The sequence below is a fragment of the Algibacter sp. 2305UL17-15 genome (assembly GCF_040720935.1).
In the GTDB taxonomy this organism is placed as follows: Bacteria; Bacteroidota; Bacteroidia; order Flavobacteriales; family Flavobacteriaceae; genus Jejuia.
Genome location: NZ_JBFDAE010000024.1, coordinates 1 through 46988, shown reverse-complemented (window position 1 = coordinate 46988; position 46988 = coordinate 1). Strand labels below are relative to the sequence as shown.

Genomic DNA, 46988 nt, shown 5'->3' with positions numbered 1-46988 from the left:
TGATCCTAACGTGGGCAGCAACGCCAATGACAAGGACTGCGACGGCGTGCCAACTTCGGAAGACTGTGATGACAATGATCCAAACGTGGGCAGCAACGCCAACGATAAGGACTGTGATGGTGTTCCAACTTCGGAAGACTGTGATGACAATGATCCTAACGTGGGCAGCAACGCCAATGACAAGGACTGCGACGGCGTGCCAACTTCGGAAGACTGTGATGACAATGATCCAAACGTGGGCAGCAACGCCAACGATAAGGACTGTGATGGCGTACCAACTTCGGAAGACTGTGATGACAACGATCCTAACGTGGGCAGCAACGCCAATGACAAGGATTGTGATGGTGTTCCGACCTCGGAAGACTGTGATGATAATGATGCAAACGTGGGCAGCAACGCCAATGACAAGGACTGCGACGGCGTGCCAACTTCGGAAGACTGTGATGACAATGATCCAAACGTGGGCAGCAACGCCAATGACAAGGACTGTGATGGTGTACCGACCTCGGAAGATTGTGACGACAACGATCCAAACGTGGGCAGCAACGCCAACGATAAGGACTGTGACGGCATACCAACTTCGGAAGACTGTGATGATAATGATGCAAACGTGGGCAGCAACGCCAACGACAAGGACTGTGATGGTGTTCCAACTTCAGAAGACTGTGATGACAATGATCCAAACGTGGGCAGTAACGCCAACGACAAGGACTGCGACGGCGTACCGACCTCGGAAGATTGTGATGATAATGATGCAAACGTGGGCAGCAACGCCAATGACAAGGACTGCGATGGTGTTCCAACTTCGGAAGACTGTGATGACAATGATCCAAACGTGGGCAGCAACGCCAACGATAAGGACTGTGATGGTGTTCCAACTTCGGAAGACTGTGATGATAATGATCCTAACGTGGGCAGCAACGCCAATGACAAGGACTGCGACGGCGTGCCAACTTCGGAAGACTGTGATGACAATGATCCAAACGTGGGCAGCAACGCCAACGATAAGGACTGTGATGGTGTGCCAACCTCGGAAGACTGTGATGATAATGATGCAAACGTGGGCAGCAACGTCAACGATAAGGACTGTGACGGCATACCAACTTCGGAAGACTGTGATGATAATGATGCAAACGTGGGCAGCAATGCCAACGACAAGGACTGCGACGGCGTGCCAACTTCGGAAGACTGTGATGACAATGATCCAAACGTGGGCAGCAACGCCAACGACAAGGATTGTGACGGTGTACCGACCTCGGAAGACTGTGACGACAATGATCCAAACGTGGGCAGCAACGCCAATGACAAGGACTGCGACGGTGTTCCAACCTCGGAAGACTGTGATGACAACGATCCAAACGTGGGCAGCAACGCCAACGACAAGGACTGCGATGGTGTGCCAACTTCGGAAGACTGTGATGATAATGATGCAAACGTGGGCAGTAATGCCAACGATAAGGACTGTGATGGTGTGCCAACCTCGGAAGACTGTGATGACAACGATCCAAACGTGGGCAGCAACGCCAACGACAAGGACTGTGATGGTGTACCGACCTCGGAAGACTGTGATGATAATGATGCAAACGTGGGCAGTAATGCCAACGACAAGGATTGTGATGGTGTTCCGACTACGGAAGACTGTGATGACAATGATCCAAACGTGGGCAGCAACGCCAACGATAAGGACTGTGACGGTGTTCCAACTTCGGAAGACTGTGATGACAACGATCCAAACATTACAACCAGCAATCAAAATGATTCTGATAATGATACCGTTAATGACTGTGAAGATGTTTGTCCAGGGTCAGACGATAGAGTTGATACTGATGGTGATGGCATACCAGATGGATGCGATCAATGTGTAGGAGGTATTATAGACAGGGAGTGTAACGTTGTTGATTCCAATTTCTGTACAGCAAATAATCAACCGTATAACAATTTCTATTGGTTTGAGAATAACCAACAGTTTTTTAAATCAGATGCGACACATAAAACGACATTTACAGAATATAGTGACAATACAGCTTTATTAAGAGGGCAGACCCAGATAAATGGATGTGTTGTTGAGGTTTATGTGGTGTTAAAGGACAAGAAAAATTGGAGTGATTGGAGTGCCTCGGGCGGAAGCTTTAAGGAAGAAGGTTGTTCGCAGGCTGTTGCACAAGATTTATCTTATTATGTAATAGATGGAGATAAGAGTTTTGCCAAAGCAGTAGGTGGCTCATGTGTAGGGGAAGGCGTGTTTAAAATCATGCAACGTCCAGATCCAAATGATCCGAATACGCCAAATTATGGTTTTCATGTTGGGCCTGGAGGTGCGCTTTTTGATTCCGATATCGGAGCTGAGGGTGCAGCCGGATGGGGCTGGATGGGAACAACAGAAGAGCCTAAAAAATGGACTATCGATTTTAACTTTCTATTAGATTGTGGGGAGGTAACCGATTGTGTATTAGAGAACCCAACATTATTGTCTTGTGATATAGGGAACATCATAAACTCATCTTGTGATAATGCTCAAGATGGTTCAGCAACTGTTACAGCCGTAAATGGAAAAGCACCATTTAGTTATGAGTGGAGCAATGGCGAAACAACTGCAACAGCAACAAGTTTAGGAATAGCTGAAAATACTGTGATAATAACCGATGCCAATGGTGCAAAAGCGCTTTGTTCGGTAATTATAACTGCTAGTAGTAATGATTCTGATAATGATGGGGTTAATGATTGTGAAGATGTTTGTCCAGGGTCAGACGATAGAGTTGATACTGATGGTGATGGCATACCAGATGGATGCGATCAATGTGTAGGAGGTATTATGGATAGGGAGTGTAACGTCGTTGATTCCAATTTCTGTACAGCAAATAATCAACCGTATAACAATTTCTATTGGTTTGAGAATAACCAACAGTTTTTTAAATCAGATGCGACACATAAAACGACATTTACAGAATATAGTGACAATACAGCTTTATTAAGAGGGCAGACCCAGATAAATGGATGTGTTGTTGAGGTTTATGTGGTGTTAAAGGACAAGAAAAATTGGAGTGATTGGAGCGCTTCGGGCGGAAGCTTTAAGGAAGAAGGTTGTTCACGGGCAGTTGCACAAGATTTATCTTATTATGTAATAGATGGAGATAAGAGTTTTGCCAAAGCAGTAGGTGGCTCATGTGTAGGGGAAGGCGTGTTTAAAATCATGCAACGTCCAGATCCAAATGATCCGAATACGCCAAATTATGGTTTTCATGTTGGGCCTGGAGGTGCGCTTTTTGATTCCGATATCGGAGCAGAGGGAGCAGCCGGATGGGGCTGGATGGGAACAACAGAAGAGCCTAAAAAATGGACTATCGATTTTAACTTTCTATTAGATTGTGGGGAGGTAACTGATTGCATATTTGAGAACCCTACTTTGCTATCTTGTATGATAAGTGCCCAGAGTATCAAAAACACCTCTTGTTTAAGTGCTAATGACGGTTCAGCAACTGTTGCTGCCATTAGTGGGAAGGCACCATATACTTATGAGTGGAGCAATGGAGAAACAACTGCAATAGCCACTAGTTTGGGAGTTGGTGAGAATACTGTTATAGTGACTGATGCCAATGGCGCAAAAGCATTTTGTTCAATAATTGTGGAAGCCAATACTAACGATTTGGATTGTGATGGTGTAACAGCAGATGTTGATTGTGATGATAACGACCCTGATAATACAGTATCAAAGTTAGATGACCCATCTTGTGACGGTTCTTTAGGTGTTGATGATTATACTAACAATATAGGTGAATTTATTGTATATCCAGTACCTTTCAAAGAGCATATAAATCTTAAATACACTATTAATTACAATACCGATATTAAGATTCAAATATTTGACGTTCGAGGAGCGTTAATAAATAGTTATGAAAAAAAGAATTATACACGAGGTGTTGAAGAAATTATAGAAATTAATTTGTCACATATTGAAGTAAGCATGCTATTTGTTAATTTAATAACCGATAAAGAAACATTAACTAGAAGAATTGTAGCAAGAAAGTAACAATTCAATCTATTAGAAGTTCAATAAAAGAGGTTTTTTGAAATTTTCAAAAAACCTCTTTTATTGTTAGTTATAGTTAAACTTGCTTAAGTATTACTTTATAAGGGCATTATTCAAATTCAGAAGTAAAGTGAAATTTAATACTCGGATATTTTTGCTGAGTCATTTGCAAAGAAAACGGTGAATCTGCCAAAAACACCAATTGATTTTGTTTGTCTTTTGCTAGAAAGCGTTGTTTTACCCTAGAAAATTCTTTAAACTCCTCACTTTTAGAATTCTTGGGATCTACCCAACAGGCTTTATGAACATTTAAATTTTCGTATGTGCATTTTGCGCCATATTCATGTTCCAATCGGTATTGTATAACTTCATATTGAAGTGCACCAACAGTTCCAATTACTTTTCTTCCATTAAGTTCCAAAGTAAATAATTGTGCCACACCTTCATCCATTAATTGATCAACTCCTTTATTTAATTGCTTAGATTTTAATGGATCTGCATTATTGATATACCTGAAATGCTCTGGAGAAAAACTAGGTACACCTTTATAATTTAAGACTTCACCTTCGGTTAAAGTATCTCCAATTTTAAATGTCCCGGTATCTTGTAAACCTACAATGTCGCCAGGATAAGAGATATCAACGATTTCTTTCTTTTCAGCAAAAAAAGCATTCGGACTTGAAAATTTCACGTTTTTATTGTGTCTTACATGTAAGTAAGGCGTATTGCGTTTAAATTCCCCAGAAACAATTTTTACGAAAGCCAATCGGTTTCTATGGTTTGGATCCATATTCGCATGGATTTTAAAAACGAACCCAGTAAACTTCTTTTCATCAGGTTTAACCAAACGCTCTTCACTTTGTTTGGGTCTTGGTTTTGGAGCTATTTCCACAAAACAGTCCAATAATTCTCTAACTCCAAAATTATTTAAGGCAGAACCGAAAAAAACAGGCTGTAGATTTCCTTGTAAATAGGCATCCTTATCGAAATCAGGATAAATACCTTCCACCAATTCTATTTCTTCTCTAAGGGTGTTAGCTGCTTTTTCACCAACTAATTTATCCAATTCGGGAGATGACAAATCTGAAATCTCTACAGTTTCTTCAATATCTTTTCTACTATCTCCACTAAAAAGATTGATGTTCTTTTCCCAAATATTATAAATACCCTTAAAATCATAGCCCATACCTATTGGGAAACTTAGTGGTATCACTTTTAAACCAAGTTTTTGCTCAACTTCATCTAACAAATCAAAAGCATCCTTTCCTTCCCTATCCATTTTATTAATGAATACAATCATAGGAATATTTCGCATACGGCAAACTTCAACCAGTTTTTCAGTCTGTTCCTCAACACCTTTTGCAACATCAATTACTACAATTACGCTATCAACAGCTGTTAGGGTTCTAAACGTGTCTTCAGCAAAATCCTTATGCCCAGGAGTGTCCAAAATATTAATTTTTATACCGTCGTATTCAAAAGCTAAAACAGAAGTAGCTACCGAAATTCCACGCTGGCGTTCAATCTCCATAAAATCACTCGTAGCACCTTTTTTTATCTTATTGCTTTTTACTGCGCCAGCCTCTTGTATAGCACCACCAAAAAGAAGTAATTTTTCTGTTAAAGTGGTTTTACCAGCATCTGGGTGAGATATAATGCCAAAGGTTCGTCTGCGTTGTATTTCTTTTAGAAAATTCATGTTCTTATTCTTGAATGGCTGCAAATATACTTCATAAATTACGATTTCATAATCTGGGTTTTTAGTTTTTCAGCGAAACGTTATTAATATTAATTTTTACGTGGTATTTTTGTTAAACTATGAAAGAAGAAAAAGTAATTCTTGTTAATGAACAAGATGAACAAATAGGGCTCATGCCTAAGATGGAAGCTCATGAAAAAGCTGTTTTACATAGAGCGTTTTCAGTATTTATTTTTAATGATAAAAACGAATTAATGCTTCAGCAAAGGGCTTTAAGTAAATACCATTCCCCTGGGCTTTGGACCAATACATGTTGTAGTCATCAAAGAGATGGAGAATCTAACATTGAAGCAGGAAAAAGACGTTTACAGGAGGAAATGGGTTTTGTGGTAGATTTAAAGGAATCCATTTCATTTATATATAAAGCACCTTTTGACAATGGACTAACTGAGCATGAATATGACCACGTATTATTAGGTGCTTATAACGGAGTACCTATTATTAATAAAGAAGAAGTTGCAGATTGGAAATGGATGCCATTGGAAGCCGTTAAAGACGATATTTCATCACATCCAGAATTATATACAGCTTGGTTTAAGGTTATTTTTGATAAGTTCTACGAACACATAAACATAAAATCATGAAGGTAACGGTTAGCAGAAAAGCACATTTTAACGCAGCGCATCGGTTATATAGAAAAGATTGGAGCTTCGAAAAAAACGATGCTACTTTTGGCAAATGTAATAACCCAAATTTCCATGGACACAATTACGATCTCATTGTAAGCGTAACTGGCAATATAGATAAAGAAACAGGTTATGTTATAGATATGAAGGTTTTAAAGGATATTATTAAGACTGAAGTTGAAGACGCATTCGATCATAAAAACCTGAATATTGAAGTCCCGGAATTTAAAGATTTAAATCCCACAGCCGAAAATATTGCAGTAGTGATTTACAATAAAATGAAACCGAAATTGCCAGACGATTTAAAACTGGAAATCACATTATACGAAACACCTCGAAACTTTGTAACTTATTCTGGGCAATAATATGTGCAGTACTTTATACCCCATAAAATTCAATCCAATATTAAAAGATAAAATTTGGGGCGGTCAAAAACTGAAAACACTTTTAAACAAAAAATCTGATTTGCCTTATATAGGTGAAAGCTGGGAAATAAGTGATGTAGAAGGAGATACTTCAATTGTTTTAAATGGCAGCTTAAAAGGGAAGTCCTTAAAAGATTTGCTTGAGACTTTAAAATCGGATTTAATAGGAAAAAAAAATTACAAGGTTTTCGGGAATAAGTTTCCCTTACTTATAAAGTTCATTGATGCAAAACAAGATTTATCCATACAATTACACCCTAATGATGAACTTGCTGCTAAACGTCATAATTCCTTTGGAAAAACAGAAATGTGGTATGTATTTCAGGCAGATGAAGATGCTAATCTTATTGTGGGCTTCAACAGAAAAATGACTCCAAAGCTTTATTTAGAGCATTTAGAAAAGAAAACGCTAACAGAGATTTTAAATTTTGATAAAGTTAAAACAGGAGATACTTATTTTGTAGAAACAGGTCGTGTTCATGCCATTGGAGCAGGGGTAATGGTCGCAGAAATACAGCAAACAAGTGATATAACTTATCGAGTTTACGATTGGGATAGAGTAGATGAAGAAGGGAACGAAAGAGAGCTGCATAATGATTTGGCGCTAGACGCTATTGATTTTAATATGCCAGACAATTTTAGAGTTAATTATACAAAGAAAGAGAATACACCTAATGAAATGGTAAGTTGCCCATACTTTACCACTAGTTATTTAAAAGTTACGGAAACACTTTCCATAGTAAATGACAAAGATTCTTTCTTCATATATATATGTGTTGAAGGCGAAGCACGTATTTTAGCAAATGGTATTTCAGAAGATTTGAAACAAGGAGAAACTATGTTGTTGCCTGCTGGAATAAGAGAATATAAGATTGTATCTGAAAATGCTACTTTATTAGAAGTTTATGTTTAGTTTTACAGCAAAATAAAATAATTATTATGGCAAATGTTAGAGACCTAAAAAAAGATATTAATTACGTTTTAGGCGATATTATAGAGGCAGTTTATATTTGGGAATATTCAAATACAGACAAGGATACAAAACAAAGCGAAGCAATTATTGATGAAGCTATTGTTACGTTTGATGATCTAATAGCTAAGGTAAACGATAAAACCGCTGAAAACAAAAAGGCTCATTTTAAGTCAATTAATCAAGAACTTGAGGACAAAGGAAGGGCGCTTATCGAAAAAATCAACAATCTAGGTTAATTTTTTTGACGTAGTGCTTGCAGATTAAATTTCTAAAATTATAGTTGCAGCCTTAAAACGCCGATGTAGTTCAGCTGGCTAGAGCATCCCGATTTAGCATCGGGAAGGTCGTGGGTTCGAGTAGCAGATTAGGAGTTTTGAAATATTGATTTTATAATAGGCCGATGTAGCTCAGCTGGCTAGAGCAGCTGATTTGTAATCAGCAGGTCGTGGGTTCGAGTCCCTCTATCGGCTCAAAAAAAAAAGCCTCAAAAACAAATGTTTTTTTTGAGGCTTTTTAATTTATAAGAGTCTATGATAGTTTAGTCGTTCTGCTTTCGCTCTTCTAAATATTTTTGTAATTCTTTACCGTATTTTGATGCCTTAATCTTGGGAGTTAAAGATTTGTGTATGGTGTCCAATAAATTAATATTCGCATTATAAATTTCAGAAAGAGCTAAATATGGCGCAACTTCGCTATCCTTATTATTTATGGCAAAATTTACAGTTTGAAGATATCTGCTTTTTACAAGGCTGTTTTGTTTCTTTTCAATGGCATTGAATGCACTAGAATCTCCCGATTTCTGAGCTTGAAAGCTTTCTTTTATAAAGTCTAGATTCCTATTGTTCAATCGGGACATTAATTTTTGATATTGTTCTAAAACCTTCTGTTGTTCGGAACCTTTAATCTCTGCATCTGCAACAAAGTTTTTTAGTGAGGTATTAATTGTTACGATGCCTTTGTCTGCAAAAAAGGTAATTCTATCGTCTTCTTTCGAGTTTTTGTCAAGGTACAGATAGAATACATCGGCTTCTTCTAATTCACTTTGCAGCTCAAATTGAGAATTACCATTTACAACTATTGAATCTACTGTAACCAGAGCAGTATCTATAACGCGTTTTAAGTAAACAGTTCCTTTTTTTAAACCTTTAATGTTTGTTTGTACAATTAGATCATTTTGTTTTTTCGAACAGGAAAATACTAGGATAACTAAAAGTAGGAGAATATATTTTTTCATCGAATTATAAAAATTAGGTGCGCAAATATCCTATAATTATTAGTGAAATACTAGCCTGCCGAAGCAATTTTCATCAACTCTGCACAAAGCATTGCGCCATAGGTGCCTACAACATATCCAAAGACAGCTAAAAGTACGCCAACCGTTGCCAAAGAAGGGTGGAAGGCGGCAGCTACTACAGGAGCGGATGCTGCACCTCCAATATTGGCTTTACTGCCAACAGCAAGGAAAAAATAAGGTGCTCTAATAAGTTTCGCCACTAATATTAATAACGCCACATGTATTGCCATCCAAACCAGCCCAACGAAAATTAAACCTGGATTTTCTAAAATTTTAGTTAAGTCCATTTTCATTCCAATAGTTGCTACGAGAATATAAATAAAAACACTCCCTATTTTACTAGCTCCAGCGCCTTCATATTGTTTTAATTTTGTAAATGATAATAAAATACCAAGAGCAGTTGCAATGGTTATCATCCAGAAGAATTGCGAACCGAATGAAGACATGGCTGAAGATTTATCTCTAACAGTTTCAAAGTTTGAGGTTAAAAAACCAGAGATATTATCGGCTCCAAAATGTGCTATGCCAACTACGGTAAAAGCGATGCCGAGAATAACCATAAAATCGCTCAATGTGGGGTTTCTTGAAATCTTAGAAGCATAAGAAGATACGCGTTCCTTTAGGGTTTCAATAGCACTGGTATCGGCCTTTAGCCATGTGTCGATTTTTTCAGATTTTCCAATCCCTAAAAGTAAAATAGCCATCCAGATGTTGGCTACAACAATATCTACTATTACCATACCAGCGTAGTTACTCGTGTTGTAACCATATATTTCTAGCATTGCTGCTTGATTTGCGCCACCACCAATCCAACTTCCCGCTAAAGTTGCCAAACCTCGCCATACAGCATCAGGGCCAGCGCCTCCAACAGTTTCTGGAGACACAATAGATATCAATAAAATAGCAAGTGGTCCGCCAATAATAACGCCCACCGTTCCAGTTAAAAACATAATGAGTGCTTTTGGACCAAGGTTGTAGATAGATTTTAGGTCAATACTAAGGGTCATTAATACCAATGCGGCAGGTAATAAAAACCGACTTGCTATATAATAGACTTGAGATTTATGTTCTACAATATCGCCAGCGGTATTTGCGCTTGTCCACTCTGGTGCAATAATCCCTAAAGTAGTTAACGTTCCGGGAAGCATATACGCCATTAATAGTGCAGGAATGTATTTGTAGAATTTTTTCCAAAAAGAATTGGAGCTTGTTGAAGTGTAAAACACAAAACCTAACGTTAGCATTAATAGTCCGAATACAATAGTATCTCCAGTAAAAATAGGTTGACTTGTCATTTGTTTTTTTTAAAATTCTAAGATAATCAAAATATAAGAAGGGAATGTTTTAGTTTGGCACAGAGATTGTGAAGTAATAAGTAATTACATTTCATAACAATAGTTTATTGAGTGGTTACTTTAAACTTTTAGAATTGTAATTCATATTTTGGTTGGTTAGTTAGTAAAAAAGCACTCTACTTAGGGTGCTTTTTTTAAGTGAATTATTCATCAAAAAGATGTCGTTCGTCGATAATATGTATTACATCGACGAACTATGTTAAAAAAAAGTGTATTTCAACGATTTTTTGTGTTTTTTATCGTTGTGATTAAAATGCATTTTTATATTTGACCCGTACTAAATAATATACTTTTTAGTTCAATGGATTAATTAATTAATATTTGCATTATGTTGACGATGTGGAGACCCCAAATCTAGCACATAATATAAAAAGCAAATTAAGAAAGAACCGAGTTTGAGGGAACTCGGTTTTTTTGTGGAATAATGCGAAATGTGAGGTTAATTCGTTGGCCTATGTTCTTTCTGGTTTTTGGTACTTGATGTAGCCAGTTTTCTTGTGTTAACCCCTGCATTAATAGGAGACTCCCGTGTTTTAGTGTTATTTTTTCTCTTAAAGTTTTATCCTGTTTGTGCTTCAAATGAAACACGCGTTCTGCACCAAGGGAAACAGAAGCAATTATAGGGTTTTTTCCCAATTCTTTTTCATTATCTGAATGCCAACCATTGCTGTCTTTTCCGTCCCGATATAAGTTAGCCAAACAGCTTGTAAAATTGATATTTAATTCGTTTTTAATGGTGTTTTTTATGGTAAGTAATTCATCTTCAAATTGTTGTGGATGCATTATAATATTGCTGTAACTATAAGGTTTGTTGTTTGTTCCAAAAAAAGCAGTTAATCTTGGCTGATTATACGTTTTTCCATAGACTGTAATCTTGTCCTGTTGCCACTTAATATTGGTCAATAAATCATTAAAATATATATCAGCCTCTTTTGTATTAAAAAAGTTTGGATAATAGACAATATCGGCATCTTTCAAGTTTAAATTCATGGAGTTCAACTGGCGCATATCCTTTTATTTTCTAATTTAGCATAAATCAAAATATAAATGAAGTACAGTTTAATAATTTTATTCTTTTTTATTTCATCAATTTCATTTGGACAATTACCTAATGGTTTCATTTATGCAAATGATATGATTTCTGATTTAGAAGTAGATTTAAGATATTTTGGCTCTAACAATTTTGTTGGTAAACCCATAGATGGGTATAACAATAACTGTTTGATTCTAACTGAAGAGACTGTAATTGCCTTAGATAAAATTCAAAAGGAATTAAAAAAACAAAATTTGGGTTTAAAAGTATATGACGGTTATCGTCCGCAGCGTGCCGTAAATCATTTCATTATTTGGGCAAGAGATTTAAATGACACCATTAATAAATCACGATTTTATCCAGATGTGAAAAAGAAAGACTTGTTTAAAGAAGAATATATTGCAACACGTTCAGGGCATACAAAAGGAAGTACAGTAGATCTCACTTTAATAGATTTAAAAACCAAAAAAGAACTGGATATGGGAAGTATTTATGATTTTTTTGGTGTGCAATCTTGGGTAGATTATCAACATATTTCAGAAGCACAAATTGAAAATAGAAAGTTGCTCCAACATATCATGTTAAGCCATGGTTTTAGAAATTATCCAAGAGAATGGTGGCATTTTACGTTGAGAAATCAACCCTTTCCAAATACTTATTTTGATTTTCCCATTGAATAATATTTAGACCTTCTGAAATTCAGTTGCTTGTTTAGTATCTAAAGCGGCGTTTTTGTTATCCAATTCCATTTTTTCCCTCATTTGTTTTATAGTAAGAGAGCTCCCGTCATGGCTCCATCCTGGAGGTCCAAAAGCATACATAAATTTATGATATAAATTTTTACTTTTTTTCATATCATTAAAAATATCTTTATACTCATGTGTTAAAATAATCAATGGATTGTATGAATTAGGTGGCTTTGTAACACCATATTGAATCTCAATATCATCATCTAATTCTTTCCATGTTCCAAATATTTTATCGAACATATTTAAAAAACCACCATGATTTTTATCCATGTACTCAATATTTTTGGCATGGTGTACTTGGTGCATGGTGTGCGTATTAAATACTTTTTCGATAATGCCCATTTTAGGAATATAGGCAGAATGCAACTGGAATTGCCAGAGCGCTTCAATCCCTAAACATACCACAACCATTTCTGGAGGAAAACCTATAGCAGGTAACCACATATAAAATAAAGGCTTGTATAAAAGTGTAAACCAACCATTACGAACGGCAGTACCAAGATTAAAATTATCTGAAGAGTGGTGCACGATATGTGCTGCCCATAAAAAGCGAACCATATGGTTTTGCCTGTGAAACCAATAATAGGTAAAATCATCTAGAAACTGGCACAATAACCAAATTGGCCATGCGTAACCAAAAGATTGCCAACCCATAATGTTCATTCGAATACCATCAACCATTGGGTTAAATATGTCATAAGTATATTTGAAAATTACTATTGCAGAAATAGTTTTTATTAAAGCGGCCAATACCGCAGAACCAAGCCCCATAAATAGGCTAGAGCCTAAATCTTTCCATTTGTAAAGGTTCTCATGATCGTGCGTTTTACTGTAAGTAAGCTCCACTAAAATAAGTCCTAAAAAACAAGGAACGCCATATACTAAAGGGTTTGTGAAATCCATTTTATTGAAATTGAGAGATATCTTCGTAAAACCAAAAAACCGGGTTTTCTTTTTTTTGTGAAGGTATTAATTATATAACAGAGTTTTTATGGATTTAGTACCAACGTTTCTTTTTCTTTTTAGAAGCGACACTTTTTCGTCCTTTTTTATGCTTACTTCCTGTTTTTTTAGAAGTATGAATAATGGGTTTTGCTTTAGGGTCTAACGGATAAGGATGTTCTTCAATAATATCTAATTGTAGTTGAATGAGTTGCTGGATAGATTTAATATAGCTTTTCTCATCTGCTGAACAAAAAGAATGTGCGATACCTGTTTTTCCCGCCCTTGCTGTTCTTCCAATTCTATGTACGTAGGTTTCAGGAACATTGGGTAAATCAAAATTGACAACAGCGTCTAGCGCATCAATATCTATACCTCTGGCGGCAACATCGGTTGCTATTAAAATATTTACCTCTCCTTTTTTAAATTTGTTTAAGGCGTCCTGTCTTCCCGTTTGACTTTTATCTCCATGGATACTATCAGCTTTATAACCGTTTTTTAAAAGTGTTTTTTCCAATTTGTCAACACCAAATTTGGTACGTCTAAAAATGATGATATTGCCTTTTATGGTGTTTCGTAATAAATGCAAGCACAATTCAATTTTATGCTGCTTAGGTACATAATACAATAATTGGTGTACATTTTTTGAGGTTGAAGCATTCGGGGTGACTTCAATACGATGTGGTTCGTTTAATATTGAATTTGCTAATTGTTCTACTTTATAAGGTATGGTTGCCGAAAACAACAATGTTTGCTTTCCGTTAGGGCATAAACGTTCAATTTTTTTAACATCGTCTATAAAACCCATGTCCAACATTAAATCGGCTTCATCTAAAACAAAAGTTTCTACATAATCTAAGTTTACAAGATCTTGTTTATGTAAATCCAATAAACGCCCAGGTGTCGCAATTAAAATATCAACCCCCTTTTTTAAAGTCTCTTTTTGGGGTTCTATAGAAGTACCACCAAATATAACTTCGGTTCTTATATTGGTATAGATGCTATAGGTTTTAAAGTTTTCAGAAATTTGAACAGCCAACTCTCGTGTGGGACTTACTACCAAAGCTTTAATTTTTTTGCCTTTTTTGGGTGCGTCTTGTTGGTCAAACAATATTCTTAAAATAGGTAGTGCAAAAGCGGCCGTTTTTCCTGTGCCTGTTTGTGCAGAAACAATAACATCGTTTCCGTTTAAAACCAATGGAATTGTTTTTTCTTGAACTAGGGTAGGGTTATCGTATCCCGCTTCAGCAACAGCACGTAAAAGCGGTTTGTTGAGTTGTAAGTCTTTAAAGGACATTAATTATGTTTTAATGCAAAGGTATTGTTTATTGGCACATGTTTTCTGGAATTGCTAATTGATTGGATAGTTTTCTGCGACTTAACGTTCTGTTTTTTGTGTGTGGACATAAGCATCAAGATTGAACTACTTGACGAATACCGGAATTAAACCTTATTGAACAATTGTTTTATTTCCGGTTTGGTAAGTTCCACTAAAGTAAAAACGCCTAAAAGAATTCCAAGAACTCCGGTAAGACAGTTTACAATGGCTATGGCGAATATGAAGTTGTAGTTTTTTAGGTCTTTGATGTATTTTGAAGCCAATAGTGTAAGTGTTCCTAAAATGATTGAAAGAAATATTCCAATAGCAGAAATAACCATCATAATAAGCCCTATCGACGAGAAGATAAGTACGTCTAAGCTAAAAGGCATGCCATCGGTAGAATCACTAAATTCAATAGATTCGCTAAAAAAATAACCAAACAATCCGTAGAGAATAAAAAATAAAGAAAAGCATAGGGTTAGGATGCCTTTTATGAGGTAGAGTATTCTGAAGGTGTTGAGGTTATTTGATGTGTTTTGCATTTTAAAAAATAGATGCTGGTTGTTTTAAAAGTTTCGTTTAAAAATAGATAAAGTACCGTTTCAGTAAGCTTTATCGGCTGTTGAACGAAGGTAGCTGAAATTTTGTGCAAAGTCAAATTCCAATCCAAAGTAAAAACCACCCTGTTCTCACAAAGTGGTTTCAATATATAAATTCAAAATTAATATCCTAATTCACAGAAATAAGCGCAACATCAAAAATTAGAATTGAGCCACCAGGTATTCCGGAAGCACCATTATTACCATAAGCTAAATGAGAAGGAATAAATAAGGTACCGCTTCCGCCTTCCTTAAAATAAGTCATGCCTTCAGAAAATCCTTTAATTAGCCCTTCCAAATCAAAACTTACGTTTTGTGAGCTTTCATCAAAAACCTTATCGTCTGTAAAATAGCCTTTATAAGTTAGTGTTACATTATCGGTAAGGGTAGGTTGTGCGCCATCGCCCACGGTATCTATGGTGTAATACAATCCAGAAGGTGTTTGTTGTGCCACCAAATTATTATCAGCTATATATTTTTGAATGTCTTCTTCATTTTCAGTAACGTAATTCACGTAAATAAGTTCTATATCAAAAATAAGAACTGAACCACCAGGAATTCCTCTAAAATCATTACTGCCATAAGCCAAATGTGCAGGGATTAATAGTTTTCCGCTGCCGCCTTCTTTAAAATAAGTTATACCTTCTGTCCAGCCTCTAATAACTTCTTGTAAATTGAATGAAACACCTTCGGCAGTACTTTCATCAAAAACAGTTCCATCTGTATAATAGCCTTTGTAGGACACTTTTACTCTGTCGGTTGTAATAGGGTTATCTCCTGTTCCTGGAGTGTCTATAACATAATATAAACCAGAACTGCTTTTCTGTGCCGTTAAATTGTTATCGGCAATAAATGCTTGAATTTCTTGGTCATTTTCCGCTGAATAATCTTTAATTTCATCTTTAGAGCATGATGAACATAGCACAAGCGCAAATACAATTGTTAAATTTCTCATAGTGTTTTTTTGTTGGTAAATATAGAAAAACCACCTTGTTTTTACATCGTAGTTTTTATAAGTTTCAGAGAACCTGCCTAGTCGGCAGACAGAAGCGAAACTATTTATATTTCTTCCCGCCCTGCGAAGTTGCAAACTTCAAAGAGTGGAGAGCGGAAAAATCAAAATATATCAAAAACGAAAGGTCGCCTAAAAATTGCTTTTAGACGACCTTTTTACTTTTGCTATTAACCATAGGGATTTACAATATGTTTATATCTTAATCTCGGTTAGATAGCAAAGTTATAATGTTACATTAAAAAAAAAAATGATGTATGTTAATAAATTTAGTTGTTTGATAATTCTTTTCTAATTCTGCTTAAACTTTCTGTGGTAATGCCTAAATAAGATGCAATATGGTAGTTTTTGAGACATTGCTCAATATTATGAAACGACTTAACAAAGTTGATGTAACGCTCGGTTGCAGATTGGGATAAATTTGCTAAAATCCGTTTTTGAAAACCTGCAAATGCACGTTCTAACTTTATTCTAAAAAATGTTTCTACCTTGGGTATTTTAGCATATAAAAATTCTTTGTCTTCTTTAGAAATCTTATATAATGTAGCTTCTTCCAGCACTTCTATGGTCATTATAGATTTTGATTCGGAAAAAAATGCTGTATAATCACTAATCCACCAATCTTTATAACCAAACTGTACAGTATATTCTTTTCCTTGAGCATCATTGTAAAATGAGCGCAAACATCCACTTTCAATATAATATTGAGCATCAACACTATCTCCAGCTTTTAGTAGTATTGCTCCTTTTTTGTGGGTTTCTTTATGGAATACAGAATTTATAATCATGACCTCTTCATCTGAGAAACTAAGATCTTTAAATATTTCTTTCACTATTGATTTGTTAGTGTCCACTTTAAATTCAATTAGAAGTGCTAAAGTGCGAAAAATCTCTTTACCAACATGGAATAATCGTTATTGCGTAAGATAAATTAGTCAATTTGCATAAGATGCAAAAAACCACCTTGTTTTCACAAAGTGGTTTTAGATTTTATAAGTTTCCGCGAAAGCGAAAAATGTTTGTAGTTTCTATTAATGAGATTCGCTCACCGGCCTGCCGGCAGGTTCGAGGGAATGACAAAATATCTCTATTTAATCATCTCATAACTGCGCTTGATAAAGTTCGTCAATTCTTCGCCTTTCAACAAGCCTTGAGATAAACGCGCCAAATCTAAACTTTGCGTAATTAAACGCTCTTGTTTCTTTTTGGTTTTAGTACTGAGAATTTCACTCACCAATTCGGAATTTGTATTCACGACCAAGTTGTACATTTCTGGCATGCTTCCAAACATATTCATACCGCCTCCACCTCCAGAAGCTTGCATTTCTTTCATACGACGCATAAATTCTGGTTGTGTAATTGTGAAAGGCGATTCGTTACTATCCATAGCTTCCAATTGAACTGCGAATTTTTCAGAAGGAATAACTTCTTTCAATAATTCGTCTAAAGCTTTGGTTTGCTCTTCATCTAATTTAGAGATCGTCGTTTCTTCTTTCTTGATTAAATTGTTAATATGGTCGCCATCAACCCGGGCAAACGTAATGTTTTCTTTAGTGCTTTCTAATTTTTGGATTAAATGCGAAACAATTGGAGAATCTAGCAATAAAACCTCGTAATTTTTAGCCTTGGCCGTTTCAATATAACTGTGTTGAGCATCTTTATCCGAAGCATACAAGATTACTAATTTGCCATCTTTATCGGTTTGGTTCGCTTTTATTTTATTTAATAATTCTTCATAAGTATAGTACTTTCCGTCAACTGTTGGATATAAAGCAAATGCATCTGCTTTTTCATAGAATTTATCTTCAGAAAGCATGCCGTATTCAATCACAATTTTTATATCGTTCCATTTTGCTTCAAAATCTTCACGGTTATTGTTGAATAATGATTTTAATTTATCGGCAACTTTTCTAGTGATGTAAGACGAAATCTTTTTAACCGCACCATCGGCCTGTAAATAAGACCGCGATACGTTTAATGGAATATCTGGAGAATCGATAACACCACGCAACATGGTTAAAAATTCTGGTACAATACCTTCAACATTATCAGTTACAAAAACTTGATTTTGATACAGTTGAATTTTGTCCTTTTGAATCTGGATATCATTCGACATTTTTGGGAAATATAAAATCCCTGTTAAATTAAACGGGTAATCAACATTTAAATGAATGTTGAATAATGGCTCTTCAAATTGCGTTGGATACAATTCTCTGTAAAAGTTACTGTAATCTTCATCCTTTAAATCTGCTGGTTGTTTTGTCCAAGCTGGATTTGGATTGTTGATAATGTTGTCAACGGTTATTTTTCTATGTGGCTCGGTAGTTTCTTTACCGTCTTTATCTTTTGTTGTTTTAGGATCGTGCTCTGGGTCGTTTATTTCCTTTGTTCCAAATTTAATTGGAATAGGCATAAACTTGTTATACTTATTTAAAAGTTCACGAATACGGGATTCTTCAAGAAATTCGGTAGAATCTTCAGCAATATGAAGAATGATCTCAGTACCTCTTTCTGTTTTGTCAGATGGCTCTAAAGTGAATTCTGGAGAACCATCACAACTCCAATGTGCAGCTGGTTCATCTTTATAAGATTTAGTAATGATTTCAACTTTTTCGGCAACCATAAATGCGGAATAGAAGCCAAGACCAAAATGACCGATAATTCCAGAATCCTTAGAAGCATCTTTATATTTGTCTAAAAACTCTTCAGCTCCAGAAAAAGCAATTTGATTGATGTATTTTTCAACTTCCTCGGCTGTCATACCTAAACCTTGGTCTATAATATGAAGTTTTTTGCCTTCTTTATCAATTTTAACTTCAATTTTTGGGTTGCCATATTCAACTTTAGCATCGCCTATATTTGTTAAATGCTTTAGTTTTAAAGTTGCATCTGTGGCGTTGCTAATAAGCTCACGTAAAAATATTTCGTGGTCGCTGTACAAGAATTTTTTAATAAGCGGGAAGATATTCTCTACCGATACATTAATGTTTCCTTTTGTCATGGTATAATTGTTTTGTCATTCCCGCGAAGGCGGGAATCTGTTTATTGATTAACTTATTTTTCCTTATCACAACTAGTCAACAAAAATGCCAAGTGATGAAATATGACAAACTGACACGACTTTTTCTATGGAAAAAGTAAATTTCAACAACAAAATTCCAAAACATAAAAAAAATGTTCATAACAGTATTTGGAATTTAGTTTTTTGGAATTTGAAGTTTGGTTTTAGAGTTTGATGCTATTATTTTGTATTTTAGTTATGACAAAAAAAGATTTCCGACCATTCGGAAATAGAAAAACATGTTTATTATATGTACAACTCAAAAATAATAGGACTAGGTAAATACTTGCCAGACAATGTGGTGACCAATGCTGATTTATCAAAAATGATGGATACCAACGATGAATGGATTCAAGAACGCACAGGTATAAAAGAACGGCGTTGGATTCCCGAAGGTTCTGATGATACCACCGCGGTAATGGGGGCAAAAGCCGCTAGAATCGCCATTGAGCGCTCTGGTTTAACCAAAGACGATATTGATTTTATTGTGTTTGCTACATTAAGTCCAGACTATTATTTTCCTGGCTGTGGTGTGCAAATTCAAGATATGTTGGAGATGCCTACAATTGGTGCTTTAGATATTAGAAACCAATGTACTGGATTTGTGTATGCGGTTGCTGTGGCTGATCAATTTATAAAAACGGGCATGTATAAAAATGTGTTGGTTATAGGTGCCGAATTTCATTCGGGAGGATTGGAAAAATCTACCAGAGGAAGAGGGGTTACCGTTATTTTTGGAGATGGAGCAGGAGCAGCGGTTTTAAGTAGAACGGAGGACAATACTAAAGGTGTATTATCATCGCATTTACATTCTGAAGGAAAATATGCTGAAGAACTGACCGTAATTGGTCCAAGTATTAAACATTGGGTGCCAGAAATTTTAGAGGCCAATGACCCCGATGACACCTCTTATTATCCTTATATGAACGGTACTTTTGTGTTTAAGCACGCCGTAGTACGTTTTAGTGAGGCTATAGTTGAAGGGCTTAAAAAAAATAAATTACAAAAAGAAGATATTGACATGCTAATTCCGCATCAAGCGAATTTGAGAATATCCCAATTTATTCAAAGGAAGTTTGGTTTGAGAGACGACCAAGTGTTTAATAACATTCAAAAATACGGAAATACAACTGCGGCATCTGTAATTATTGCATTAACCGAAGCTTGGGAAGAAGGAAAGATAAAAGATGGAGATACGGTTGTATTGGCAGCTTTTGGAAGTGGCTTTACTTGGGGAAGTGTGATTATGAAATGGTAAATTCCTGTGAAAGCAGGAATCTATTTTTCATTTTAAAGCAACATAGCAACAAAAAATCAAAAACCCGAAACCGGTATTTTCATACAGTTTCGGATTTTTTTTTAGCTATTAACCAACTAACTTTCAATTAACACAAATTTTGAAAAGAGAAGCCTCTATAAATAGTTAGATGATAATGGCAAAAAATAGATTTATTTTACGGTATTGTCATCTAGTTCATACTAAACAAAACTCGAAATACAAAGATTTCGAGTTTTAATGTGAAAACACATTAACCGTTTAATCAATTGTTTTTTAAAGTGACTAACTCAAATAATTATTAATCCGGTTTTTGGTTATAGTAAGTTAACGTTTTTGTTTTAAAAAAATTGTGTAAACTCGTTAATTTTAACAGTTTAATCGTTATTGTGTTAAAAAGCAAAACTCCAAAGCTTGCACTTTGGAGTTTTATTCAATAACCTATGTTTATAAGGCTATTAAAGTTTTTACATAAAGCCACCACTACCAGATTGGGTGTTGTCATCTCTTTGTTTTCTTCTTAAAGCACGATATTTACCGCCTCCAAATCTATAGGATAAAGCTATGTTCCAAGTATTGCTTTCCCAGTTAAAACCTCCGATAGTAGGGAATGGTGAATCACCTTCAAACTCAAATTTCATGGTATTAAAAATATCACTGTAATTAAAACTGAATGTTGCTCTTTGGTCTTCTAAGAAACTATAGCGCATTCCCGTGTTTACCATAAACATTGGCTTTCTTGTAAATTGAATGCCTTTTTGTTCTCCTCTATACATTGTGAATAATGAGAAACTTAGACTTTTAGAGGCTTTAAAGTTGTTGAACAATCTTAGGTTCCAAATCACATTGTCAACTTCGGTTTTACGAGTTTTAATATCTGCAACGGTAGCGTTTTGAATATTAGGATTGTCTATAAACTCAGTAATACCAGTTTGTTGTTGCGAATACAAATCGAAACTACCATTTAAACTCCACCATTTGGTAGGGCGATAATTACTAGATAACTCGATACCATAGGCGGTTGTGTTATCAAAATTATCATAGGAGAGTATCACGTTTCCAGAAGTGATATCGGTTCTGTCAATTCTAAGAAATCTGTTAATATTATCTTCAATCAATCTGAAAAATACGCCTCCCGTAATACTTCCTTTTTTAAGTTTTCGGGTATAATTAAGTTCTGCCGAATTTGTAAACTGGGGTTGCAGTTCTGAGTTCCCGAATGATGATACCCTTGGTGTGCTCCATTCGCGAATAGGATTAACTTGTCCTAATCCAGGTCTATCCACACGACGGCTTACACTAAACTGATAGGTGTTTTTATCCGAAGATTTATAGCTTAAAAATGCCGATGGATACACCTGGAAATAATTGTTTTCAAACGGAATGAATTCTGTGCTGCCGTTATCAAAAATCCGTAAGGCATCTGCATTTACGTTTACTTGTTCTGCACGCGCTCCAATTTGGTAATCCCATTTTTCAAATGTTTTTCCGAAAGTGACATAAGCAGAATAAATGTCTCGACTGTAATCAAAATCGGTACTTGGCGTTGGGATGGTATTGCCTTGCACATCAAAAGTTTGTCCGCTAGACATGTAATCAATATCAGAATTAAATAAACGCGCTTCTAAGCCTAATTCTAGTTTTGTTTTGTCATCTATTGGCTTTACATAATCAACGTTAACCGTAGTTTGATCTCTATTGGTGTCCACATTATCAACGTAATTTGGAGGAAAACTAAAGTTTACAAAATCAAAATTTGCCAATTCATCTTTATTAAAATCGTTATAATCTATTTCAATATCCAGCGTTTCATCTTCATCATTAAATTCATGTTTGTACGCTAAATTATATTGACTTGATAAGTTGTCGGTAACATTGCTAAAGAACTGCTGTTGAAACAAGTTTGGATAGGTAACCGAGGTTATTCCGATGCCATCGCCCTCAAACATATTTTGATTGGTAAAAAATGAAATAGTGTTTTTATCATTCAAATAAAAATCCACACCCACTTTGTATAAATGGGATTTGTTATTGTTCCCAAATATGAAATCTTGACGTGAATTATCATCCAATCTATCAACGGCACCAAAATTATCGTACTTACCAATATTATTCCCATAATTTCCGTAGAAGTTGAATTTCCCGTGTCGGTAGTTCATATCAATAGAACTATTGAATTTTGCGAATATCTCTTTCGTCAATCCTACATTAATATTTCCATTAAATCCAATTTGTGTGCTCTTGTGTAATTTAATGTTGATGATACCGCTCATGCCCTCAGGATTATATTTAGCCGAAGGATTGGTAATCAACTCAATTTGTTTAATAGATGTTGAAGGTATTTGTTTCAGCAACTGCGCAATGGGCACATTGCTTAGTTTGCCATCAACCATTACACGAACGTTTTCATTGCCGCGCAAACTAATATTTCCAGTTTGTTGATCTACATTCACAGACGGTAAATTATTCATAATATCACTTGCCGTTGCCCCAGCTGTGGTCAAGTCTTTACCAATGGTAATCACTTTCCTATCTACTTTCTGTTGGATTGTGGATACTTCTGCGACAACGGTTACTGCATCTAAATCCTCTAACTCTTCTTCTAAAAAAACAGTACCGAGATCTACATTATAATTACCTCTTTCTAAAGTCACAGATTTATTATAGGTCTTATAGCCAATATATTGAATACTCACAACTATTTTGCCTTCTTCAATTTTTTCAATTTTAAAAGAGCCATCAGCCTGAGTAATGCCCCCAGTTAATGTTTCGCCTTTTGCGTTTTTAATTATAACGTTTACATATGGTAAGGGTTGCTTGAGTTTTGCGTCTAAAACTGTTCCTGAAACAACTCCTGTTTTTTCAGTATTTAGTTCAGGATGAATCGCGCTCGCTGGGGCTGAAAAATATGTAATGAGCAGTACTACTGAAAAAAGAAAATTTTTCATTGTAATTGATTATTTTGATTGATGTGGTTTGTTCGATTAACAAAGAGACGCCTCTTTTGTAATTATGTTACTATTTTTAACAAAAATTTAAAATTATTTAACATTTATGAACAAGAAGACTTTGGTAATGGGAGCATCGTTAAAACCAAATAGATATTCTAATTATGCCATTCAAAGATTAGTTGCTAAAGCAATTGATGTAGTTGCATTTGGTATGAAGGAAGGAGAGGTGTCAGGTATAAAGGTTAGTTCAGAATTATTGAATTACGAAGAAGTGCATACTGTAACTTTATATTTAAATTCCAAACGTCAAAAAGAATATTACGATTACATAGTCTCTCTAAGCCCTAAGCGTGTCATTTTTAATCCAGGCACAGAAAACCCTGAATTTTATGATATTTTGAAAGCAAATAACATTGAATTTGAAGCGGCTTGTACTTTGGTGTTACTTTCTACGAATCAATATTAATCCAACGAAGGTTATGAGGCCGTTTATAATCAATATTTCAAAACCAATTTGATAGCCATTTAAAAGATCTACGGAATACATATTTAAGATGTAGCTTAAAATTGGGGCAATAATAGCAATTGCCCAAACATATTTGTCCTTAATTTTATGTTTTGTGAAAATTCCGAAAGCGAATAAACCTAATAACGGCCCATAAGTGTAACCGGCAGCTTTAAACAGTTCCCAAATAACAGAAACATCTTTAAAAATTAAATCGAATAGAATAATGACGATGACCAAAAGAACGCTCACTAAAATGTGGGTTCTTTTTCTAACTTTTTTCTGAATGGGCTTTGGCTTTTTGTCCAATTCAATAATATCGATACAAAATGAAGTTGTTAAAGAGGTTAAAGCAGAATCTGCGCTGGAATATGCCGCAGCAATTAAACCCAATAAAAAGAATGCTGAGGTCACAACACCTATTTCTGGGAGCATAGCGATAGTGGGAAATAAATCGTCTTTTTTAGCAGTAATGCCATGTTGGTTTGCGTATTGCGTCAATAATAATCCTAAAACCAAAAATAAAATATTCACAAAAACGAGTACCACACTAAACGACACCATATTTTTTTGAGCTTCCTTTAGGTTTTTGCAAGTCAGGTTTTTTTGCATCATATCTTGATCGAGACCTGTCATAGTAATGGTAATAAACATACCAGCAAGAAAACTTTTTATAAAATATTGTGCATTGTTTACATCGCCAAAAAAGAATGTTTTGCTCAAAGGACTTTCCTTTACATTTAAATAAATTTCTGAAATACTATTTAAATCTAATGCCGAAGCTAAGAAGGTAATGGTCACGACTACAGATATTAACATGAACAACGTCTGTAACGTATCCGTAAAAATAATAGTTTTAATCCCACCTCGAAATGTATAAAGCCATATTAAGGCAATAGTGATAATTACAGTAACAGTAAACGGGATATCAAACTGATTAAACACCAAAAGCTGTAAAACCTTCGCGACCAAAAACAATCTAAAAGCGGCGCCAACAGTACGGGAAATCAAGAATGAAATCGAGCCTGTTTTGTAACTTATATTTCCAAACCTGTCCTTTAAATAGGTGTAAATGGAAGTTAAATTGAGTTTATAATACAGCGGAAGTAACACATAAGCAATGATGAGATATCCAAAAAAGTAGCCAAAAACAACCTGTAAATATCCAAATTGTTTGGTTTCAACAGCGCCAGGCACCGAAATAAAAGTAACCCCCGAAAGCGATGCGCCAATCATCCCAAAAGCCACTAAATACCAAGGTGCGGATTTATTGGCTTTAAAAAACGCTTCGTTGGAATCTTCCTTTCCTGTGAAGTAAGAAATCAAAATTAAAACTACAAAGTAGGCAAGGATTAAAAGCAGAATTTGGGTTGGGGCCATATATTATTTATTGGTTTTTAAAACTCCAAAGTGTATTTTTTTTGGAATTTAGTGTTTGTTTTTTTGGAATTTTAATTTAAATTTTTGAAAGTACAAATATAAATTTAAAAATAGGCTTATATGTACTTGTGGAAATTACACTTGTCTTTAAAAAGGCAAATGTAAAAATCGATTTACAATGGATAACAGAGCAAATACATGTTTTATAAAAAAATGCCGTGTTTCGATAACTATCGGAAACACTAATGTTTTCCTCTTTTATGGATTAATTTTAGTACATGACAAAAAATGAAATATACCTTAAATTTTTTGTTTGTCAATTAGTTTGCAATCTTGAATTGTTTTCAGACCCTTCAGGTTTTTAAAAACCTGAAGGGTCTTGTTTTTAGCAATATAACCGTCGTTTAACAACGGTTAAACTATATTTATCATATACTAAATGGATGCATACAAAAAGAATCTGCACTAATTTTTTATTAGCGATAATTATATTTCCAGCTAATATTTAGTTTTATGGGTGCATTCGTGGCGAAAAATAATTTTAAATAAAAAGTGGGTTTACTTTTAAAAGACCGACTATAAATTAGTGAAATTCGTGTCTAAGCAGTAATTTTGCAACTATGGAATTTTCTTCAAAACTGTTAGAGAATGCGGTCAACGAAATGTCGCAATTACCAGGTATTGGTAAGCGCACAGCATTGCGTTTGGTACTGCATATGTTGCGGCAACCAAAGGCGCAAACTACCGCTTTATCAGAAGCATTGCTTAGTATGAGACATACGATTAAGTTTTGTAAATCCTGTCATAATATTAGCGATGTGGAGTTGTGTGAAATCTGTGCAAACCCAAATAGGAAAGAACGTTTAATTTGTGTTGTTGAAGACATTAGAGATGTTATGGCGATTGAAAACACAAGTTCTTTCAAAGGACTATACCATGTTTTGGGTGGTAAAATTTCGCCAATTGATGGTATTGGGCCTCACGATTTAAATATTGTCTCTTTGGTGGATAAAGTGAAGTCTGGCATTGTAGATGAAATTATTTTTGCATTAAGTTCTACCATGGAAGGCGATACCACCAATTTTTATATTTTCAAACAAATTCAAGAATATAACGTTACAACGTCAACCATTGCAAGGGGAATTTCCGTTGGCGACGAGTTGGAATATACAGATGAAATTACCTTGGGCAGAAGTATCGTTAACCGTGTGCCGTTTGAATCATCCTTAAAACTATAACAACCCTATTTGAAGCTTTCAGTAATTATATTGAATTATAATGTGCGTTACTTTTTAGAACTCTGTTTGAAAAGTGTACAAGCTGCTACCGTTAATCTTGATGCGGAAATTATAGTGATTGACAATGATTCGAAAGACGAAAGTTGCATCATGGTCAAGGAATTATTTCCAGAAGTCAACCTCATTGAAAACAAAGAAAACTCGGGGTTTTCTAAAGGAAATAATAGTGGTGTTGCACAAGCAAAAGGCGAGTATTTATGTATTCTTAATCCAGATACGGTCGTTGCCGAAGATACCTTTGAAAAGCTGCTTGAATTTTGTAAAGATAAAAATAGGCTAGGTGCGGTAGGTTGTAAATTAATAGATGGTACAGGAACTTTTTTGCCAGAAAGCAAGCGAAATGTTCCTATTGTAAGTGTTGCTTTAAAAAAGGTGATAGGGAACTCAAAACACTATTACGCAAATCATTTAACCGAAAATGAATCTGGGAAAATAGATGTTTTGGTTGGTGCATTTATGTTTCTAAAAAAGGATGTATATCTGGAAGTAGGCGGATTTGATGAAGATTATTTCATGTACGGAGAAGATATCGATTTATCCTATAAAATAGGGAATGCAGGCTACCAAAACTATTATTTTGGAAATACCAGTGTGATTCATTTTAAAGGCGAAAGTACTTTAAAAGATAAAAAATACGCCGAACGATTTTACGGTGCAATGCAAATTTTCTACAAGAAACATTTTAAGAAAAGTCTGTTTTTTGACACGCTAGTTTGGTTCGGGATTAAAATAATGCCGCTTATTAAAAAGAACACAGAAACTGAAAAAAAAGCGGTTTCTCAATATGTTTTAATTTCAGATGAAAAGATTAAAAATTTGGAATCTGTTTTATCAAAAGAACTTTTAGTTGAAAAAGAAGTTGCCAATTATGAAAACGGAACTGAACTCATATTTGATAATAACGTATTGACTTTCAGTAAAATAATAACTGATATGGAAGCGCAATCAAAACATAAAACCTGTACCTTTAAAATAGTGCCAAAAAATTCTAATTTTATATTGGGGAGCGATAGTGCTAATGGAAGAGGCGAGGTTATTGGTTTTTCGTAGGTTTTGTTGTAGATAATTTAACAGAATTGATGATTTTTCGTTAATTTTGCAATCGTAATAATAAATAAAGGCTTTAATTTATAAAAATGGCAAAGTTTGAATTGACATTACCGAAAATGGGAGAAAGCGTTGCGGAAGCAACCATAACATCTTGGTTAAAAGAAGTTGGTGATACTATTGAGTTGGATGAAGCAGTTTTAGAAATTGCAACAGATAAAGTAGATAGCGAAGTGCCAAGTGAGGTTGATGGTGTTTTAGTCGAAAAACGATTTAATGTTGACGATGTCGTTCAGGTAGGACAAGTATTGGCGGTTATTGAAATTGATGGAGATGAAGATCAATTATCAAGTGCGCCAGAAGAAGAAGCAAACGATTCTGAAGAAGACATTGAAAGTCAGTTAATTGAGCGTGTTGAAAAAGCTAAAGAAGTTGTGGCAACTACCGCACCGGCCATATCAAGTAATGAGCGTTTTTATTCGCCATTAGTTAAAAATATTGCAAAACAAGAAGGGATTACCCAAGAAGTATTAGATACTATTCCCGGAACAGGAAAAGAAGGAAGGGTAACTAAAAATGATATTCTAGATTATATCGCAAACGGCGGAAAATCGTCTGTAAAAGAAGTTGCTCCTAAAAAAGAAATTCCTGAAACACCAACTGCAATTGCGCCAGAAGTTAAAAAACAAGACCCAAAACCAGTAGTTGTTAGTGGCGAAGATGAAATTATAGAAATGACGAGAATGGGGAAACTTATTTCTAATCATATGACAGATTCTTTAAAAACTTCGGCACATGTACAAAGTTTTATTGAAGCCGATGTGACTAACATTTGGAATTGGCGCTTAAAAGTAAAAGATGGTTTTGAAAAGAGAGAAGGTGAAAAACTAACGTTTACGCCAATTTTTATGGAAGCTGTTGCCAAAGCATTGCGAGATTATCCCATGATGAATATTTCGGTTAATGACGACAAAATCATCAAAAAGAAACACATAAATTTGGGGATGGCCACCGCGCTTGGAGATGGTAATTTAATAGTGCCTGTGATAAAAGATGCAGACCAATTGAATTTGGTAGGCATGACGAAAAAGATAAATGATTTAGCACATCGAGCACGACTAAATAAATTAAATCCAGACGATATTCAAGGTGGAACATATACGGTTACAAACGTTGGTTCGTTTGGCAGTATTATGGGAACACCAATAATCAATCAACCGCAAGTTGGTATTTTGGCCTTAGGTGCCATTCGAAAAGTACCAGCGGTTATTGAAACTCCAGATGGGGATTTTATAGGCATCCGTTACCGTATGTTTTTGTCTCATTCTTACGATCATAGAGTTGTGAATGGTGCGCTTGGGAGTCTATTCGTGAAAGCTGTCAAGGATTACTTGGAGGCTTGGGATAGTGATCGAGAAGTGTAATTCCTGCGAAGGCAGGAATCTAATTTGTTTGTACTAAGCAATGTAACCTTTCAATGGTTATTGGTTCAAAAAGAATTGACAAGTATTTTTTACAAACTTATTTTAAATATATAGGTACATGACAAAAATTGAAATACAAAGTTACATTATTAATTGTCTGTAGTTAAATAGCATACTTCTTCCAGACCTTTCAGGTTTTGAAAACCTGAAAGATCTCAATTTCAGAGGAGTCATTACATTAAGAAGCAATACTTTAATAATTCCTCTTCTTTTTTAAGGGGAGGTGCTGGTAGGCGGAGGGGCCAAAGCAAAAGCTAACTAAATAAGAACTAGAAGTTTTTGGCTTGAATTAAAAAAAATATCATAAAAATCAATCAAAAATATAATGCAATTAAACCTAACAAAACCCATCTGTTTTTTCGATTTAGAAACCACAGGAATCAATATCACAAGCGATAGAATTGTAGAAATAGCAATCCTAAAAGTACATCCTAACGGCAAGGAGGAAAGCAAAACGTGGCTTGTAAATCCAGAAAGACCAATTCCTAAAGAAGTTACTGAAATTCATGGCATTTCAGATGAAGATGTGGCAGATAAACCAACTTTTAAGGAATTAGCCAAAGAAATTTACAACATGATAAAGGATTCAGATCTGGGAGGTTTTAACTCTAACCGATTTGATATTCCGCTTTTGGCTGAAGAAATGTTACGTGCCGATATAGATTTCGACATGAAAAACTGTTTAGCGGTTGACGTACAAACTATTTTCCATAAAATGGAACAACGTACTTTAAGTGCAGCTTATAAATTTTATTGTGATAAAAGTTTAGAGAACGCACATAGTGCAGCAGCAGATACCAATGCCACTTTTGAAGTTTTAAAAGCACAAATCGCTAAATATGACGACCTTGAAAACGATACCAAGTTTTTAGCAGAATTTAGCTCTCGAAAAAAGTTTGCAGATTTTGCAGGTTTTATTTCATACAATAAAAAAGGAGAAGAATGTTTTTCCTTCGGAAAGCATAAAGGCAAATTGGTTACTGAAATTTTGGAGAAAGAACCAGGCTATTTTGGGTGGTTATTGAATGCGGATTTTCCGTTATATACTAAAAAGGTGTTGACTGCTATTAAATTAAGGAGTTTTAATAATAAGTTGGGTTGAAAAAAAGAAGACGGGTGACGGATGACGGATGACCGGTGGATGTTGCTTGAAATGATTGATGATAGATGAAATGTCTTGTATAGAATGATGAAATTTATGATATTCTGGTCTATTTTCGGAATATGAAACGTAAAAGTAATTACATAAAGAGTTGGATTTAATTTGAGGAATAGATAAAAATGAGAAAATTTATAGTTTTATTATTAATACCATTTCATTGCTTGATAATCTATGGTCAAAAATTCAACAATTTATCTTACAGCACCAAAACACTAAAAGTTCCGTCATATAATTTAGATAATATGATGGAAATACAGAACGGAGTAAAACAAATTGCGTTTGATTTTAAAATTGTTATTCCTTATCTCGAAACGGAACTAAGTCCATCGAAATGCAAACCTTTACTTGGGAATAGATGCAATCTTTACAAACAGGAAATCAGTCGAATTAAAACTAGATTTCTTAAACTGGAATACTCGAATGAATATTTTGAAAACAGGGCTTATGTTCTTTCTGCTGTTAAAAAAATGAAAGAGATTGACTTTGAGTTACAGCAATCATTGGTTCTGAAAAATAAAATTGCGGAACAAAAAATTAAAATTCAAGATATTGAAAAACAACTTGATTCTGAAAAATGTGAGAGCTTAAAAAGAGAATGCAAAAAAATAAAGAAGTCAATATCTAAAATAAAGAAGAGACAAGAATATATTATCAAAAAAAGTAGCTTTGTTATATTCTCGAATCAAATAGCTGATTTTGAAATATTATTGGACGATATAAACTATCAACTGAAATAAGGTTAACTACGATAGAAGAGAGACTACTATGAATAGCGCTAGATAGAGTCGCCTGCAGCAGACAGGAATTAAAAGAGCAAGCATAAATTAAAAAGTATGTTTGTATATGGATTATTAGACTGTCTGACAATACTCATAATACTTAAAAAAAAGTATAAAAGTTATCATTTTGGTAACTTTTATTATATGTTTGCCATAAATAATTTAGCGTGAAAATATTTTCGAGAGGAACTTTACGAGATTTTTGGAAAAAGCATGGCGACTGCGAACTTCAATTGAAAACCTGGTATCGTGAAACCGAAACATCGAATGGGTCATCTATTAACGACCTTAAATCGGAATATCCAAGCGCAATTATTTTAAAAGAAAACAGGATTGTCTTTAACATTAAAGGAAATGATTATAGACTGATTGTTAAATTTAATTTTGAGTATCAACTTGCGTGGATACGTTTTATTGGAACGCACGCGGAATATGACAAGATTATCGCAAACGAAATTTAATATGAAAATTAAACCAATTAGAAACGAGGCAGATTATAAAAAAGCACTTGAGCGTTTAGAAGAAATTTTTGATGCCAAAAGAGGAACTGATGAAGGCGACGAATTGGAAATTCTTGCAATTATAATTGATAACTACGAAAACAAGAATTTCCCGATTGGAATGCCAGATCCCATTTCAGCCATTAGTTTTAGGATGGAACAAATGGGATTGAAACAAAAAGATTTGGTCGAAATGATAGGCTTTAAAAGTAGAGTGAGCGAAATAATGAATAAAAAGCGTAAACTAACTTTGGAAATGATTAGAAAATTAAATGCCAAATTGCACATCCCTACCGAAGTTTTGATACAAGATTATTAAGTGCAATTGCGGAATGTGTTATTTATAGCAATTCAAAACACAAATTAAACCTCCAACAAATGAAAAATACTTGGGTCATAGTAATAGCAGCAGCAATTTTTTTAATAATCACTTTTTTGTATTGGAAAATGACTAGTGGTTATGCTGAAAATGAATATGGTAAAAAGATGTGGCAGCAATGGGGAACGAAAACTTTTTATTGGAGTGGTGCATTTTTTATTAGAGGCGGAATTACAGTTATGGTAATTTTTCTTTTAAAATGGGCAAATATTTTGACTTTTTAAAAGTTTAAAAAACAAGACTAAAAAAGTATAACTTTGGGTTGAAGATGGGCTAATGCGGACTTGCCCGTGTCTCCCTATACTTCGGGAGTGTAACCCCAATAAAAATATAATAGACTAAACGCTTCGCCCTTTCCGTCTTCGAGCAATATTTTTAGTTTTTTATTATCTTTAAAATAAAATTCCAATTGGAGGCACTCTTAAACTATTTCGAAACCATCCCACCACACCACCGCGCCATCATTATTGTTGGAGGTTTAATATTCTTTTGGATTTTGGAAGGTATCATGCCCTTATTTGGAAAGCCTTATAAAAAATGGCGACATGCCATTCCAAATATTTTTTTTACCATCACCACAATTTTGATAAATATACCATTGGCGTTTCTCTTTTTAAAATCTTCGGATTGGACTATAGCCAATAATTTTGGGATTTTGAATTGGTTGCCTGAAATGCCATTATGGCTATACGTCATTATCGGATTACTGCTGTTGGATTTTATTGGTGCATACATACCCCACTTAATCGAGCACAAAGTAAAACCTCTTTGGATGATTCATTTGGTGCACCATACCGACCATAATATCGACGTAACTACCGCAAATAGACATCATCCACTAGAAAGCATCATACGTTATATTTTTACCCTTACCGGTATTTTTGTCATTGGAACCCCAATAGCTTTGGTGATTTTGTATCAGGCGCTCTCTGTTTCCGTCTCTCAATTTGGTCATGCGAATATTAAACTTCCTAAAAGGGTCGATGATATTTTAAGTTACGTTATCGTCTCTCCAGATATGCATAAGGTGCATCACCATTACCGATTGCCCTACACCGATTCGAATTATGGGAATATTTTTTCGGTGTGGGACAGATTATTTGGAACATTTATGAAATTGGATACAGATGAAATTATCTACGGTGTGGATGTCTTTCCAGATGAACAAAAAAACGGAAATATCAAGGAATTGCTGATTCAACCCTTTCAGAAATATCAAAAGCCAACGATGAAACCTTAATCATAAATCAGGTATTTCCTTCTAGTTTTTTCAAAAGCTTCAAGCCCAGGTTTCCAAGTTGCTTTAATCTCTTTTTCAGATAAACCAGATTCAATTTGTTGTTGTAACTTTTTAGTTCCAGCGTGTTTTGTAAAGTTGTCAGTATTGAAAAACAAAGATTTGTCAGTCGAATTTTGATACGCTTCAATGACCCATTTAAGCGTCATAACGCCATGCAATTCTTCATCTTTTAAATCTTTACCGTAACATATAACATTTTTGTGCTTGGGGTGTTTCGCTCCAAAGTTAGCAATAGGCGTATAGCTGAATTTATAAATTTCTTTGTCTAAAAACGGAGCACCAAATCTCTGAAATTGAAATTCAGTACCCCGGCCAGCATTGATGTTGGTGCCTTCAAAAAGTCCAAGACTAGGGTATAATTTTATGGATTGATCGTTAGGTAAATTAGGAGACGGCCTAATAGGTAAACTATAAAATGTGTTGTGCGTGTAATTTTTTATGGGAATGATATTTATTTCACATTGAAGCTCATTTTCCAACCATTTTTCACCATTAATCATTTGCGAATATTCACCAATAGTCATGCCGTGTACCAAAGGTATCGGGTGCATTCCTAAGAAACTTTTATGTTCAATTTCTAAAGTTGACCCATCAATATAATGTCCGTTTGGGTTAGGTCTGTCAAAAATCAGAACAGGAATTTCTGCTTCTGCACAAGCTTCCATCACATGATGTAGCGTAGAAATATACGTGTAAAAACGAACACCGACATCCTGAATATCAAATATAATAATGTCTAAACCTTCAAGTTGTTCAGCAGAAGGTTTTTTGTGCTTGCCATGGAGAGAAATTATTGGTAATCCTGTTTTGGTATCAACCCCGTCTTTAACCAGCTCGCCAGCATCAGCTTTTCCTCTAAAACCATGTTCTGGCGAAAATACTTTTTTGACATCTACTTTCAAAGCCAATAAAGAATCCACCAAATGCGTATAATTGTCATTGCGAGGCCCTTTTCGCGACGCGGCAACCTCTTTAAAAATGACAGAGGTCTGATTCGCCACAACCCCAACACGCTTACCTTTCAAAATAGGTAAATATAACTCAGTTCTATTTGCGCCAACAATAATCGCTGTGTCATTCAGAGCGGAGCGAAGAATCTCCTTATTATTGCTAACTTCTGTCTTCCGTCCTCCGTCTTCGGTCAACAACCGTCCGTCTTCGGTCTTATTCCCATTCCCACAAGAAATCATTACCAAAACAATCCCAGTAATTATAGAGAAAACTGTATTTTTGAAAACATTAAAATCCATGGTATAATTTTGAATTACGAGTATTTTATAGCTAAACGCATTATTGGTAGTAAAGCGTATAAAAGTAGTATTTCGGCACCAATAATAAAAATTGGAATTGCAGCAATTGCAATAGGTATGGTTGTGATGATGATTGCCATTGCAACAGGTATTGGGCTACAAGAAAAAATACGCGATAAAGTAGTTGCATTCAATGGGCATGCCACCATTACGAATTATGATAGTAACGCATCCCAAGAAAGTTTAGTGCCCATATCTAAAATACAAGACTTTTATCCAGAATTTAAAGCCGTAGAAGGTGTTAAGCACATACAGGCAGTAGCCACAAAATTCGGGGTAATACGAACCGAAACCGATTTTGAAGGTGTGGTTTTAAAAGGTGTAGGGTCAGATTATAATTGGGATTATTTCAAAGAATATTTGGTTGAAGGACGTATTCCAAGTTTCGATACCAAATGGAGCGAAGAAGTACTTATTTCAAAATATTTAGCCAACAGATTAGAGTTTAAGCTCGGAGATAAATTCCAAATGTATTTTCTAAAAGACGATACCGAAAAACCGCCAAATATCATCAGTTTTAAAATAGTGGGCATTTACAATTCCGGATTTCAAGATTTCGATGCCACTTACCTCATCGGAAACCTAAGGCATATTCAACGCATCAATAAATGGGACGACGACCAAATAGGAAACTTCGAGGTTTTTATTGACGATTATGACGATTTAGAACGCATGGGTGTTGAAATTTTCCAGAACACGCCATCAACCCTAAACACTTCCACCGTAAACGAAAAGTTCTATTCCATCATAGAATGGATTAAAATTTTTGACAAAAATATTTATGGCATTATCGGGATTATGATTCTGGTAGCAGGTATTAATATGATAACAGCTCTCTTGGTTTTAATCCTGGAACGCACACAAATGATAGGAATTTTAAAAGCTTTGGGCAGTTCTAATTGGAGCATCCGAAAACTGTTTCTATACAACGCCTCCTATTTAATACTACTCGGTTTATTCTGGGGAAACATCATTGGTTTAAGCCTTTTATTTGCACAAAAACGCTTCAAGATTTTCGAAATGAACCCAGATGTGTATTACGTTACCGAAGCACCGGTTTACATCAGTTTGGGGTATATTGTTGGACTAAATATTGGCACACTAGCACTTTGTCTCCTTATGCTTTTGGTACCTTCGTACATCATTACGAAGATTTCTCCAGTTAAGGCTATTCGGTTTGAATGATTTTTATTTGGCTTCAGGAAAACCCTTGCGCAATGTGTGCTGAGTTTATTTTAACTGAAAATTTGGTGTTTACCATTTTTTGGGAGAAATATTAAAGGCAACGAGTCAAGGAAAACCATTTTCACTTGTCCTAGTTGCAACAGAAGTTACGGTCGAAAGAGCTGCTGAAATTTTAGGATGTTCAAGACCTCATTTAGTTAAACTTCTAGTAGTAATAACTCTTAAAAATATGTAAATTTTTTAGAAATGTACAATTGTCTATTTTTCAATTAAAACACTAAATTTAACATCCTTTTCAATCTTTGGTCTCCATTCTTCTTGACTTGACATTGTATCACATAATTTTTCATGAAAATAGACCTGATACCAAGTTTTCTTGCGGAAATCGCATATGTTTTTATAAACTTTTTCGGAATGAAGCATTAGCTTTAAAATTAATTCATCTGTTGGTGCTCTATGGTTATTGATAACCTGACTTAGTGTTGCAGGCGTAATATTAATATCTTTTGCAAAGACACTTCTTTTAGAATAGATGGTATCTACATAAGATTCTAAGAACTCTGAAAAATAATTGCGATTATCATAAACAGGTTGTTTAATAAATTCTTCCATGTTTAATTTTAACTGCATGAGTTTAGCACGAATAATTTGATCCTTAGATAAATTTTTCATTCTGTTCAATCGCGCTTCCATTAAAGCGGTAGCTTCTGATTTATATTCTTTTTTTGATTTATATCTTGAATCTAAACCAAACTCCGAATCTTTAATTAAATTTCTGTTTTTTCTGCTAGTCATGGTCATATAGATTTATTAAATTTAGTATTTCAGGGACTTCTATACTTAATGTCATTCCTGTTAATATCATTTTGTATTTGTCAATATAATGTTTAGATATTTCGGTTTTTGGCCTTAAAGAAACACATGCTAATTCGGCATAGTCAGCTACTGCAATTTTTGCGGCATGCGCTATCAAATTTCCTGCTATATTATCGTATATTTTCTTCTTTCCTTGATTTTCAAAGGAAACAGTAAGAAGTCTAATGTGTATTCTCCATTCACTAGGAATTCTTTCTAATGACATAAGGCCTAATATTTCACTTGAACCTATTACGCGCAATTTGTACACTTCAAAACCCTGTTCTTCTTTCCAATCAAAAAAATAACGTTCCTTTTTTAATGTTTTATAGTCAATGTCATCAACAAGCGATATTGTCACTTGGTACTTTTTACCTGTTGAAGTCTCGACAATAACCATCTTTTAAAGATACGAAAATGTTTCCGTAAATTGAAATTAGAACAATAAAAGTTTACGTTTTTGTGAATATATTATATATTAATTAACTTATAGGTAAAGTAAACATTGCGTTTTTCTAACCCTCTAACCTCCCAATATCCCTATTACCACTCCCTTTTTCGATACCAACATTCAAGTCCCCAAGTTCCTTACGGGACAGTTCTACAACTTCCATAAGTTCCTTAACTTTTTCAGGATAATCGTCATACACATTAAACTGTTCCCCGGGGTCGCGCATCATATTATAAAGTTCAGGTGTTTCAATACTCATTTTTATTCTTTTGCCAGCATGGCCATCATTTCCGGGGCTTGTGTTGTATGATTGCCATGTATGGGGCAATACCAGTTTCCAATTGCCCTTACGCACACCGTTTAAATTGTTCTTACCGTGATAGTATAGAATAGTTTCTCGTGGTTCAGATTTAAAGTCGCCTTTCCAAAGTGATGAAATATCAACACCATCAATCTTATTATCCGATAATTTTCCGTTTGTCATAGCAGAAAATGTTGGCAACAAATCAATGGCACAAGCCAGTTTATTGCAAATAGTGCCTTCGGGAGTTTTTCCGGGCCATCGAATGATAAACGGCACTCGCTGTCCGCCTTCCCAACTCGTGGTTTTTCCTTCGCGTAGTCCTCCAGACGAACCCGCATGATTTCCAAAATTTAACCAAGGCCCATTATCTGATGTAAAAATTAAAATCGTATTACCCGATATATTGTTTTGCGCTAAAGCTTTACTTATTTCTCCGACAGACCAATCAATTTCCATCATCACATCACCATACAGCCCTTGCACGCTTTTGCCTCTAAATTTATCAGAAACGCCCAAAGGAATATGTCCCATAGAATGTGGCACGTATAAAAAGAATGGTTTTTTTGCATTTCTATTAATAAAATCGACTGCTTTTTCAGTAAAAAGTGTTGTGAGCTTATCTTGATCTTTCAGACTTGTAATGTTCTCGATAACCTCATTGCCTTCCATTAAAGGTAATTCTGGAAAATCTGAAGCCCATTTCCCTTTTGGTGATTTTTCTCCAGTAATATTGCTATGTGGCCACATATCATTTGAATAAGGCAAACCTACATATTCATCAAAACCATGTTGTAACGGCAGAAACTCTCTTTGCCAGCCCAAATGCCATTTGCCAAAGCAAGCGGTTGCATAACCTTGTGCTTTAAATAGCTCTGCAATGGTTAGTTCTTTTGGGTTAATTCCAATATTATGATGCGGAAATAAAGCCCCTGAAAATCCAATTCTATTTGGGTAACATCCTGTTAAAAGTCCTGCACGCGAAGCACTACACACAGGTTGGGCCGCATAAAAATTTGTAAACCGCATGCCTTTGCTTGCCATTTGGTCTAGGTTGGGTGTTTCAAAACCTGTTGCGCCGTAGCAACCCACATCGCCATAGCCTTCGTCATCTATAAAAATGACAATTACATTTGGTGTTTCGGAGTTTTGAGCTCGGATTATATTATTATGGCCAAGAAAAACTACTGCTATAAATAGAATTAAAGTTGCATGTTTTTTCATCTTAAAAAGTTTTTTTAACTATTCTCAATATCACTAATATGATGTTCCAGAGCCTTTACAGAAATCTGGATTTCTAAAATCAAATAAGCTAATGAAGCAATTAACAACAATAAAGCAGCACCAAATACCCAGATAGCAATAAACTGCTGTTGTACATAAATTAAAAACATCGTTAAAACACATAGTAAAAGACTAGAGATTCCTAGTATTTGCATGGATCTGGTAAGGTACAATCGCCTTTTGATGTTTTGAATTTGTGCTATTAAAACACTATTTTTATTTTGAATGTATTTATCATGTAAACTTCTTATGGTTGCTGCATATGCTAAAAACCTATTGGTGTAAGCCAACATTATTAAAGAAATAGCCGAAAACAGTAAGGCTGGCGTAGTAAGTGTCAATTCTTCCATAATTTTTTTAAAGGTGTAGTCAAAGTTAGTCATAGCAAATTAATTATTAGTGTTATTTTATGTTTGATTTGGTGTAGGATTTTTATATTTTCGGGTGGTGCAAGAAGACTTTCTACATTACATATGGAAACATAAAAAGTTTGATTCTAAGAATTTAAAAACTTCAAATAACGAAGCCATTGCTATTATAGCAAACGGGCAACATAATTTAAACGCAGGTCCCGATTTTTTCAATGGTCAAGTTAGAATTAACGACCAGCTTTGGGCAGGGAATATTGAGATTCACTTAAAATCTTCCGATTGGTTTTTACACAATCACGAGCGAGACAAAGCTTATGATAACGTGATTTTACATGTGGTTTGGGAGCACGATTCTGAAGTATTTAGAAAAGATAATTCTGTAATTCCTACTTTAGAATTAAAAGATTATGTGTCGCCTTCAGCATTAAAAAATTATACCAAATTGTTTCATTCAAGTCAAAACTGGATTAATTGTGAAAATGATTTTGCAACTATTGACGATTTTACGAATAACAATTGGTTAGAGCGACTTTATTTTGAACGTTTAGAACGAAAATCTGTTGAAGTTTTAAAATTATTAGAAGATTCAAAAAACAATTGGGAAGCGGTATTGTTCAAAATGTTGGCTAAGAACTTCGGATTGAAAGTAAATGGAGACCCGTTTTTAAGTATGGCAAGTTCTTTTGACTTTTCAATCTTAAGAAAAACACAATCTAAAATTGAAAGTATTGAGGCGTTGTTATTCGGGCAATCGGGTTTGTTAAATGAAACGATTGAAGACGCATATTATCTGCAACTACAAAAAGAATACACGTTTTTAATACAAAAGTTCAGTCTTGATAATACGTTGGTTGTAACACCTTCATTCTTTAGGTTAAGACCAAGTAATTTCCCAACGATAAGATTATCGCAATTGGCAAATCTATATCATAAACATCAAAATCTATTTTCAAAATTAGTTGAAGCTGAATCAATCGAAAAGATAATTGAGATGTTATCTGTTAGTGCTTCAGAATTCTGGAAAACGCATTACACCTTTGCGAAAACTTCAAAAGCATCAAAAAAGGCGATTACTAAATCGTTCATTCAGCTCTTAATTATCAACACAATTATTCCTTTAAAGTTCAGTTATGCCAAAAATCGAGGCAAATCTTCCGAAGAAAAAATTATTGGAATTATGGAACAAATGCCTTCTGAAAAAAATAGTATTATAGATAAATTTAATGCGCTTAAAAAAGAAGTTTCAAATAATGCATTAAAATCTCAAGCATTAATCCAGCTTAAAAACGAATATTGCGATAAAAACCAATGTTTAAAATGTGCTATTGGTAACAAACTTTTGAACAGTTAAACTTTTTTAACCTCTAAACCCCTAAACTTATATCCTATAAACTTTTTTTCAGCCCCTAAACTTTCAAACTTTCAAACTAAAGATTAACTTGCGCTTATGAATATTTTTTACAGAAGCTTATTGTATTTACAAAAGCATGGATATCATGTTTGCCAGCGTATTGCCGATAGGTTGGGGATTCGTGCAAAAGTGGTGCGTACCTCGTTTATGTACATCACATTTGTAACGGTTGGTTTTGGTTTTGCACTCTATATGTTTTTGGCATTTTGGATGCGTATAAAAGATTTAGTCTATACAAAACGTTCATCAGTTTTCGACTTGTAATAAATGAATCCGATAATAAGACTTTTTAGATCCAGAATATATATGGCACTAATTTTATTAGTGCTTATATTGGGCATTGGTGTGTTTGGATATAGATATGTTTCTGATTATTCTTGGGTCGATGCACTTTACATGACGGTAATTACCATGACCACTGTTGGTTTTGGTGAAGTTATGCCGTTAGACGATCAATCAAAAATATTTACTATTTTTCTAATATTGGCAAGTATAATTATTGTGGGTTATGCGTTGTCTATAATTACCGAATTTATTTTAAGCAAAAATAATATTGAAGAATTAAAACATAAAAAGATGCAGAAGAAAATAGATAGTTTTAGCGATCATGTTGTTATTTGCGGTTACGGTAGAAATGGGAAACAGGCAGCTATAAAATTACAAGCTCACAACAAATCATTCGTTGTAATTGAAAGGGATAAAGAAGTGGAGGAGCGTTTAAAACATGATGAAGTGCCTTATGTAATTGGAAATGCGAACGAAGACGAAACACTAATTATGGCAGGTGTAGAAAGGGCGTCTAATTTTATATCTGCATTACCAAATGATGCCGATAATTTGTTTGTGGTACTTTCTACAAGACAAATGAATAGCAAAATAAATATTATCAGTAGGGCATCTCAGGAATCTTCTTATCAGAAATTAAAGTTTGCAGGGGCCAATAATGTGATTTTACCTGATAAGATAGGAGGAGATCATATGGCATCTTTAGTTGTGGTTCCTGGTTTAATGGAGTTTATTGATAATTTGTCGATTGTTGGGAAATCAAAAATAAATCTAGAAGAGGTTGCAGTAGAAAAGTTGTTCAATTCAAAAAAGGCGAGAACGATTAAAGATTTAGATTTAAGAAAAAAAACAGGCTGTACCGTAATTGGTTATAAAGATGAAAACGGAGAATATACCTTAAATCCAGAGGCAGAATTAATTCTAGCTCCAAACTCAAAAATTATAGTTTTAGGCAGACCAGAACAAATACAAGATTTAAATTCCATATACGATATTGACATAGAGGATTCATAACAATTAAGTCATTATGTTTTAAAAATCGATTTTTTTTTAGCATCTTGCTAACTTCTTATGCGCATTTTTCAATAATCAACTAACAGATTTTTTACTATGAAGAAATATCTTCTTTCAATATGTACATTGTTCTTACCATTAATAAACTTCGCTCAAGAATCAACTTCAGAACAAATAGATAGAGTCTTTAAAGATTATACAGGTTGGTTTGTGGATGCTATTTTTTATGAAATTCCATTTTCGGAAACCTACAAAATTCCGTGGGTACTTATAGTGTTAATTGGTGGTGCATTATTTTTTACATTCTACTTTAGATTTATAAATATTACAGGTTTTAGAACAGCCGTACGTGTTGTTCAAGGTAAATATGAGGATATTGAAAAACACGGTGCCGATACACTTTATGGCGACATGACCCCAAATGAAGATGAAAATATTATTGAAACCTTAAGGGACGATGGTGCCCATGGAGAAGTATCTCACTTTCAGGCATTAACAGCCGCTTTGTCCGCAACCGTAGGTTTGGGGAATATAGCTGGTGTTGCGGTGGCATTGTCCATTGGTGGCCCTGGTGCAACATTTTGGATGATTCTTGCAGGTTTGCTGGGTATGGCATCAAAATTTGCAGAATGTACCTTGGGTGTAAAATATCGAGATGTTGGGGAAGATGGTACTGTTTATGGCGGTCCTATGTATTACTTGACCAAGGGGCTTAAGGAAAAAGGTATGAAAGGGTTTGGTAAAGTACTTGCCGTATTATTTGCCATATTCGTAATAGGTGGTTCTTTTGGTGGCGGAAATATGTTTCAAGCAAACCAAGCAGCGGCTCAATTTATAAAATTATTTAATTTTGAAAGTACCAATGCAGGTATGTATTTTGGACTAGGTATGGCTGTAATTGTGGCTGTAGTAATTATTGGGGGCATTAAAAGAATAGCTTCGGTAACCGAAAAAATAGTACCTTTTATGGCAGGAATCTATGTGTTGGCATCTTTAATAATTCTGGGTGCTAATTGGACATTGATTGATGATGCGTTCGCTTTAATTTATCATGGTGCATTTTCTGGATTAGGAATAGCAGGCGGTCTTGTTGGAGTTATGATTCAAGGCATTAGAAGAGGTGCTTTTTCCAACGAAGCTGGTGTTGGTAGTGCTGCAATTGCGCATTCCGCAGTAAGAACTAAATATCCTGCAAGTGAAGGGATTGTTGCGCTTTTAGAGCCATTTGTGGATACAGTAGTTATTTGTACCATGACAGCTTTAGTGATTGTTATTACCAATTTTGACGGCAGTTTTATGGAATATGGCGTGCCAATTAAAAAAGGTGTAGAGCTAACTGCTACCGCTTTTGATACTGTAATCCCACACTTTTCGGTTGTATTGACAGTTGCGGTAATTTTATTTGCATTTTCAACCATGATTTCTTGGTCGTATTACGGCATGCAAGGGTGGGTGTTTTTGTTTGGTAAAGGGAAAATAACCGACTTGGTATATAAAGTATTATTCTTATTTTTCGTTGTGGTAGGATCTTCTATCAGTCTTGGAGCGGTTATAGATTTCTCCGATGCCATGATTTTCGCCATGGTAGTTCCAAATATTATCGGGGTAATTATACTGTCGCCAGTTATTAGTAAGGAATTGAAAAAGTATTTAAAAGCTATAAGTTTAAAACAAGATGCTTTGGATGAAGGTGCTGAAGATTTAACCAAGCACATGTAATAAAAACATTTAAATTGAAATTATATGAAATCCCATTTTGTATTCACTAAAGAACAACGAAATGGGATTTTTTTATTGTTATTTATCATAGTTGTACTGCAATGTATTTATTTTTTTGTTGTTCCAATGGCTGTTGAGAATAATTCTGAAGATATTTCAATAAATGAAACCGAATTACAACAATATGAAGCTGAAATTGATTCACTTCGAAAAGTCGAAATTGAAGCAAGAAAGCCTAAAATTTATCCTTTCAATCCAAATTTCATTACAGATTATAAAGGCGCAACTTTAGGAATGAGCAACGCCGAAATTGATAAATTGCTTGCATTCCGAAAAGCAGACCAATGGATTAACTCCACAAAACAGTTTCAGGACGTTACAGGTGTTTCAGATTCTTTACTTGCTGCAATAAGTCCGTATTTTAAATTTCCGGAATGGGTTACAAATCCTAAACCAAAACATGTATTTTCAAATTCATACAACAATAAACCAAAAACCTACGCTCAAAAAAGAGACTTAAATACGGCTTCCGCAAAAGAGTTGCAACGTGTTAATGGCATTGGAGGAGTATTGTCTCAACGCATCATAAAGTATCGCGATAAATTCAAAGGCGGTTTTATTGCAGATGTTCAATTACAAGAGGTTTATGGTTTAACCTCAGAAGTGATTTCGAACATCACTAAAGAGTTCACAGTAAAAACACCCCGAAAAATCAACAAAATAAATATCAATTCGGCAACAGCTGACGAACTAGTTACAATTCAGCATATAGACTACGAAATAGCACACAATATTATCGAATACCGTCAGTTGCACGAAGGCTTTAGGTCTTTAGACGAATTAACAAAAGTTAAAGACTTCCCGATAAGCAAAGTAGAAATAATTAAATTATCTTTGCAAATTCAATAAAAAGAGTACATTAAAATTTCCTATCCTAACAAACCGAACAGGCGTTTAATGTGTATCTAAAAATTACGGTATGACAAGTATGTATTTTACTGAAGAGCATCATCTCTTTAGAAAAAGTTTGCAGGATTTTCTGAAGAAAGAGGTTGTGCCTCACATCGAAAGTTGGGAAACATCTGGAGAAATAGATCCATCTATTTGGGTAAAGTTTGGCGACATGGGTTTTTTGGGAATTAACTATCCTGAAGCCTATGGCGGTTTAAATCTAGATTTATTCTACACCGTAATACTATTGGAAGAATTGCAAAAAATCAATTCAGGCGGATTTGCAGCAGCAGTTTGGGCGCATGTGTATTTAGCAATGACGCATTTAAATGCCGAAGGCGACGAGGCCATAAAGCAAAACTACCTTACCCCAAGTATTTCAGGAGAAAAAATAGGCTGTCTGTGCATTACCGAACCTTTTGGCGGAAGCGATGTGGCAGGTATGAGAACAACCGCCATTAAGCAAGGCGATAATTACATTATCAACGGTTCTAAAACATTTATAACCAATGGTGTAAGTAGCGATTATTTAATTATAGCCGCCAAAACCACACCAGAATTAGGAAATAAAGGCATCAGCATATTTGTTATAGATAGAGCAACCAAAGGCGTTTCGGCAACCAAATTGGATAAATTGGGTTGGCGCGCATCAGATACAGGAGAAATAGCGTTTGATAACGTTAGCATTCCCGCAAGTAACTTAATGGGCGATGAAAACAAAGGCTTCAATTACATCATGCAACATTTTGCTTTAGAGCGTTTAATTATGGGCATTAACGCCCACGCCAGAGCAGAATTTGCACTAGAATACGCCTTGCAATATATGAGCGAACGTCATGCTTTTGGAAAAACTATAGATAAATTTCAAGCACTTCGACATACTATTTCAGAGTTGTATGCCGATTTAGAGATATGCAAAAGCTATAACTACGCAGTAGCCAATGCACTCAATAAAGGCGAATATGTGGTAAAAGAAGCTACAATTTCAAAATTGAAGTCCACCAAAATGGCCGATGATGTTATTTACCAATGTCTTCAGTTTTTGGGCGGTTACGGTTATATGGAAGACTATCCCATGGCGCGTTTGTTTAGAGACAGCAGACTAGGGCCTATTGGTGGCGGAACCTCAGAGATTTTAAGAGAGATTCTTGCAAAAATTATTATTGATAAAAAGGAGTATAAACCTGCGACTTAAATAGTTGTTATTTTTGAGGTGTTTTTTGTCATTCCTGCGAAGGCAGGAATCCACTAATAAATATTCAGCTTAAACCAAAAGTTATTGGTCAATTTATTGTAAAAGCAAAAGGGTGCCGTTTCAATCTCTAACGCGGGTGTTTGCTAGGTTTTGGGTAAGTCTTAAATGTGTGTTTACTATCAGTTTTTCCGTCTTAAAACTCTATGTAATAAAACAGACTCAAGTTGCTGGTGCTCGTTTTTAACGAGTACCCATAAAATATTTAAACTCAATACGGTACTCGTTTTAAACGAGCACTAGCGGGGGTATAAACCTGCTACTTAATTTTTTTGCTAATATTTCGATGTATGTTCAGGTTTTATTCTAGAGATTATTAGATATCAAGATTTGTAATAGGAGAAGAACTCATTTAGAAATTTTAAAAATATAAAACTTAGGGCTCATGCCCAATATTTTAGTTTGATATTTCGCATAATTACATAAGGTATAGATTTGTAAATGATTTTCCTCGAGAAATTTAAATGCATAAAAGTACTTAAATAAGTACTTTTTTATTATTTTTGCGTTATGGAAACAGTAAATTACACAGACTTTCGCTCAAATCTAAAACATTGGTTCGATAAAGTAATCAATGATGTTAGTGATATTGTCATTAAACGAAAAAATGGTAAAGACCTTGTATTAATTTCATTGGACGAATACAACTCGTTAAAAGAAACCACCTATTTGCTAACTGGCAAAAACAGAGACGTATTATTAAATTCTATCAAAGAGCTTGAAGCTGGAAACGGCATTCAAAAAGATGTATTAGAATAAATGAAATTAACGTGGTCTAGTTCTTCATGGGAAGATTATTTGTATTGGCAAAAAGTTGATAAGAAAATCGTCAAACGAATTAATGAACTCCTTAAAAGCTGTATGCGAACACCTTTTGAGGGCATCGGAAAACCCGAAGCTCTAAAAGGAGACTTGCAAGGGTATTGGTCTAGAAGAATAAGTTCAGAACATAGATTGGTTTATAAATATAAAGATGAACACATTTTGATAGCAGCTTGTCGATATCATTATGGAAAATAATATATAGGTTGCTGGTGCTCGTTTGTAACGAGTACCTATAACTATGCTTTTAGCAATCAGTTTCTATACATAGTTATATTATTAACTTAACTTTGATGTAAATTATTTAGATTTACTCAATACCGTACTCGTTGCAAACGAGTACTAGCGGGGCGTTCCTTCCAACGTTTTTTGCAATACAGAATTTATTTTTGAGTCAATAATGTCTGTTAATTTCCCAGACACTATCCTAAAATCTGTGTAAGTTTCAAAACTCAGGGTTAAATTATTTATAGTTTAATCCTGTTTTCAAATATAGCTAAAAATTGGTTCAATATAATTCCCCAATTTCTAATTGGCATT

At 34.8% G+C, this 46988-nt stretch carries 43 protein-coding genes and 1 tRNA gene; 27 read left to right on the top strand and 17 right to left on the bottom strand.

Features of this window, described 5'->3' with window-relative positions; translation table 11 throughout:
• On the top strand, positions 1–4027 hold a 4027-nt coding region (locus ABXQ82_RS18125; RefSeq protein WP_367063102.1), incomplete at its 5' end, for a T9SS type A sorting domain-containing protein.
• A gap of 109 nt (positions 4028–4136) precedes the next feature.
• On the opposite strand, the gene ABXQ82_RS18120 is transcribed toward ABXQ82_RS18125, so the two are convergent.
• Positions 4137–5726: a peptide chain release factor 3 gene (locus ABXQ82_RS18120; protein WP_367063100.1), complete on the bottom strand. Its 1590-nt coding sequence runs from the start codon at positions 5724–5726 to the stop codon at positions 4137–4139.
• A 119-nt stretch (positions 5727–5845) separates the two neighbouring features.
• On the opposite strand from ABXQ82_RS18120, the gene idi reads away from it, so the two are divergent.
• The 5 genes from idi (at position 5846) to ABXQ82_RS18095 (ending at position 8280) form a co-directional block, all read left to right on the top strand.
• Complete coding sequence (gene idi / locus ABXQ82_RS18115; RefSeq protein ID WP_367063098.1) at positions 5846–6370, top strand: isopentenyl-diphosphate Delta-isomerase; 525 nt, start codon at positions 5846–5848, stop codon at positions 6368–6370.
• The gene (locus ABXQ82_RS18110; RefSeq protein WP_367063096.1) at positions 6367–6777 is read left to right on the top strand and encodes a 6-carboxytetrahydropterin synthase; all 411 of its coding nucleotides are present in this window, start codon (positions 6367–6369) and stop codon (positions 6775–6777) included. The genes idi and ABXQ82_RS18110 overlap by 4 nt, the downstream gene beginning before the upstream one ends.
• A gap of 1 nt (position 6778) precedes the next feature.
• The gene (locus tag ABXQ82_RS18105; protein WP_367063094.1) at positions 6779–7750 is read left to right on the top strand and encodes a type I phosphomannose isomerase catalytic subunit; all 972 of its coding nucleotides are present in this window, start codon (positions 6779–6781) and stop codon (positions 7748–7750) included.
• Positions 7751–7776: 26 nt separating this feature from the next.
• On the top strand, positions 7777–8046 hold the full coding sequence (locus ABXQ82_RS18100) for a hypothetical protein (RefSeq protein ID WP_367063092.1): 270 nt from the start codon (positions 7777–7779) through the stop codon (positions 8044–8046).
• Positions 8047–8206: 160 nt separating this feature from the next.
• Positions 8207–8280: transfer RNA gene (locus tag ABXQ82_RS18095), tRNA-Thr, on the top strand.
• Positions 8281–8348: 68 nt separating this feature from the next.
• Here the strand turns inward: ABXQ82_RS18095 and ABXQ82_RS18090 are convergent.
• The 3 genes from ABXQ82_RS18090 to ABXQ82_RS18080 all read right to left on the bottom strand — a co-directional run bounded on the left by ABXQ82_RS18090 (position 8349) and on the right by ABXQ82_RS18080 (position 11449).
• Positions 8349–9044, bottom strand: a complete 696-nt coding sequence (locus ABXQ82_RS18090) for a DUF4369 domain-containing protein (RefSeq protein ID WP_367063090.1) — start codon at positions 9042–9044, stop codon at positions 8349–8351.
• A gap of 50 nt (positions 9045–9094) precedes the next feature.
• A complete protein-coding gene (locus ABXQ82_RS18085) occupies positions 9095–10399 on the bottom strand; it encodes a DUF819 family protein (protein ID WP_367063088.1) in 1305 nt (434 codons plus the stop codon).
• Between the two features lie 438 nt (positions 10400–10837).
• Positions 10838–11449, bottom strand: coding sequence for an alpha-ketoglutarate-dependent dioxygenase AlkB (locus tag ABXQ82_RS18080; RefSeq protein ID WP_367063086.1), 612 nt, complete (start codon positions 11447–11449; stop codon positions 10838–10840).
• A 57-nt stretch (positions 11450–11506) separates the two neighbouring features.
• Between ABXQ82_RS18080 and ABXQ82_RS18075 the strand changes: the two genes are divergently transcribed.
• Complete coding sequence (locus ABXQ82_RS18075) at positions 11507–12172, top strand: M15 family metallopeptidase (RefSeq protein ID WP_367063084.1); 666 nt, start codon at positions 11507–11509, stop codon at positions 12170–12172.
• A gap of 3 nt (positions 12173–12175) precedes the next feature.
• Here the strand turns inward: ABXQ82_RS18075 and ABXQ82_RS18070 are convergent, their stop codons facing one another.
• The 6 genes from ABXQ82_RS18070 to htpG all read right to left on the bottom strand — a co-directional run bounded on the left by ABXQ82_RS18070 (position 12176) and on the right by htpG (position 19116).
• A complete protein-coding gene (locus tag ABXQ82_RS18070; protein WP_367063082.1) occupies positions 12176–13144 on the bottom strand; it encodes a sterol desaturase family protein in 969 nt (322 codons plus the stop codon).
• A gap of 94 nt (positions 13145–13238) precedes the next feature.
• Entirely contained in the window at positions 13239–14480 is a 1242-nt protein-coding gene (locus tag ABXQ82_RS18065; protein WP_367063080.1) for a DEAD/DEAH box helicase, read from the bottom strand.
• Positions 14481–14626: 146 nt separating this feature from the next.
• Positions 14627–15046 carry a hypothetical protein gene (locus ABXQ82_RS18060; RefSeq protein ID WP_367063078.1) on the bottom strand — a complete coding sequence of 140 codons (420 nt, stop codon included), beginning with the start codon at positions 15044–15046 and terminating at the stop codon, positions 14627–14629.
• Between the two features lie 187 nt (positions 15047–15233).
• Entirely contained in the window at positions 15234–16058 is an 825-nt protein-coding gene (locus ABXQ82_RS18055; RefSeq protein WP_367063076.1) for an FKBP-type peptidyl-prolyl cis-trans isomerase, read from the bottom strand.
• Positions 16059–16384: 326 nt separating this feature from the next.
• Complete coding sequence (locus ABXQ82_RS18050) at positions 16385–16948, bottom strand: Crp/Fnr family transcriptional regulator (protein WP_367063074.1); 564 nt, start codon at positions 16946–16948, stop codon at positions 16385–16387.
• Positions 16949–17202: 254 nt separating this feature from the next.
• Positions 17203–19116, bottom strand: a complete 1914-nt coding sequence (gene htpG, locus ABXQ82_RS18045) for a molecular chaperone HtpG (protein ID WP_367063072.1) — start codon at positions 19114–19116, stop codon at positions 17203–17205.
• A 310-nt stretch (positions 19117–19426) separates the two neighbouring features.
• Between htpG and ABXQ82_RS18040 the strand changes: the two genes are divergently transcribed.
• Positions 19427–20434 carry a beta-ketoacyl-ACP synthase III gene (locus ABXQ82_RS18040; protein ID WP_367063070.1) on the top strand — a complete coding sequence of 336 codons (1008 nt, stop codon included), beginning with the start codon at positions 19427–19429 and terminating at the stop codon, positions 20432–20434.
• A gap of 485 nt (positions 20435–20919) precedes the next feature.
• Here the strand turns inward: ABXQ82_RS18040 and ABXQ82_RS18035 are convergent, their stop codons facing one another.
• Positions 20920–23400: an outer membrane beta-barrel family protein gene (locus tag ABXQ82_RS18035; protein WP_367063068.1), complete on the bottom strand. Its 2481-nt coding sequence runs from the start codon at positions 23398–23400 to the stop codon at positions 20920–20922.
• A 106-nt stretch (positions 23401–23506) separates the two neighbouring features.
• On the opposite strand from ABXQ82_RS18035, the gene ABXQ82_RS18030 reads away from it, so the two are divergent.
• Positions 23507–23869 carry a CoA-binding protein gene (locus ABXQ82_RS18030; RefSeq protein ID WP_367063066.1) on the top strand — a complete coding sequence of 121 codons (363 nt, stop codon included), beginning with the start codon at positions 23507–23509 and terminating at the stop codon, positions 23867–23869.
• Here the strand turns inward: ABXQ82_RS18030 and ABXQ82_RS18025 are convergent.
• Complete coding sequence (locus tag ABXQ82_RS18025) at positions 23846–25288, bottom strand: sodium:solute symporter (protein WP_367063064.1); 1443 nt, start codon at positions 25286–25288, stop codon at positions 23846–23848. The two genes, ABXQ82_RS18030 and ABXQ82_RS18025, sit on opposite strands and share 24 nt — an antisense overlap.
• A 620-nt stretch (positions 25289–25908) precedes the next feature.
• On the opposite strand from ABXQ82_RS18025, the gene recR reads away from it, so the two are divergent.
• The 9 genes from recR to ABXQ82_RS17980 all read left to right on the top strand — a co-directional run bounded on the left by recR (position 25909) and on the right by ABXQ82_RS17980 (position 33177).
• Entirely contained in the window at positions 25909–26526 is a 618-nt protein-coding gene (gene recR, locus ABXQ82_RS18020) for a recombination mediator RecR (RefSeq protein WP_367063062.1), read from the top strand.
• Between the two features lie 9 nt (positions 26527–26535).
• On the top strand, positions 26536–27636 hold the full coding sequence (locus ABXQ82_RS18015) for a glycosyltransferase family 2 protein (protein ID WP_367063060.1): 1101 nt from the start codon (positions 26536–26538) through the stop codon (positions 27634–27636).
• An 86-nt stretch (positions 27637–27722) separates the two neighbouring features.
• On the top strand, positions 27723–29057 hold the full coding sequence (locus ABXQ82_RS18010; RefSeq protein WP_367063058.1) for a dihydrolipoamide acetyltransferase family protein: 1335 nt from the start codon (positions 27723–27725) through the stop codon (positions 29055–29057).
• A 385-nt stretch (positions 29058–29442) separates the two neighbouring features.
• The gene (locus ABXQ82_RS18005; protein ID WP_367063056.1) at positions 29443–30219 is read left to right on the top strand and encodes a 3'-5' exonuclease; all 777 of its coding nucleotides are present in this window, start codon (positions 29443–29445) and stop codon (positions 30217–30219) included.
• Positions 30220–30398: 179 nt separating this feature from the next.
• Positions 30399–31016 (top strand): hypothetical protein, encoded by a 618-nt coding sequence (locus ABXQ82_RS18000; RefSeq protein WP_367063054.1) that lies wholly within the window; start codon positions 30399–30401, stop codon positions 31014–31016.
• Positions 31017–31225: 209 nt separating this feature from the next.
• The gene (locus tag ABXQ82_RS17995) at positions 31226–31519 is read left to right on the top strand and encodes a type II toxin-antitoxin system HigB family toxin (protein WP_367063052.1); all 294 of its coding nucleotides are present in this window, start codon (positions 31226–31228) and stop codon (positions 31517–31519) included.
• A gap of 1 nt (position 31520) precedes the next feature.
• Positions 31521–31877: a helix-turn-helix domain-containing protein gene (locus ABXQ82_RS17990; protein WP_367063050.1), complete on the top strand. Its 357-nt coding sequence runs from the start codon at positions 31521–31523 to the stop codon at positions 31875–31877.
• A 59-nt stretch (positions 31878–31936) separates the two neighbouring features.
• Positions 31937–32161, top strand: a complete 225-nt coding sequence (locus ABXQ82_RS17985; RefSeq protein WP_367063048.1) for a hypothetical protein — start codon at positions 31937–31939, stop codon at positions 32159–32161.
• 185 nt (positions 32162–32346) lie between these two features.
• On the top strand, positions 32347–33177 hold the full coding sequence (locus ABXQ82_RS17980; protein ID WP_367063046.1) for a sterol desaturase family protein: 831 nt from the start codon (positions 32347–32349) through the stop codon (positions 33175–33177).
• Here the strand turns inward: ABXQ82_RS17980 and ABXQ82_RS17975 are convergent.
• The gene (locus ABXQ82_RS17975; RefSeq protein WP_367063044.1) at positions 33174–34487 is read right to left on the bottom strand and encodes a DUF1343 domain-containing protein; all 1314 of its coding nucleotides are present in this window, start codon (positions 34485–34487) and stop codon (positions 33174–33176) included. The genes ABXQ82_RS17980 and ABXQ82_RS17975 overlap by 4 nt on opposite strands.
• A 9-nt stretch (positions 34488–34496) precedes the next feature.
• Here ABXQ82_RS17975 and ABXQ82_RS17970 point away from each other — a divergent pair, with 9 nt between their 5' ends.
• Positions 34497–35732, top strand: a complete 1236-nt coding sequence (locus ABXQ82_RS17970) for an FtsX-like permease family protein (protein ID WP_367063042.1) — start codon at positions 34497–34499, stop codon at positions 35730–35732.
• Between the two features lie 258 nt (positions 35733–35990).
• On the opposite strand, the gene ABXQ82_RS17965 is transcribed toward ABXQ82_RS17970, so the two are convergent.
• The 4 genes from ABXQ82_RS17965 to ABXQ82_RS17950 all read right to left on the bottom strand — a co-directional run bounded on the left by ABXQ82_RS17965 (position 35991) and on the right by ABXQ82_RS17950 (position 38973).
• Positions 35991–36527, bottom strand: a complete 537-nt coding sequence (locus ABXQ82_RS17965; RefSeq protein ID WP_367063040.1) for a hypothetical protein — start codon at positions 36525–36527, stop codon at positions 35991–35993.
• A complete protein-coding gene (locus ABXQ82_RS17960) occupies positions 36520–36987 on the bottom strand; it encodes an N-acetyltransferase (protein WP_367063038.1) in 468 nt (155 codons plus the stop codon). The genes ABXQ82_RS17965 and ABXQ82_RS17960 overlap by 8 nt, the downstream gene beginning before the upstream one ends.
• Before the next feature lie 115 nt (positions 36988–37102).
• Positions 37103–38563 (bottom strand): sulfatase, encoded by a 1461-nt coding sequence (locus tag ABXQ82_RS17955; RefSeq protein ID WP_367063036.1) that lies wholly within the window; start codon positions 38561–38563, stop codon positions 37103–37105.
• A gap of 14 nt (positions 38564–38577) precedes the next feature.
• Positions 38578–38973: a DUF2721 domain-containing protein gene (locus ABXQ82_RS17950; protein WP_367063110.1), complete on the bottom strand. Its 396-nt coding sequence runs from the start codon at positions 38971–38973 to the stop codon at positions 38578–38580.
• Between the two features lie 97 nt (positions 38974–39070).
• Between ABXQ82_RS17950 and ABXQ82_RS17945 the strand changes: the two genes are divergently transcribed.
• From ABXQ82_RS17945 to ABXQ82_RS17910, 8 genes are all read left to right on the top strand, one after another.
• Positions 39071–40345 carry a DUF2851 family protein gene (locus ABXQ82_RS17945; RefSeq protein WP_367063034.1) on the top strand — a complete coding sequence of 425 codons (1275 nt, stop codon included), beginning with the start codon at positions 39071–39073 and terminating at the stop codon, positions 40343–40345.
• Positions 40346–40441: 96 nt separating this feature from the next.
• Positions 40442–40669, top strand: coding sequence for a PspC domain-containing protein (locus tag ABXQ82_RS17940; RefSeq protein WP_367063032.1), 228 nt, complete (start codon positions 40442–40444; stop codon positions 40667–40669).
• Between the two features lie 42 nt (positions 40670–40711).
• Positions 40712–41704, top strand: coding sequence for a potassium channel protein (locus ABXQ82_RS17935; protein ID WP_367063030.1), 993 nt, complete (start codon positions 40712–40714; stop codon positions 41702–41704).
• A gap of 96 nt (positions 41705–41800) precedes the next feature.
• Positions 41801–43423: an alanine/glycine:cation symporter family protein gene (locus ABXQ82_RS17930; protein ID WP_367063028.1), complete on the top strand. Its 1623-nt coding sequence runs from the start codon at positions 41801–41803 to the stop codon at positions 43421–43423.
• A gap of 24 nt (positions 43424–43447) precedes the next feature.
• Positions 43448–44332, top strand: a complete 885-nt coding sequence (locus tag ABXQ82_RS17925; protein ID WP_367063026.1) for a helix-hairpin-helix domain-containing protein — start codon at positions 43448–43450, stop codon at positions 44330–44332.
• A gap of 70 nt (positions 44333–44402) precedes the next feature.
• Complete coding sequence (locus ABXQ82_RS17920; protein WP_367063024.1) at positions 44403–45569, top strand: acyl-CoA dehydrogenase family protein; 1167 nt, start codon at positions 44403–44405, stop codon at positions 45567–45569.
• 567 nt (positions 45570–46136) lie between these two features.
• Positions 46137–46385: a type II toxin-antitoxin system prevent-host-death family antitoxin gene (locus tag ABXQ82_RS17915; RefSeq protein ID WP_367063022.1), complete on the top strand. Its 249-nt coding sequence runs from the start codon at positions 46137–46139 to the stop codon at positions 46383–46385.
• Positions 46386–46646, top strand: coding sequence for a Txe/YoeB family addiction module toxin (locus ABXQ82_RS17910; protein WP_367063020.1), 261 nt, complete (start codon positions 46386–46388; stop codon positions 46644–46646).
• Positions 46647–46988 lie beyond the last annotated feature (342 nt).

Excerpts from the sequence above, each read along its gene's own strand:
- ABXQ82_RS18120 (WP_367063100.1), bottom strand. The coding sequence starts at position 5,726 with ATGAATTTTCTAAAAGAAATACAACGCAGACGAACCTTTGGCATTATA.
- idi (WP_367063098.1), top strand. The coding sequence starts at position 5,846 with ATGAAAGAAGAAAAAGTAATTCTTGTTAATGAACAAGATGAACAAATA.
- ABXQ82_RS18110 (WP_367063096.1), top strand. The coding sequence starts at position 6,367 with ATGAAGGTAACGGTTAGCAGAAAAGCACATTTTAACGCAGCGCATCGG.
- ABXQ82_RS18105 (WP_367063094.1), top strand. The coding sequence starts at position 6,779 with ATGTGCAGTACTTTATACCCCATAAAATTCAATCCAATATTAAAAGAT.
- ABXQ82_RS18100 (WP_367063092.1), top strand. The coding sequence starts at position 7,777 with ATGGCAAATGTTAGAGACCTAAAAAAAGATATTAATTACGTTTTAGGC.
- ABXQ82_RS18090 (WP_367063090.1), bottom strand. The coding sequence starts at position 9,044 with ATGAAAAAATATATTCTCCTACTTTTAGTTATCCTAGTATTTTCCTGT.
- ABXQ82_RS18085 (WP_367063088.1), bottom strand. The coding sequence starts at position 10,399 with ATGACAAGTCAACCTATTTTTACTGGAGATACTATTGTATTCGGACTA.
- ABXQ82_RS18080 (WP_367063086.1), bottom strand. The coding sequence starts at position 11,449 with ATGAATTTAAACTTGAAAGATGCCGATATTGTCTATTATCCAAACTTT.
- ABXQ82_RS18075 (WP_367063084.1), top strand. The coding sequence starts at position 11,507 with ATGAAGTACAGTTTAATAATTTTATTCTTTTTTATTTCATCAATTTCA.
- ABXQ82_RS18070 (WP_367063082.1), bottom strand. The coding sequence starts at position 13,144 with ATGGATTTCACAAACCCTTTAGTATATGGCGTTCCTTGTTTTTTAGGA.
- ABXQ82_RS18065 (WP_367063080.1), bottom strand. The coding sequence starts at position 14,480 with ATGTCCTTTAAAGACTTACAACTCAACAAACCGCTTTTACGTGCTGTT.
- ABXQ82_RS18060 (WP_367063078.1), bottom strand. The coding sequence starts at position 15,046 with ATGCAAAACACATCAAATAACCTCAACACCTTCAGAATACTCTACCTC.
- ABXQ82_RS18055 (WP_367063076.1), bottom strand. The coding sequence starts at position 16,058 with ATGAGAAATTTAACAATTGTATTTGCGCTTGTGCTATGTTCATCATGC.
- htpG (WP_367063072.1), bottom strand. The coding sequence starts at position 19,116 with ATGACAAAAGGAAACATTAATGTATCGGTAGAGAATATCTTCCCGCTT.
- ABXQ82_RS18040 (WP_367063070.1), top strand. The coding sequence starts at position 19,427 with ATGTACAACTCAAAAATAATAGGACTAGGTAAATACTTGCCAGACAAT.
- ABXQ82_RS18035 (WP_367063068.1), bottom strand. The coding sequence starts at position 23,400 with ATGAAAAATTTTCTTTTTTCAGTAGTACTGCTCATTACATATTTTTCA.
- ABXQ82_RS18030 (WP_367063066.1), top strand. The coding sequence starts at position 23,507 with ATGAACAAGAAGACTTTGGTAATGGGAGCATCGTTAAAACCAAATAGA.
- ABXQ82_RS18025 (WP_367063064.1), bottom strand. The coding sequence starts at position 25,288 with ATGGCCCCAACCCAAATTCTGCTTTTAATCCTTGCCTACTTTGTAGTT.
- recR (WP_367063062.1), top strand. The coding sequence starts at position 25,909 with ATGGAATTTTCTTCAAAACTGTTAGAGAATGCGGTCAACGAAATGTCG.
- ABXQ82_RS18010 (WP_367063058.1), top strand. The coding sequence starts at position 27,723 with ATGGCAAAGTTTGAATTGACATTACCGAAAATGGGAGAAAGCGTTGCG.
- ABXQ82_RS18005 (WP_367063056.1), top strand. The coding sequence starts at position 29,443 with ATGCAATTAAACCTAACAAAACCCATCTGTTTTTTCGATTTAGAAACC.
- ABXQ82_RS18000 (WP_367063054.1), top strand. The coding sequence starts at position 30,399 with ATGAGAAAATTTATAGTTTTATTATTAATACCATTTCATTGCTTGATA.
- ABXQ82_RS17990 (WP_367063050.1), top strand. The coding sequence starts at position 31,521 with ATGAAAATTAAACCAATTAGAAACGAGGCAGATTATAAAAAAGCACTT.
- ABXQ82_RS17985 (WP_367063048.1), top strand. The coding sequence starts at position 31,937 with ATGAAAAATACTTGGGTCATAGTAATAGCAGCAGCAATTTTTTTAATA.
- ABXQ82_RS17975 (WP_367063044.1), bottom strand. The coding sequence starts at position 34,487 with ATGGATTTTAATGTTTTCAAAAATACAGTTTTCTCTATAATTACTGGG.
- ABXQ82_RS17965 (WP_367063040.1), bottom strand. The coding sequence starts at position 36,527 with ATGACTAGCAGAAAAAACAGAAATTTAATTAAAGATTCGGAGTTTGGT.
- ABXQ82_RS17960 (WP_367063038.1), bottom strand. The coding sequence starts at position 36,987 with ATGGTTATTGTCGAGACTTCAACAGGTAAAAAGTACCAAGTGACAATA.
- ABXQ82_RS17955 (WP_367063036.1), bottom strand. The coding sequence starts at position 38,563 with ATGAAAAAACATGCAACTTTAATTCTATTTATAGCAGTAGTTTTTCTT.
- ABXQ82_RS17950 (WP_367063110.1), bottom strand. The coding sequence starts at position 38,973 with ATGGAAGAATTGACACTTACTACGCCAGCCTTACTGTTTTCGGCTATT.
- ABXQ82_RS17940 (WP_367063032.1), top strand. The coding sequence starts at position 40,442 with ATGAATATTTTTTACAGAAGCTTATTGTATTTACAAAAGCATGGATAT.
- ABXQ82_RS17935 (WP_367063030.1), top strand. The coding sequence starts at position 40,712 with ATGGCACTAATTTTATTAGTGCTTATATTGGGCATTGGTGTGTTTGGA.
- ABXQ82_RS17930 (WP_367063028.1), top strand. The coding sequence starts at position 41,801 with ATGAAGAAATATCTTCTTTCAATATGTACATTGTTCTTACCATTAATA.
- ABXQ82_RS17925 (WP_367063026.1), top strand. The coding sequence starts at position 43,448 with ATGAAATCCCATTTTGTATTCACTAAAGAACAACGAAATGGGATTTTT.
- ABXQ82_RS17920 (WP_367063024.1), top strand. The coding sequence starts at position 44,403 with ATGACAAGTATGTATTTTACTGAAGAGCATCATCTCTTTAGAAAAAGT.
- ABXQ82_RS17915 (WP_367063022.1), top strand. The coding sequence starts at position 46,137 with ATGGAAACAGTAAATTACACAGACTTTCGCTCAAATCTAAAACATTGG.
- ABXQ82_RS17910 (WP_367063020.1), top strand. The coding sequence starts at position 46,386 with ATGAAATTAACGTGGTCTAGTTCTTCATGGGAAGATTATTTGTATTGG.